The sequence below is a fragment of the Pseudomonas rhodesiae genome, from assembly GCF_013285305.1.
GTDB classification, from domain to species: domain Bacteria; phylum Pseudomonadota; class Gammaproteobacteria; order Pseudomonadales; family Pseudomonadaceae; genus Aquipseudomonas; species Aquipseudomonas rhodesiae.
The window spans coordinates 4,471,169-4,528,303 of the sequence record NZ_CP054205.1; the positions used below are offsets into that span (position 1 = coordinate 4,471,169).

Genomic DNA, 57,135 nt, shown 5'->3' on the forward strand with positions numbered 1-57,135 from the left:
CGATGGAATTTTGCTTGATATCGAAGCCCAGTTCGCCTTCGAAGATGAAACCGGTGTCGCCTTCGGCGCAGGACACGGTCACGCCCTGGCCGTCCTTGAGCAACTGCGTGGCATTGCCGCAGCCCACGACCGCAGGAATCCCCAGCTCACGAGCGATGATCGCCGCGTGGCAGGTACGCCCGCCACGGTTGGTGACGATGGCACTGGCGCGCTTCATCACCGGCTCCCAGTCCGGGTCGGTCATGTCGGAGACCAGCACGTCGCCTGGCTGGACTTTGTCCATCTCGGAGACGTCTTTGATGATGCGAACCTTGCCGGCGCCAATGCGCTGGCCGATGGCGCGGCCTTCCACCAATACGGTACCGGTTTCTTTGAGCAGGTAGCGCTCCATGACATTGGCCGAAGTGCGGCTCTTCACGGTTTCCGGACGGGCCTGCACGATATACAGCTTGCCGTCGTCACCGTCCTTGGCCCATTCGATGTCCATCGGGCACTGGTAGTGCTTTTCGATGATCATCGCTTGTTTGGCCAACTCGCTGACTTCAGCGTCGGTCAGGCAGAAACGCGCGCGTTCGGCCTTGTCGACTTCAACGGTTTTTACCGAACGACCGGCCTTGGCCTCGTCGCCGTAGATCATCTTGATGGCCTTGCTGCCCAGGTTACGGCGCAGGATGGCCGGGCGCCCCGCTTCGAGGGTGCCCTTGTGTACGTAGAATTCGTCGGGGTTGACCGCGCCCTGTACGACGGTTTCACCCAGGCCGTAGGCGCCGGTGATGAACACCACGTCACGGAAGCCGGATTCGGTATCGAGGGTAAACATCACGCCGGCGGTGCCGGTTTCGGAACGGACCATGCGCTGCACGCCGGCAGACAGGGCAACTAACTTATGGTCGAAGCCCTGGTGCACGCGGTAGGAAATCGCGCGATCGTTGAACAGCGAGGCAAACACTTCCTTGGCCGCGCGGATCACGTTTTCCACGCCGCGGATGTTGAGGAAGGTTTCCTGCTGGCCGGCGAAAGAAGCGTCGGGCAAGTCTTCGGCGGTAGCCGAGGAGCGCACGGCAACGGCCATGTCCGGGTTGCCCGCCGACAAGGTCGCGAACGCGGTGCGGATTTCTTCGTTGAGCTTCTCGGGGAACTCGGCTTCCATGATCCATTGGCGGATCTGGGCACCGGTCTTGGCCAGGGCATTGACGTCGTCGACGTCCAGGGCATCCAGCGCGGCGTGGATCTGAGCATTGAGGCCGCTCAGTTCGAGGAAATCGCGGTAAGCCTGGGCCGTGGTGGCGAAACCACCCGGCACCGAGACACCGGCGCCCGCAAGATTACTGATCATCTCGCCGAGGGATGCGTTCTTGCCCCCCACATGCTCTACATCATGGACGCCGAGCTTATCGAGGGAAACTACGTACTCTACCAAGGTGATCTCTCCACTAACTGTGTTGGAAAAGCTCAGGACGCCGGCTGCTCGTAGGAGCATTCGCCAGCGTTTGTGGCCTGGACCTGGAAAATAAGTGAGAATGCGGCCCACAGTGGGACGGCAAAATCGCGCCTATCATATCCAAGATTCGTCATCAGCTTAAGGCCCAGGGCTCAAATGAAACGATCTGCTTTCTTTATTTCCGACGGCACCGGCATTACAGCCGAAACACTGGGTCAAAGCCTGCTCGCGCAGTTCGAAAACGTTACCTTCGCCAAATTCACGCGGCCTTACATCGACAGCGTGGAAAAAGCGCGGGCCATGGTACAACAAATCAATCTGGCGGCTGAAAAAGACGGTTTTCGGCCGATCATTTTCGACACCATCGTCAATCAAGACATTCGTGAGATTCTCGCAACCTCGAATGGTTTCATGATCGACATTTTCTCCACGTTCCTGGCGCCACTGGAACAGGAGTTGAGCGAACATTCCTCCTATTCGGTCGGAAAGTCCCATTCCATTGGGCATAACTCCAACTATATGGAGCGTATCGAGGCGGTAAACTTTGCCCTCGACAACGATGATGGCGCCCGCACCCACTACTACGACAAGGCCGATCTGATCCTGGTGGGCGTGTCGCGCTGCGGCAAAACGCCCACCTGTTTGTACATGGCCATGCAATTCGGTATCCGCGCGGCCAATTACCCGCTGACCGAAGACGACATGGAGCACCTGACCCTGCCGGCCGCTCTGCGCGCCCATTCGCACAAACTGTTCGGCCTGACCATCGACCCGGACCGCCTCACCGCCATCCGCAACGAACGCAAGCCCAACAGCCGCTATTCGAGCTACGCCCAGTGCGAGTTTGAAGTGCGCGAGGTGGAGAATCTGTTCCGCCGCGAGAATATTGCGCACATCAATTCCACGCATTTTTCGGTGGAAGAGATTTCCGCGAAGATTCTGGTGGAGAAGGGCGTAGAGCGTAGGTTTAAGTGAGGCAGCTGCAAGTTGAAGCCGCAGGCCACGGCCACTCAGCTCTAAGCTTGCAGCTTGCCGCTATCCCAACTACAGCTGAAACCGCCCCCCTCCCTGCCCTAACGCCGTGGCCAACGCATCGAACCCCGCGCGCAACAACTGATCGTCCCCCGAAGTGTTGCAGATACTCGCCCGGATAAACTGCGGCACGGCGGTCTGCCCCACGGCGAAGGCTTCGGCAGTGGCGATCAGGTAATTATTCTGCTTGAGTTCCGCCTCGATTTCCGACGCACGCCACGGCTCAGGGACTTCAATCCAGAAGTGCGGACTGTTGAGATGGGTGCGGTACTCCAGCCCCTCCAGAAGGCCGCGCACCAGGGCTTTGCGCCGGCTGATCTCATTGATCTGCTGGCTGAGCAGGTATTGCGCCGTGCCGTTTTCGATCCACTGCGTGGCCAGCTCCAGGGTAACCGGCGTGGCCATCCAGCACGTCGAACGCAACGCTGCCGAGATACGGCTGACCAATGCCGGCGGTGCATGCACATAGCCCACCCGCAGGCCTGCGGATACGGCCTTGCTCAGGCTACTGATCAAAATCGTACGCTCAGGTGCGAAAAAACTCAGCGGCGGTGGCCGATCTTCCACCAGCACACCATGGGCTTCGTCTTCCAGAATCAGCAGGTTGTGTTCGCGGCACACCTTGACCAGTGCTTCGCGACGCGCCACCGATAACACTGCGGTGGTCGGGTTCTGAATCGTCGGTGTGCAATACAACGCCGAAATCCGGTGATTACGACAGACTTCATCCAGCGCACTGGGCAGTACCCCTTCGTCGTCCATTTCCAGGCCGATCAAGCGGACGCCGAGCATACGCGCGGCAGTGATCAGCCCAGGGTAAGTCAGTTGTTCGGTGACCACGGTGTCGCCCGCGCGCAACAGCGCCATCATCGCGCAGAGCAAGCCATGCTGGCCGCCATTGACGCAGATAACCTGTTCGGGAATCGGATGGAAATCGCTCTGCACCAGCCACTGCGCGCCCGCGTCGCGGTAGCGCGGCAGACCGGCATCCGGGGTGTAGGCACTGATGTCCTGCAAGAACTTAGCGTTGGTCGACAGGGTCTGGAAGCTCTGGGCCAGGAAGGCGGTTTCCTGCCCCGGGATATGCATATTGCGGCTCATGTCGAAGTACTGGCGCGGTTCCTCACTGAAGTTGCGAAACCCTTCATCGCGCTGGCGCTCCATCCCACGCTTGCGCACGAAAGTGCCGTCACCTACCCGAGCCACCACCAACCCAAGGCGCTCCAGTTCACCATAAGCCCGGCTGATGGTGCCGATAGTCACCCCCAGGTTATCGGACAGCACCCGATGGGGCGGCAGTTTTCGCCCCGGTTCAATCAAGCCTTCAAGGATGCCTCGCTCCATCACATCGGACAGGCGCTTGTACTTCACGCCCTGCCCGCTGGACAGCCCCTCACGCATAATTGACACCATGTCAATATTTGTTTTGACAGCCATCTTTCGCCCTAATAGTGTGCTTTTACGGGTTCAATCGCCGAATTTAACCAGTCATTACAAGTTCAATATAGAGTTCAATTTCGGCTCAGGGAAGCAATAAACGATGCCAATGTCCGCCGTCCTCGAAAACACCGCCAAAACCAAAACCCAGAAACAGTGGGTGGCCGGGCTGGTGACCAGCGTCATGTTTCTGATCGTGTGCCTGAGCTGGGGCACCACCTGGCTGGGGATCAAGATCGCCGTGGAGAGCGTGCCGCCACTGACCTCGGCGGGCCTGCGTTTTCTGATCGCCTTTCCGTTGTTCCTATGCTTTGCCATGGCCCGTCGCGAGCCGATTCTGTTTCCCCGCGAGAGCCGCTGGTTCTTTGTGTTCGTGACCCTGTCCTACTTCAGCGTGCCCTACTACCTGCTCAACTACGGCGAGATGCATGTGTCGTCCGGCCTCACCGCCCTGCTGTTCAGCTGCATGCCGGTGTTCATCCTGATTTTCTCGGCGTTGTTCCTGCGCGAGCGCATCTATTTTTCCCAGGTGGTCGGCATCGGCATCGGCTTCGGCAGCCTCTACATGATCATCCGCAGCCAGGGCCTGCACCTGGATCACGCCGAGTTCTTCGGGGTGTTGGCGATTCTGACCGCCGCGATCATGCATGCCTTGTGCTATGTCATTACCAAGCAAAAAGGCAGCGCCATCAGCGTGATCACCTACAACACCCTGCCCATCGGGATTGCCGGGATGATGCTGTTTATCGCCGGCCTGTTGTTTGAAACGCCGACGTTTGATGCCATCACCCTGCGCTCATGGAGCGCGCTGGTTTACCTCGGGCTGGTGGCCTCGGTGGGCGGGTTCATCGTGTATTTCATGCTGCTCAAGCGCTTGAGCCCGATCATCCTGTCGTTTGTGTTCATCATTTTTCCGGTGTTCGCAGTGATCATCGGCGCCTGGTACGAAGGCGTGCCGATTTCCCGCGACCTGATGCTGTACTCGGCCATCCTGCTGGCCGGTTTTGCAATCACCAAACTGCCGATCGAAAAATTCCTGGCCAAGAAAAATTGACCTGCCCGACCCATCACCTTCAACCACGCGAGAGAAACATGGACGTGCTCCGCCCCGACGCCCTGGAACAGATCTACACCCACGCCAGCCGCACCTATCCAGAGGAATGCTGTGGCTTCGTCTTCGCCGACGGCAGTGTGTACCAGGGCAGCAATATCCAGAATGAGCTGCACCGCAAGAACCCCGAGATGTACCCGCGCAGCGCGGCCAATGGCTACACCTTCTCGGTAGCCGACACCCTGCTGATGAACAAGGCGTTTCGCAGCGACAACCCGGTGGTAGTGATCTACCACTCACACCCGGATGTCGGCGCCTATTTCAGCGACGAAGACCAGGACAAGGCACTGTTCATGGGCGAACCGATCTACCCGGTCAGCTACCTGGTGGTCGATGTTCGCCAGGGCCAGGCCCTGGGTTCCAAGCTGTTTGCCTGGGATGGCAAGCAGTTCGCCCTTAACCCTTTCAACGACCTGCACACGGAGTTGTCCATGAACGCTGTCTCTTTCCCCGACATTCTGGTCCGCGTGGCCAAGCTGCCGGAATCGACCCTTGAGGGCACCGGATCGACATTGCGCGAAGTCATTGAAAACCTCTGCAGCAGCCACCCGCAACTGCGTCCGCATCTGTTCCACGAAAAGAACAACCAGCTCAAGGAACACTTCCTGTTTACCGCCGAGCAAGAGCTGATCAGCGCCGACGACCCGCTGCCGGAAAAAGCCAGCATCGAAGTGCTGCTCGCTACATCGGGCGGGATGGACGTCGACACCTTGAGCAACGAAGAAGTGCAGCGCTACGTGCGCCATATCACGCTGCCCGGCGTGGGTCGCGAAGGTCAGTTGAACCTCAAGAAAGCCAAGGTGCTGATCATCGGCACCGGCGGCCTCGGCTCGCCCATCAGCCTGTACCTCGCGGCGGCCGGCGTCGGCACCCTGGGGCTGGTGGACTTCGACGTGGTGGAAAGCAGCAACCTGCAACGCCAGATCGTCCACGGCAACAGCACTCTCGGCCTGCCCAAGGTCGAATCAGCCAAACAGCGCTTGTTGGACCTCAATCGGCATATCCGGATCAATGCCCACGACACCGCCCTGAATGCCGACAACGCCCTGGACCTGGTGGGCGCCTATGACCTGGTGATCGACGGCACCGATAACTTCGACACCCGCTACCTGGTCAACGATGCCTGCGTACAGTTGGGCAAGCCCTTGGTATACGGAGCGATCTACCGTTTCGACGGGCAGATCAGCGTGCTCAACTACCAGGGCGGCCCCTGCTACCGCTGCCTGTTTCCCAGCCCACCGCCCGCCGAACTGGCGCCCAATTGCAGCGCCGGTGGCGTGATCGGCGTGCTGCCGGGGGTAGTCGGAATGATCCAGGCCACCGAGGCCATCAAGCTGTTGATTGGCATTGGTGAACCGTTGTCCGGCCGGTTGATGCGCTTCGACGCCCTGGCGATGAAATTCAGCGAGATCCGCTTCAAGCGCCGCGCCGACTGCCCGTGCTGTTCGGACCTGCGCCACAGCCAAGCCGTGGCGCCGGCCGTGTGCGCCGATGCCATGCTGCGCGCGCCTTCGCTGGCCGAGGAACGCTACATCAAGCCCCAAGGGCTCAAACAGGTCATCGAACACCCCAGCAGCGCCGACGTACTGTTGGATGTACGCGACGCCAGTGAACTGGAGGTATGCAAGTTGCCGGGGGTGGTGCATATCCCCCTGGCGGAGCTGGATGGGCAGCTGGATCGCCTCAACCGCGACAACACCCATTACCTGATCTGCTATGCCGGCACCCGCGCCGAGCAGGCCGCCAGCACGTTGCTGGCGGCGGGCTTTGCCAACACCAAAGTCCTGCAAGGCGGCATGAAGCACTGGGTTCGCGACGTCGAACCCGACATGCCTTTGTACTGACCACCGGCCATGGGCTCCTACCTCATGCTGCATAACTCTATTCTCGACGCCATCGGCCAGACGCCCATCGTGCGCCTGGCGCAATTTTCCGAAGACCTCGGCATCGAGGTCTACGCCAAGCTGGAATCGCTCAACCCCGGCGGCAGCCACAAGGCGCGCATCGCCCTGGGCATGATCCTCGACGCCGAGCGCCGAGGCGTGCTGATCCGGGACTCCGGGCAAACCATCATCGAGCCCAGCGGCGGTAACACCGGCATCGGCCTGGTCATGGCCGGCAACGTGCTCGGCTATAAAGTGGTGCTGGTGATTCCCGACAATTACAGCCCGGAAAAACAAAAATTGCTGCGCCTGTACGGAGCCAAGGTGGTGCTGTCGGACAGCCGCCTCGGGAACAATTCCCATGGCGAAAAGTGCATGGAATTACAGCTGGAGAACCCCAGCTACGTGATGCTCAACCAGCAGCGCAACGGCGCCAACCCGCAAACCCACCGCGACACCACCGCACGGGAAATCATCCGCGCCTTCGGCGACCGCCATGTGGACTACTTCGTCAGCGGCATCGGCACCGGCGGGCATATCACCGGTATCGGCGAAACCCTGAAGACCGCCTGGCCCGCCATCCGTGTAATGGGCGTGGAGCCGGAAGAATGCGACCTGCTGAAAAACCAGCACGCACCGCACCATATCCAGGGACTGTCGATCGGGCTGATCCCCAGCATCCTCAACGTGGATGTGATCGACGGCATGCTCAAGGTGTCGCACCAGGACTGCAAGGACATGATGAAACGCATCATGCGCACCGATGCCATCAGCCTGGGCCTGTCATCCGCCGCCAATATGGTGGCCATCGCCAGGCTCGCTCCCGAATTACCGCCCGAAACGGTGGTGCTGACCATGGTCTACGACAATGCCGACAGCTACCTGCCCAGTTTCGACTAACCGGTTTTCCAACCCTCCAGAATGCGGGGATGCCTCCATGGGCGGCTTTATCGACATGCAACACCTGCACGATGAGTTGCTCACCCATCTCATCAAGACCCTGACGCCCGCGCAGATGAAGCATTTGGAGCCGCATCTGGCGCCGCTGATCCAGAACGCCGCCCAAGCGATTGCCGAGGATTTGATCGCCTATGCCTATCGCGACCCGGCATCCCGTGGGCGGGGCGAGCTGATTCTGGAGTCCTATGCGTCGTTCAAAGCGGTGCTGTACTACCGCCTGGCCCATCTGGTGTGGAATTTTCCCGACACCCCCAACGGCATGTTCTCGCGCATCGCCCTCAAACTGAGCAACCAGGGCAAGGTGCTCTCAGGCGCCGAAATTCACCCGGCGGCCCGAATCGGCCGGCGTTTTGTGCTGGACCACGGCTACGGCACGGTGATTGGCGAAACCTGCGAGATCGGCAACGACTGCTACATTCTCTGCGGCGTGACCCTGGGTGCCCGAGGCATTGCCAACAACCCCGACGGCAAGCGCCATCCGCGCCTGGGCAACAATGTCGAGGTTGGCTCCGGGGCCCGCGTGCTCGGCTATGTGCTGATCGGTGACAACGTGTTTATCAGCCCGTCCTGTGTGATTACCCAGGACGTGCCGGCCGGCACCAAGGTCAAGGTGGTCAACCAGATCCAGCTGCAAAAGCACGATGAGTCGGACAACAGCAAGTACCTCGGTGCGTTCGCCTTGGACGAGCGCCTGCATGTGGTCGGCGAGATCAATACGAGCCACAAGGTCACCGTGCTCGATGCCGATTTCCACCCGCTGCCGGGATTGATGCTGGAGCCCACCGTCAAGGAGCGCCATCACCTGCAGTTTCGTCTGCACCGCGTAGAACCCGCCAGCCACCTGCCGCGCCTGCCGCTGAACCTCAAGGTTTGCGGGCCGGAATTCGAGATCACCCTGCTCTCTCCCCCTGGCTTGAGTGCAATGGTGCGTCATCTATTGCAAGCCAGCCCACTGATCGTCGGAGGATGAACATGTCCGTGCATACCATGGAAACCCTGGCGCTGTTCGACAGCGCGCCCTATCAGAACGCTTTCAGCGCCCGGGTGATTGCGGTCAGCGAACAAGGAATCGCGCTGGAGCACACCTTGTTCTACCCCACCGGTGGCGGCCAACCGGGTGACACCGGGCACTTCACCTTGCCGGACGGCACCCGGGTGGAGGTGATCGGCACCGTGCGCGACCCGGCCTTGCGTTCGATTATCTGGCACCAGGTCGAGCAGCGGCCCGAACAGTTGACCGCCGGCGTGCAGGTGGATGCCGGCCTGGACTGGGAGCGGCGCTACCAGCACATGAAGATGCACACTTGCTTGCACCTGCTGTGCTCGCTTATCGACGCGCCAGTGACCGGATGCAGCATCAGCGCCGACAAAGGCCGCCTGGATTTCGACCTGCCGGAAATGACCCTCGACAAAGACACCCTCACCCGCGACCTCAATGCCCTGATCGAACAGGCGCACCCGGTCAACACCCTGTCAATGCCCGCATCGGAATACAGCACTTTATTGCAGATCACCCGTACCCAGGCCGTCGCACCGCCGGTGATGCAGGGCTCGGTGCGGGTTATTGAAATTGCCGGTATCGATATCCAGCCTTGCGGCGGCACCCATGTGCTCAACACCGAGGAAATCGGGCGGGTGTTCTGCGAGAAGATCGAGAAGAAGAGCAAGCACAACCGTCGCGTGATCCTACGGTTCGAGTAAGTGGGGTTGCACATGAGGGAGGGCGTTTGCCTCTCCCACATTGTTCTGCGGCGTTTATCAGATCACGAATAGGTCCACGAAACGATTGACCGGCGTGGCCTCAAGCTTCGCCTGGTCTTTGCACAATGCAAAAATCTCAGCACTGCGCTGCGCGGTAAACCGCGTGGCCAGGTTGGCTTTGAACTTGTCTTCCAGCAAAGGAATTCCGTCTACGCGGCGACGGCGATGGCCGATGGGGTATTCGACTGCCACCTGTTCGGTACAGCTGCCGTCGGTGAAGAACACCTGCACCGCATTGGCAATCGAACGCTTGTCGGCCTCCAGGTATTCGCGGCTGTAGCGCGGGTCTTCGACGATGACCATCTTGTCGCGCAGCTCGTCGATGATCGGGTGCGCAGCGTGGAACGCATCTTCGTAGTGCTCGGCCACCAGGTTGCCAAACGCCAGGGGCACGGCGGTCATGTATTGCAGGCAGTGATCGCGGTCGGCGGCATTGGCCAGTGGGCCGACCTTGGAAATGATGCGAATCGCCGACTCGTGAGTGGTGATCACGATGCGTTCGATCTCGTTTAGACGGTTCTTGACCTGCGGATGTAACGTCACCGCCGCTTCGCAAGCGGTCTGCGCGTGAAACTCGGCGGGGAAGCTGATCTTGAACAGCACGTTTTCCATCACGTAAGTGCCATAAGGCTGACTCAGGCTGAACGCCCGCTTGTCTTCGGGCTTGAGGGCCAGGTCCTGGTTGGTGTGGCTGAACAACACGTCATAGAAGCCCCATTGCGGCGCGCTCAACACCCCGGGAATGCCCATTTCACCGCGCAGCGCGATGTCTGCCAGGCGCACGCCGCGGCTGGAAGCATCCCCCGCCGCCCAGGATTTGCGCGAACCGGCATTCGGCGCATGGCGATAAGTGCGCAGTGCCTGCCCATCGACAAACCCATGGGACAGCGCCGACAGCAACTGCTCGCGATTGGCGCCCATCAGCTTTGCGCTGACGGCGGTAGAGGCGACTTTCACCAGCAGCACATGGTCGAGGCCGACACGGTTGAACGAATTTTCCAGGGCAATTACGCCCTGGATTTCATGGGCCATGATCATCGCTTCCAGCACCGCACGCACGGTCAGCGGCGCATCGCCATTGGCCACGCGCTTTTGCGACAGGTGATCGGCCACGGCGAGGATGGCGCCCAGGTTATCCGAGGGGTGGCCCCATTCGGCGGCCAGCCAGGTGTCGTTGTAGTCGAGCCAGCGCACGCTGCAGCCAATGTCCCAGGCCGCCTTGACCGGGTCCAGCCGATAGGCAGTACCCGGCACTCGCGCGCCGAACGGCACCATCGTACCTTCCACCATCGGCCCCAGATGCTTGGTGCATTCCGGGAAACGCAAGGCCAGCAGGCCGCAGCCGAGGGTGTCCATCAGGCAGTAGCGTGCGGTGTCCAGCGCGGTTTGCGACTCGATGCGGTAGGTGAGGACGTAATCGGCGATATCCTGCAAGACCTGGTCATAGTCAGGACGATTATTCTGGTCGACATTGGCGCTCATGGCAGTTCTCCACAGTGGGTTAGGGGTTGCTCCGTCCTCAGGGTCAGGGTTGATCGCTTCGCACGTCTGAGTGCCTGCTTATGGCTGTGGGAGGGGCTTGCCGCCTCCCACAGAGGATGGGTGTCGGGCTTAGAAAGAGTCACCGGGGATGCGTACGAAACCTTCCATCAACACCCGCGCACTGCGGCTCATGATGGCTTTCTTCACCACCCATTCACCGTTTACTTGAGTGGCCTCGGCGCCGACGCGCAAGGTGCCGGACGGATGCCCGAAACGCACGGCGTTGCGCTCGACACCCCCGGCCGCCAGGTTGACCAGCGTCCCGGAGATTGCCGCGGCGGTGCCGATCGCCACCGCCGCGGTGCCCATCATGGCGTGGTGCAACTTGCCCATGGACAGGGCGCGCACCAGCAGGTCGACATCGCCGGCCTTGATTGCCTTGCCGCTGGACGCCACGTAATCGGCGGGCTTGGCCACAAACGCGACCTTCGGCGTGTGCTGACGCTGGGCGGCTTCGTCCAGATGCTTGATCAAGCCCATGCGCAAGGCGCCATGGGCGCGCACGGTCTCGAACATCGCCAGGGCCTTGGGGTCGCTGTTGATCGCGCCTTGCAGTTCGGTGCCGGTGTAGCCGAGGTCTTCGGCGTTGATAAAAATCGTCGGGATGCCGGCGTTGATCAGCGTGGCTTTGAACGTGCCCACACCCGGCACCTCCAGCTCGTCCACCAGGTTGCCGGTGGGGAACATCGAGCCACCGCCGCCCTCTTCTTCCGCCGCCGGGTCCATGAATTCCAACTGCACTTCGGCGGCCGGGAAGGTCACGCCGTCCAACTCGAAGTCGCCGGTTTCCTGGACCGCGCCGTCGGTGATCGGCACATGGGCAATGATGGTTTTGCCGATATTGGCCTGCCAGATGCGCACCACGGCCACGCCATCTCGCGGCACGCGGGCCGGGTCCACCAGGCCGGCGCTGATGGCGAACGAGCCCACCGCCGCCGACAGATTGCCGCAGTTACCGCTCCAGTCCACAAAGGGCTTGTCGATGGAGACCTGGCCGAACAGATAGTCCACGTCGTGCTCGGGGCGAGTGCTTTTGGCCAGGATCACGGTTTTGCTGGTGCTCGACGTGGCGCCGCCCATGCCGTCGATCTGTTTGTCATAGGGGTCGGGGCTGCCGATCACCCGCAGCAACAAGGCGTCGCGTGCGGCCCCCGGCACCTGCGCCGACGCGGGCAGGTCCTGGAGGCTGAAAAAAACACCCTTGCTGGTGCCGCCACGCATATAGGTGGCGGGGATTTTGATTTGCGGTGCGTGTGCCATGTTCATCCTCTTCAGGCGGTGGCCGCCGATTCCAGGAAGTCCTGGGCAAAACGCTGCAACACGCCGCCCGCCTCGTAGATCGACACTTCTTCGGCGGTGTCCAGGCGGCAGGTCACCGGCACTTCGACACGTTCGCCATTCTTGCGATTGATCACCAGGGTCAATTGCGCGCGCGGGGTGCGCGCGCCGACCACGTCATAGGTTTCGCTGCCATCGATCTGCAAGGTGTGGCGGTTGGTGCCCGGCAGGAACTCCAGCGGCAACACGCCCATGCCCACCAGGTTGGTGCGGTGAATACGCTCGAAGCCTTCGGCGGCAATCGCTTCCACACCGGCCAGACGCACGCCCTTGGCCGCCCAGTCACGGGACGAGCCCTGACCGTAATCGGCGCCGGCGATGATGATCAACGGCTGCTTGCGCTCCATGTAGGTTTCGATGGCTTCCCACATCCGCGTGACCTTGCCTTCCGGTTCGATGCGCGCCAGGGAGCCCTGCTTGACCTTGCCGTTCTCGACGACCATTTCGTTGAACAGTTTCGGGTTGGCGAAGGTGGCGCGCTGCGCGGTCAGGTGGTCGCCACGGTGGGTCGCGTAAGAGTTGAAGTCCACTTCCGGCAGGCCCATTTTCGCCAGGTATTCGCCGGCGGCGCTGTCGAGCATGATCGCGTTGGAAGGCGACAGGTGATCGGTGGTGATGTTGTCCGGCAGCACCGCCAGCGGGCGCATGCCCTTGAGCGGCCGCGCCCCGGCCAGCGCGCCCTCCCAGTACGGCGGACGGCGGATATAGGTACTTTGCGGGCGCCAGTCGTACAGCGGCGCAACTTTCGGGCCGGTGTCCTCGTGCACCGCGAACATCGGGATATACACGGCGCGGAACTGCTCCGGCTTGACCGACGCCTGAACCACCGCGTCGATTTCCTCATCGCTTGGCCAGATGTCCTGCAGGCGGATTTCCTTGCCATGGGCGTCGTGGCCGAGCACGTCCTTTTCGATATCGAAACGGATGGTGCCAGCAATCGCGTAGGCCACCACCAACGGCGGCGACGCGAGAAACGCCTGCTTGGCGTACGGGTGAATACGCCCATCGAAGTTGCGGTTGCCCGACAGCACGGCGGTGGCGTACAGGTCGCGGTCGATGATTTCCTGCTGGATCACCGGGTCCAGCGCGCCGGACATGCCATTGCAGGTAGTGCAGGCAAACGCCACCACGCCAAAACCGAGTTTTTCCAGTTCATGGCCCAGGCCGGCTTCTTCCAGGTACATGGCCACGGTTTTCGAACCCGGTGCCAGGGACGATTTGACCCACGGCTTGCGTGTCAGCCCCAGTTTGTTGGCATTACGCGCCAGCAAGCCGGCGGCGATCACGTTGCGCGGGTTGCTAGTGTTGGTGCAGCTGGTGATGGCGGCAATGATCACGGCGCCGTCGGGCATTTGACCGGGCACTTCGTCCCATTGGCCGCTGATGCCTTTGGAGGCCAGGTCGCGGGTGGCGACGCGAGCGTGGGGGTTGCTCGGGCCGGCCATATTGCGCACGACGCTGGAGAGGTCGAAGGTCAGGCCGCGCTCGTATTGGGCGCCCTTGAGATCGTCGGCCCACAAGCCGGTGTGACGCGCGTACTGCTCGACCAGCGCGACCTGTTGGTCTTCACGCCCGGTGAGTTTGAGGTACGCGATGGTCTGTTGATCGATGTAGAACATCGCCGCGGTGGCGCCGTACTCCGGGGCCATGTTGGAGATGGTCGCGCGGTCGCCGAGGGTCAGTTTGGACGCGCCCTCACCGAAAAATTCCAGCCAGGCGCCAACCACTTTCTGTTGGCGCAGGAACTCAGTCAGCGCCAGCACCATATCGGTGGCGGTGATGCCCGGTTGCAGCTTGCCGGTCAGCTCCACGCCCACGCTTTCCGGCAGGCGCATCCATGAGGCGCGGCCGAGCATCACGCTCTCGGCTTCCAGGCCGCCGACGCCGATGGCGATCACGCCCAAGGCATCCACATGGGGGGTATGGCTGTCGGTGCCGACACAGGTATCGGGGAACGCCACACCGTCGCGCACCTGGATCACCGGAGACATTTTCTCCAGGTTGATCTGGTGCATGATGCCGTTGCCCGGCGGGATCACGTCGACGTTCTTGAAAGCCTTCTTGGTCCACTCGATAAAGTGGAAACGGTCTTCGTTGCGACGGTCTTCGATGGCGCGGTTTTTCTCAAAAGCCTGCGGATCGGCACCGCCCGCTTCGACGGCCAGGGAGTGGTCGACGATCAACTGAGTCGGCACCACCGGGTTGACCTGCGCCGGGTCGCCGCCTTGTTGGGCGATGGCATCGCGCAGGCCGGCGAGGTCCACCAGGGCGGTCTGACCGAGGATGTCATGGCACACAACACGTGCCGGGAACCACGGAAAGTCCAGGTCGCGCTTGCGCTCGATCAGTTGGCTCAGGGAGGCGTTGAGGGTGGCGGGGTCGCAGCGACGCACCAGGTTCTCGGCAAGCACACGAGAGGTATAAGGCAGCGTGGCATAGGCGCCGGGACGAATGGCATCGACCGCCGCACGGGCATCGAAGTAATCCAGGCGACTGCCGGGGAGCGGTTTGCGAAATTCAGTGTTCATCGGTCAGGACTCGGTCACGGTGATTGCAAAAGGAAGACCTGCGCCGATCCAAAATTGAAATGCGACTTAAATGTGGAAGGGGCTTGCCCCTCCCACACTGGGTCCGGTTTCTACTTCGAGATCGTCGGTGTTCCCATTCAGCGACGTTCGATTGGCACGAACTTGCGCTGCTCGACGCCGATGTACTCGGCGCTCGGACGGATGATGCGGTTGTTGGCACGTTGTTCGAACACATGGGCGGCCCAGCCGGTCAGGCGCGAGCACACGAAGATCGGCGTGAACAGCTTGGTCGGGATGCCCATGAAGTGGTATGCCGAGGCATGGTAGAAGTCGGCGTTGGGGAACAGTTTCTTCTGCTCCCACATGGTCTTGTCGATGGCTTCGGACACCGGGAACAGCACGGTGTCGCCCACTTCATCGGCGAGTTTCTTCGCCCAGCCCTTGATCACTTCGTTACGCGGGTCGCTGTCTTTGTAGATCGCGTGGCCGAAACCCATGATCTTGTCTTTGCGCGCCAGCATGCCAAGGGTGCCTTCCACCGCTTCTTCGGCCGAGGCGAAGCGCTCGATCATTTCCATCGCCGCTTCGTTGGCGCCGCCGTGCAGTGGGCCGCGCAGGGAACCGATGGCGGCGGTGACACAGGAATACAGGTCGGACAGGGTCGAGGCGCAGACCCGCGCGGTGAAGGTCGAGGCGTTGAATTCATGCTCGGCGTAGAGGATCAACGACACGTTCATCACTTTGACGTGCAACTCGCTCGGCGTCTTGCCGTGCAGCAGGTGCAGGAAGTGCCCGCCGATGCTCGGCTCGTCGCTCACGCAGTCGATGCGCTGGCCGTCGTGGCTGAAGCGGTACCAGTAGCACATGATCGCTGGGAACGCGGCGAGCAGGCGGTCGGTGACATCGCGCTGGGCGCTGAAGTCTTTTTCCGGCTCGATATTGCCCAGGAACGAGCAACCGGTGCGCATCACATCCATCGGGTGGGCGTCGGCGGGAATGCGTTCTAGCACTTCTTTGAGCGCCTGAGGCAGGTCGCGCAATTTGCTCAGCTTGGCACTGTAGGCTGCCAATTCGGTCTTGCTCGGCAGCTCGCCGTACAGCAACAGGTAGGCGACCTCTTCGAATTGCGCGTCGGCGGCCAATTCACGCACGTCGTAGCCGCGATAGGTCAAGCCGGCACCGGCCTGGCCCACGGTGGACAGTGCAGTCTGCCCGGCCACCTGACCACGTAGGCCGGCGCCACTCAATACTTTTGCTTCAGCCATGGTTCTTCTCCAATTTTGTAGTTATCTGGGAGGCGCTGCGCTTATTTCTTGGCGGCGAACAGCGCGTCGAGCTTCTGCTCGAAGGTGTGGTAGTCGATGCGATCGTAAAGCTCCATGCGGGTTTGCATGGTGTCGATCACATTCTGTTGAGTGCCGTCGCGACGGATCGCGGTGTACACGTTTTCGGCGGCCTTGTTCATGGCACGGAAGGCCGAGAGCGGGTACAGCACCAGGGAAACATCCGCAGATTTCAACTGTTCGGTGGTGTACAGCGGGGTCGCGCCGAATTCGGTGATATTGGCCAGGATCGGCGCTTTCACCCGCGCGGCGAACAGTTTGTACATCTCAAGCTCGGTGATTGCTTCCGGGAACACCATATCAGCGCCGGCTTCGATGCACGCTGCGGCACGCTCCAGAGCGGACTCCAGGCCCTCGACGGCCAGGGCATCGGTGCGCGCCATGATCACGAAGCTGTCATCGGTGCGCGCATCCACGGCAGCCTTGATGCGGTCGACCATTTCCTGTTGGGACACGATTTCTTTGTTCGGACGATGGCCGCAGCGCTTGGCCCCGACCTGGTCCTCGATATGGATGGCGGCCGCGCCGAACTTGATCATCGACTTGACGGTGCGCGCCACGTTGAACGCCGAGGAGCCGAAACCGGTGTCCACGTCCACCAGCAGCGGCAGGTCGCACACGTCGGTGATGCGGCGCACGTCGGTCAGCACGTCATCCAGGCCGGTGATGCCCAGGTCCGGCACGCCCAGGGAGCCGGCGGCCACCCCGCCGCCCGAGAGGTAGATGGCCTTGAAGCCGGCGCGCTTGGCCAGCAGCGCATGGTTGGCGTTGATCGTGCCGACCACCTGCAAGGGGTGCTCACTGGCCACCGCATCACGGAAACGCTGGCCTGGGGTGCTGTTATTGTTGGAACTCATGACTCACCTCGCTGAGTGGCTGTCTGGGTGGCGCCGTCGGGGAAATGACGGGCGATATTGCGCTTGGAGGCGCCGATATGCCGGCGCATCAATAATTCGGCCAGTTCGCCGTCGCGGTCGGCAATCGCGTCCAGAATGCGATGGTGCTCGGCAAATGCCTGGCGTGGACGGTTGGGCGTGGCGGAAAACTGGATGCGGTACATGCGCACCAATTGGTACAGCTCGCCGCAAAGCATCTGGGTCAGGGTGCGGTTACCCGCGCCTTGAATGATGCGGTAATGGAAATCGAAGTCGCCTTCCTGCTGGTAATAGCCGACACCGGCCTGGAACGCCGCATCCCGCTCATGGGTATGCAGCACCTGGCGCAACTCTTCGATCTCGGCGTCGGTCATGCGCTCGGCCGCCAGGCGACAGGCCATGCCTTCCAGGGATTCGCGGATTTCGTACAGCTCGATCAGCTCGGCATGGCTGAGCGAAACCACCCGCGCGCCCACATGGGGCACCCGCACCAGCAGGCGCTGGCCTTCCAGGCGATGGATCGCTTCACGCAGCGGGCCGCGGCTGATGCCGTAGGTGCGCGCCAGTTCCGGCTCGGAGATCTTACTGCCGGGGGCGATCTCACCTTTGACGATGGCGGCCTGGATACGCCGAAAGACGTTCTCCGACATTGTTTGGGAGTCGTCCGACGCCACCGTCGGAAGCTCTGCTTGAACCCGCATATTGTCGACACCTTTAAAACCAATGCGGCAAAAACTAGCCAATAGACCGCAGCTAGTCAAAGAATAAATGCACATTGTCGACAATCGTCTAATAACCTCCCTGCGATTGCGCACAACATGGCCGGCTGCCAGCGCTGGCGTCAGAAAAGCATCATGCTAGAATGCCCGCCGCCTTTGCCTGACGTCTTTTGATGAAAGGGCGTACCAGAGATTGCGCAGTCATGCCAGTCGCCATGAATGAACATCGCACTGCACTGCCTCAGGATCTATGACACTCAAGCCCCTCCCCCTATTGTTTTGCCTGCTGGCCATCCCAAGCCTTGGCGCTGCCGCCGAGAAGACTGTGTATGGCCTCAACGAATACGCCCAACTGGCCGGCATCGACCTGGAAGTCGCCGCCAAACTGGACACCGGCGCCAAGACCGCCTCCCTCAGCGCCCGCGATATCAAACGCTTCAAGCGCAACGGTGAGTCTTGGGTGCGCTTCTACCTGGCGATCGACACTGCCCACTCCCACCCCATCGAACGCCCCCTGGCCCGGGTCAGCAAAATCAAGCGCCGCGCCGGTGACTACGACCCCGATGAGGACAAGAACTACACCGCCCGCCCGGTGATTGCCCTGGATATCTGCATGGGCACCGCTTTACGCAGCATCGAAGTGAACTTGACTGACCGCAGCGCTTTCCAATATCCGCTGCTGATTGGCTCCGAAGCGCTCAAACGCTTTGATGCGCTGGTCGATCCGAGTCTTAAATATGCAGCAGGCAAACCCGCCTGCGCCGCCGACGCTCATACCGCCGAGTAAACCGAATGCGCTCTCTGACCCTGCACCTGAAAATCCTCATCACCCTTTTGGTGGTGCTGGGCATTTCGGTCACCGCCTACCAAATCTTCGTGCTGGGCATCCCCGTGACCGAAGACGCCACGGACGACCTGTGGAACATCGACGCCAAGGTCGAGTTCGTGGCCAGCCCCAAGGACCCGGTCAAGATCCAGATGTTCGTGCCGCCCCTGAGCCGCGACTTCGTCAGCCTCAACGAGAGTTTCATCTCCAATAACTACGGGGTCAGCGTCAACCGCATCGACGGCAACCGCAAGGTCACCTGGTCGGCGCGCCGGGCCAAGGGCAACCAGACCCTCTACTACCGTTTGGTGCTGACCAAGCGTTACAGCGGCGAAAAAACCAAGATCAAAGGCCCGACCTTCCGTGACAGCATCGCCGTGGAAGGCCCGGAGAAAATTGCCGCCGAAGCCCTGCTCGCGCCGATCCGCCAGCACTCGGCCGACGTCGAGACCTTTATCACCGAAGCCATCAAGCGCACCAACAACCTCAACGACGACAACGTGAAGCTGCTGCTGGCTGGCGACCCGTCCACGCCGCACAAGGCCAAGATCGTCGAACTGCTGCTGTCCATCGCCCATGTGCCGGTGGAAAAGGTCCACACCATCCGCCTGGTCGCCGACCAGCCGCAAACCCCGGAACTGTGGCTGCGCAGCTTCAACGGCAACGACTGGCTGTACTTCAACCCGGAAACCGGCGAACAGGGCCTGCCCGCCGACCGCCTGCTGTGGTGGACCGGCGATGAAAACCTGATCACCGTCGATGGCGGCAAGAAAGCCATGGTCACCTTCAGCCTCAACAACAGCGAAATGAACGCCATTCGCCTGGCCAAGCTGACCGACGAGAACACCGACGCCAATTTCCTCGAATACTCGCTGTACGGCCTGCCGCTGCAGACCCAGCAGACCTTTATGATCATGGTGATGATCCCGATCGGCGTGCTGGTGATCCTGATCCTGCGCAACCTGATCGGCCTGCAGACCCTGGGCACCTTCACCCCGGTGCTGATCGCCCTGGCGTTCCGCGAAACACAGCTGGGTTTCGGGATTGTGCTGTTCACCATCATCACGGCGCTGGGGCTGTCCCTGCGTTCGTACCTGGAACACTTGAAACTGCAGATGTTGCCGCGCTTGTCGGTGGTGCTGACGTTCGTGGTGGTACTGATCGCCGCAATCAGTCTGTTCAGCCACAAGCTGGGCCTGGAGCGCGGCTTGTCGGTGGCGCTGTTCCCGATGGTGATCCTGACCATGACCATCGAACGCCTGTCGATCACCTGGGAAGAACGCGGCGCCAGCCATGCAATGAAAGTGGCGATCGGTACGCTGTTCGCCGCATCCCTTGCGCACATCATCATGAGCGTGCCGGAGCTGATCTACTTCGTATTTACCTTCCCGGCGATCCTGCTGATCTTGGTGGGCTTCATGCTGGCCATGGGTCGTTATCGCGGCTACCGCCTGACCGAACTGGTGCGGTTCAAGGCCTTCCTCAAGGCTGACTCGTAATGTTCGGTTTCTGGAAGACCTGGAAGGCCCTGGAGGCGCGGGGGATCATGGGCATCAACCGGCGTAATGCCGACTACGTGCTCAAGTACAACAAGCGCAGCCTGTACCCCATTGTGGATGACAAGATCATCACCAAGGAACGGGCGCTGGCGGCTGGCATTCATGTGCCGGAAATGTACGGGGTGATCTCCACCGAGAAGGAAATCGACAAGCTCGACGAGATCATCGGCGGGCGCAGCGATTTTGTGATCAAGCCGGCCCAGGGCGCCGGCGGTGACGGCATCCTGGTGGTGGCCGACCGCTTTGAAGGGCGCTACCGCACGGTATCCGGCAAGATCATCAGCCACGAAGAAATCGAACATCAGATTTCCAGCATTCTTACCGGCCTGTACTCCCTGGGCGGCCACCGCGACCGCGCGCTGATCGAATACCGCGTGGTGCCCGACCAGATCTTCAAGAGCATCAGCTACGAAGGCGTGCCGGATATCCGCATCATCGTGCTGATGGGTTACCCGGTAATGGCCATGCTACGGCTGCCGACCCGGCAGTCCGGCGGCAAGGCCAACCTGCACCAGGGCGCAATCGGCGTGGGCGTCGACCTCGCCACCGGCCTGACCCTGCGCGGCACCTGGCTGAACAACATCATCACCAAACACCCGGACACCACCAACGCGGTGGATGGCGTGCAACTGCCCAACTGGGACGGCTTCATGAAGCTCGCAGCGGGCTGCTACGAACTGTGTGGGCTGGGCTATATCGGTGTCGACATGGTGCTCGACCAGGAGAAAGGCCCGCTGATCCTGGAGCTGAACGCGCGGCCGGGGCTGAACATCCAGATCGCCAACGACTGCGGCCTGACCTTGCGCACCCATGCGGTAGAAGCGCGCCTGGAAGAACTCAAGGCTGCCGGCGTGACAGAAACCGTGGAAGAGCGGGTGAAGTTCGTGCAGGCAATGTTCGGGCATATTCCCCCGGTGGAAGGCTGATCCGAACGCTCCATCTGTCTATCCCCGACATCCCCCCTAGGAGCAAATCCTACGGGGGACTACAATCCCCTCCCCCGCGCCCTGGCTGATCCACCCCGCATGTCGACCTGCACCGTTTACCCGCTGCCCTACCGGGCCAACCCCGCCGAGTATTTCGCGGCGATTCGCCACGCGCCCGGCGCGGTACTGCTCGACAGCGGCCGCCCGGCTGCGGACCGCGGCCGCTATGACCTGCTCAGCGCTTGGCCACAAGCCACGTTGACGGTTTCGCCTGATGAAAGCGGCAGCGATTTCCTGCAACGCTTGCGGGAAAACCTCGCGCTGTTGGGTAAGGCAGAGCTTCCGGCCGGATATGAGCTGCCGTTCGCCGGCGGTTTGATCGGTTACCTGAGTTACGACTTTGGCCGGCATTTGGAGCAAATGCCGCACCTGGCGGTGGACGATCTGCATCTGCCGGACGCGCGTTTCGGCCTGTACGCCTGGGCCCTGGTCAGTGATCACCAGGCGCAGACCAGCCAACTGGTGTTCCACCCCGTGCTGGCCGACAGCGAGCGACAGCGCCTGATCGCGCTGTTCAACTCATTACCCAAGGCTGCTGCGGCCACCTTTGCCTTGCAGGGGCCGATGACACCGGACATCAGCGCCGAGGCCTATCGCCAGGCCATCGTGCGTATCCATGACTATATCCAGGCCGGTGACTGCTACCAGGTCAACTTCGCCCAGCGCTTTCGCGCGCCGTGCAGCGGCGATCCCTGGGCCGCTTACTGCGCGCTGCGCGAAGCCTGCCCGACGCCGTTTTCCGGGTTCCAGAGCCTGCCCGACCACGGCGCGGTGCTGAGCCTGTCGCCGGAGCGTTTCGTACACATCAGTGCGCGCCGGGTCGAAACCCGCCCGATCAAAGGCACCCGCCCGCGCGGCCTGACACCCGAAGAAGATGCCGCCCACGCCGCCGAACTGCTGAGCAGCCCCAAGGACCGCGCGGAAAACCTGATGATCGTCGACCTGCTGCGCAACGACCTGGGCCGCACCTGCCGCACCGGCTCGGTCAGCGTGCCGGAATTGTTCAGCCTGGAAAGCTACCCCAATGTGCATCACTTGGTCAGCAGCGTCATCGGCACCCTCGCCGACGACAAGGACGCCCTGGACCTGATCGCCGGCAGCTTCCCTGGCGGCTCCATCACCGGCGCACCGAAAATCCGCGCGATGCAAATCATCGACGAACTGGAACCGACCCGGCGCGGCCTGTACTGCGGCTCGCTGATGTACCTGGACGTACGCGGCGAGATGGACAGCTCGATTGCCATCCGCAGCCTGTTGGTCAAGGACGGGCAAGTGTGCTGCTGGGGTGGCGGCGGGATCGTCGCGGACTCGCAGTGGGAAGCGGAGTATCAGGAATCGTTGACCAAGGTGCGGGTGTTGTTGCGGACGTTGGAAGGGTTGTAGGTGCTGGAAAGTTCATCGGGGCAAGCCCCCTCTCTCCTGGACCTGCTGCATTCAGGTGGGAGGGGGCTTGCCCCCGATTGGGCCTTCAGCCGCGCTGCAAAGCTTTAAAGACTCAACGACCGATTCGACGCCTTGATAAATTCCTGCTTCAACGCCTCGAACGTATGCACCGCCGGAAACTGCGGGAATTCGCGGATCACATTGTCCGGCGCATGGAACAAGATCCCCTGGTCAGCTTCGCCCAGCATGCTGGTGTCGTTGTAGGAATCGCCGGCGGCGATCACGCGGTAGTACAGGCTCTTGAAGGCCAGGACCGACTGACGCTTGGGGTCTTTCTGGCGCAGTTGGTAACTCACCACGCGGTCTGTCTCGTCGGTGATGAGGCGGTGGCACAGCAACGTCGGGAAGCCCAGCTGGCGCATCAGCGGTTGGGAAAATTCGTAGAAGGTGTCGGACAGAATCACCACCTGGAAGCGCTCGCGCAGCCAGTTGACGAACTCGACGGCACCGTCCAGCGGCTTGAGGGTGGCGATCACGGCCTGGATGTCGGCAAGCTTCAGGCCGTGTTCGTCAAGGATGCGCAGGCGCTGTTTCATCAGCACGTCGTAGTCGGGAATGTCCCGGGTGGTGGCCCGCAAGGCTTCGATACCGGTTTTTTCGGCGAAGGCGATCCAGATTTCCGGCACCAGCACCCCTTCCAGGTCAAGACAGGCAATTTCCACAAGACACTCCATTTGGATGTTATTGGTTGAGCGAACAAAAGGCCTGCCGAACTCTAGCGATTCAAGGCTGAAGCCGCAACGCAGGGCGGATTTTGATACCATCGCCCACCTATAGAGCGCTCAGCGCCACTGACCTGCAGGAACCGTGCTGATGAACCAAGCCTTCGATGTCGCTGAACTCGCCGCGACCTATGCCAACAAATCCGCCCAGGATATCCTCAAGCTGGCATTCAGCCAGTTCGGCGACGACCTGTGGATCTCTTTCAGCGGCGCCGAGGATGTGGTGCTGGTGGACATGGCCTGGAAGCTGAACAAGAACGTCAAAGTGTTCAGCCTCGATACCGGCCGCCTGCACCCGGAGACCTACCGGTTTATCGAGCAGGTGCGTGAGTTCTACAAGATCGACATCGAACTGATCTCGCCGGACCAGAGCAAGCTGGAACCCTTCGTCAAGGAAAAGGGCCTGTTCAGTTTTTATAAGGACGGCCACGGCGAATGCTGCGGCATCCGCAAGATCGAACCACTGCGGCGCAAACTCGCCGGTGTCAGCGCCTGGGCCACCGGCCAGCGCCGCGACCAGAGCCCCGGCACACGCAGCCAGGTGGCGGTGCTGGAGATCGACACAGCGTTTTCCACCCCGGAACGCACCTTGTACAAGTTCAACCCGCTGGCGCAGATGAGCAGCGAAGAAATCTGGGGTTATATCCGCATGCTGGAGCTGCCCTACAACAGCTTGCACGAGCGCGGTTTTATCAGCATCGGCTGCGAGCCGTGCACCCGCCCGGTGCTACCGAACCAGCACGAACGCGAAGGGCGTTGGTGGTGGGAAGAAGCCACGCAAAAAGAATGCGGGCTGCACGCCGGGAATATCATCAGCAAGGCCTAAGGGCTGACGCAGTTAAATAGGTGGGAGGGGGCTTGCCCCCGATAACGGTGGATCAGCCAGCTCAGTGGTGACTGACACTGGGCTATCGGGGGCAAGCCCCCTCCCACATTTGTTTTGAGTTTTACTTCTAAATGTACACACAACTGTAACCATAGGTGCCATTTATGTGTGCAATCCTCATAAATTCGCACCATAACGTAACACCTGTTCCGCATCATCCTCCGTACTGGCGAATAGCCCCTCTTCAACAGAAAAATAAATAGCTGTTCAAACGGTCAATTTATATTGCTTTGAATTCAGCCAGTTATTTACCCCACCTCTAAAAACGAAATTACCTATAGTTTTGATATGCCCAAAACTGGCACGCATGTGGCTTAAGCCGAAAAGTGCTTTGTATACAATAAATACAAAACCTACATACACTTTGCCATCCGCGGCGTTGCTGCAGATGCCTTGGAGCCTGCCGGAATGCGTACAAGCCTCTCGAATAACATCGCACTGGATCTGCCCTCCTCCGCCCTGAACAACCCGGCCTCAGATCCTGGCCCGCTGGTACTGAGCCCACGCCTGCACAACAAGGACCTGGCGCCGACCAAGGCGCAAGGCCGCCGCTGGGGGCGCTACAGCATCTTTGCGCTGTGGACCAATGACGTGCATAACATCGCCAACTATTCATTCGCGATCGGCCTATACGCCTTGGGCCTGGGCGGTTGGCAGATTCTGCTGTCCCTGGGCATCGGCGCGGCGCTGGTGTACTTCTTCATGAACCTGTCGGGGTATATGGGGCAAAAAACCGGCGTGCCGTTTCCGGTGATCAGCCGCATCAGCTTCGGCATCCACGGGGCGCAGATTCCAGCGCTGATCCGTGCGGTGATCGCGATTGCCTGGTTCGGTATCCAGACCTACCTGGCCTCGGTGGTTTTCCGCGTACTGCTTACGGCGATTCACCCAGGCTTTGCCGACTACGACCACAACTCGATCCTCGGCCTGTCGACCCTGGGCTGGGTGTGTTTCGTGGCGATCTGGTTCGTGCAACTGGTGATCCTGGCCTACGGCATGGAAATGGTGCGGCGCTATGAAGGGTTCGCAGGCCCCGTGATTTTGCTGACCATGGCCGCGCTGGCCGGTTGGATGTACTTCCAAGTGGACGGCCATATTGCCTGGTCGGTGCGCGAGCCGCTGAGCGGCGGTGAGATGTGGCGCAATATCTTTGCCGGCGGCGCGCTGTGGCTGGCGATCTACGGCACGCTGATCCTCAACTTCTGCGACTTCGCCCGTTCTTCGCCGTGCCGCAAAACCATCGTGGTCGGCAACTTCTGGGGCCTGCCGGTAAATATCCTGGTGTTCGCCGCCATCACCGTGCTGCTGTGCGGCGGGCAGTTTCAACTCAATGGCCGCGTGATCGAGAGCCCCACCGAGATCATCGCAGCGATCCCCAATACCGTGTTCCTGGTGCTCGGTTGCCTGGCGTTCCTGATCGTGACCGTGGCGGTGAATATCATGGCCAACTTTGTGGCGCCGGCCTTCGTACTGAGCAACCTGGCGCCCAAGTACCTGAACTTCCGCCGCGCCGGGCTGATCAGCGCCACGGTGGCGGTGCTGATCCTGCCGTGGAACCTCTACAACAGCCCGCTGGTAATTGTGTACTTCCTTTCGGGCCTGGGCGCACTGCTGGGGCCATTGTACGGCGTGATCATGGTCGATTACTGGCTGATCCGAAAAAGCCAGGTGAACGTACCGCAGCTCTACAGCGAAGACCCGCAAGGCGCTTATTACTACAGCCGCGGGGTCAATTTGCGTGCGGTGGCGGCGTTTATTCCGGCGGCGGTGATCGCCATTCTGCTGGCCCTGCTGCCGGGCTTCGCCAGCGTCTCGCCCTTTTCCTGGTTGTTTGGCGCCGGTATTGCAGGGCTGCTGTACCGGCTGATCGCCAAGCGCCAGCCTTTCTATGCCGATGTCAGCGGCGAAAGCATTGCAGTCGATAACGTCAGTCATTAATCAAGGACACCCCATGCGCATCCTCGTGGTCAACGTCAACACCACCGCTTCCATCACCGACACCATTGCCGAGCAGGCGCGGGCCGTGGCCGCACCGGGCACTGAGATTGTCGGGCTCACCCCGTATTTCGGCGCCGAATCGGTGGAAGGCAATTTCGAAAGCTACCTGGCCGCCATCGCCGTGATGGACCGCGTGATGGCCTATGACCAGCCGTTCGATGCGGTCATCCAGGCCGGCTACGGCGAACATGGGCGCGAGGGCCTGCAGGAGTTGCTCGACGTGCCGGTGGTGGACATCACCGAAGCGGCCGCCAGCACCGCGATGTTCCTTGGCCATGCCTACTCGGTGGTCACCACTCTGGATCGCACCGTGCCGTTGATCGAAGACCGCCTGAAGCTCGCCGGCCTCTCTGCCCGCTGCGCCTCGGTACGCGCCAGTGGCATGGCCGTGCTGGAACTGGAAGAAGACCCGCTGGCCGCCATGGAGGCCATCGTGCGCCAGGCCGAACTGGCCATCCACGAGGACAAGGCCGAAGTGATCTGCCTCGGTTGCGGCGGCATGGCCGGGCTGGATGAGCAGATTCGCCAGCGTACCGGCGTGCCGGTGGTGGACGGCGTAACGGCGGCCGTGACCATTGCCGAATCGCTGGTACGTCTGGGGTTGTCGACCTCGAAGATCAGGACCTATGCCACACCAAGGCCGAAGAAAGTGATCGGTTGGCCGGGGATGTCCGGGCGCTAGGCCCGCGCTTCGATTAAACCGCGCTAAAGCGCTGCCCCAGGCGCTGCTCGGCAAACTGCTCGATGATGAAATCCACAAATGCCCGGGTCTTGCCGGGCAGCAGCTTGTGCTCGGCGTAGTAGATGGAAATATTGCCGTCGTCCACATACCACTCAGGCAGCACCCGTACCACCGCGCCGCTGTCCAGAAACGGCACGGCCATGGGCATGCTCACCAGCGCAATACCCAGGCCCTGGGCGCTGGCGCAGCAGGCGGCTTCGGAGTCGCTCAAGGTCATGCGCGGTTTGAGCGTCAGGGGGCGTTGCTCACGGTCGGGACCGGTCAATTGCCAGGTGCGCACGCGGCCGGTTTGCGGCGAGCGGATCAGGATACCCAGGCAGCGCCCCAGGTCTTCCGGCCCCTGCACCGGCGGGCGTTTGGCCAGGTAATCCGGCGACGCCACCAACACCCGATGAGCCGGCGCTAGTTTGCGCGCCACCACGCCCTGGGGCAGTTCGAAGCCACCACCGATGGCCGCATCGAAGCCTTGGCCGATCAGGTCCACCTGGCGATTATCGAAGTGCCAGTCCGGGCTGATATCCGGGTAGCGTTCAGTGAATCGCCCCAGCAGCGGCATCACATAACGATTACCGAACACCGTGCCCATGCTCACCTTGAGTGTGCCCACCGGCCGCCCCTCGGCGCTGGCCAGGTTGGCCACGGCGTTCTGGATGGTGATAAGGCTTGCGCTGACTTCATCGAGGAACAGCTTGCCGGCTTCGGTGAGAGTCAGGCGCCGCGTGCTGCGCTGAAACAGGCGCACGCCGAGGCGCGCTTCAAGCTTGGCCACGCTTTTGCCCACCGCCGCCGGGGTCAGGCTCAAGTGCCGCGCAGCCTCGGCAAAGCTGCCGCCTTCGGCGCTGCGCACAAAGCATTCGATACTGCCAAAGCTTTCCATACCGCCTCACCCTAAACTTTTGGTTTACACAGACTATAGCAATCACGGTCTACCGGCCTGGGTGAGGCAGGTCGATACTCGGCTGCAACAACAGGGCATACCGCCTTGAACAGACAGGAGATCGACATGACTGCACACAACCTGACCGGCAAAGTCGCCTTGATTCAAGGCGGTTCCCGCGGCATCGGCGCCGCCATCGTCCAGCGTCTGGCCGCCCAAGGGGCCGCCGTCGCCTTTACATACGTCAGCTCGGCGACCAAGGCTGAGGCGTTGCAAAACAGCGTGATCAGCGCAGGCGGCCAAGCCTTGGCCATCCACGCCGACAGCGCCGACGCCACTGCGATCCGCAACGCCGTCAGCGCCACCGTCGAGGCGTTCGGTCGCCTGGATATCCTGGTGAACAACGCCGGCGTGCTGGCCATTGCGCCGCTGGAAGACTTCAAGCTGGAGGACTTCGACCAGACCCTGGCGATCAACGTGCGCAGCGTATTTATTGCCACTCAGGAAGCCGCCAAGCACATGGGCGAAGGCGGCCGTGTGATCAATATCGGCAGCACCAACGCCGAGCGCATGCCCTTCGGCGGCGGCGGACCGTATGCCATGAGCAAGGCCGCGCTGGTGGGGTTGACCAAAGGTTTGGCACGGGACCTGGGCCCACGCGGTATCACCATCAACAACGTGCAACCCGGCCCGGTGGACACCGACATGAACCCAGCCGACAGCGATTTTGCCGAGAGCTTGATCGGCTTGATGGCCATTGGGCGGTACGGGCATGTGGAGGAGATTGCCAGTTTTGTGGCGTATCTGGCGGGGCCAGAGGCCGGGTATATCACCGGTGCCAGCCTGACTATCGACGGTGGTTTCAGCGCCTGAGCCAATAGGGAAGGGGCAAACCCCCTCCCACATTTTGGCCGAGTGTGGTCAGGACATCGGCGGTAAGCCATACGCCGCCAGATCAAAGTCCGCGAGTTTGCGGATGATCTGGTCGGCGTGGTGGTACTTGCTGTCGGCCATGGCTTCATCGGGCACAGCGATGGCGGTCATTTGCGCAGCCTTTGCCGCGGTCACGCCGAACGGCGAATCTTCGAACACCAGGCAATCCTTGGGTTCGACACCCAGACGGCGTGCGGCGGTGAGGAAGATGTCCGGCGCGGGCTTAGCGGCACCGACTTCCGGGTCATCGGCGGTGACGATGGTGTCGAACAACGCAAACCACTCGCGGTGCAAGGTGGTCTTGTGGCCGAACGAATTGCGCGAAGAACTGGTGCCCACAGCAATCGGGATGTTGTGCGCCTTCAAATGCCGAACCAGCGCTTCGGCGCCGGGCATGCCCAATGCCTTGGGAAAACGCTCGCTCATCAACGGTTCGCGGATGCGCAGAAATTCGGCCGGGGTGATCGGCAATTCCAGCGCCTTGACCACATACTCGGCCAGGTCCTGGGCACCCCGCCCGATAATGTGCTGCTTGATCCCCCAGTCATAGGAACGGCCATAGCGCTCGGCAATGATCTGCGTGACTTCGGTGTAGATGCCTTCGGTGTCCAGCAACAATCCGTCCATATCGAAAATCACAGCCTTGATCGGGACAGCAGTACGCGGTGCATTCATCACAACGGATCCTTGGGAGAACGACTAAAAGGGTTCAGCACAATAACGGTGACACCGACACGCGGGCAACTTTTAGGGCGCGGTTGATCCTGCGTCGCGGACAGGATCGCGACAGCTTGGCTGGTGAAGAATCAGTATCCCTCACGCCGTTCACAGACGCCGCCATGTCCGAAGCCTTCGAAGTCCCCAGCCCCCACGAAAAACATATCGAACACACCACCGAACATGCCCACGCCCGAGGGGATAGTTTCGCCAGCCGCATCGCCGTGATGACCGCGTTGATGGCCACCCTCGGCGCCATGCTCAGCTACCAGGCCGGTTCCACCGAGAGTGAAGCGGCGATGGACAAGAACAACGCCGCGATCATCAAGACCGAAGCCGCCAACCAGTGGAATTACTACCAGGCCAAGTCCAGCCGACAAAACCTGGCGGAGCTGGCCACCCATATCCCCGGCGTGGATGCTGCGCATTATCGGGAAGAGATCGAACGCTACAAAAGCCAGAAGGAGGCCGTGCGCCAACAGGCAGAAAAACTTGAAGCCACCTCACGGGAGTGGGATGAAAAATCCGAACAGGCGCTGCATCGGCACCACCGCTGGGCCCAGGCGATGACTGCGATTCAGATCGCGATTTCGTTGGCGGCAATTACCTTGTTGACGAGGAAGGAGTGGTTGAAGCGGCTTTCGTATACGGCCGCAGGCGTGGCCATGGTGCTGGGCGGGCTGGCGTGGCTGCATGTTTAGCCGCGAGGCGTGAACGAGCCTAATCGTTCAGATTCGTTTCAATTCGTCTATGCAGCGATTACAGTACGCGCCCCCAGGAATTGAATCTTGGGCTTTAGACCATGGAGTTACACAGTGAAGTACGTCAGCAAAGTAGTTGCAGCCGCAGTACTCGGTTTCGCCCTGGCCGGCTGCACCGGCACCGCCATCAAATCCCCACAGTACGACAGCAACCAATACACCGTGCTGGGTCACAGTGAAGCCAGCGCCACCGGCATCATGCTGTTCGGCGTGATCCCGATCGGTCAGAACAGCCGTTTCGTCCGCGCACAAGAAGCGGCCATCAAGGCAAAAGGCGGCGACGCTCTGATCAACACCCAAGTGCAGGAAAAGTGGTTCTGGGCCTGGGTGCTCAGCGGTTACACCACCAAGATCTCCGGTGATGTGGTCAAGCTGAAAACCGCACAGTAAATCCCTCGGGCGTTCCCCTGCGCCCGCGACGTATCATGGGCTGACCCTCCGAGGATGGCCCATGAACCTCAGCATCGTTTATGCCCTCTGCGCCGCCGCCCTGTTCGGCGCCAGCACCCCGCTCGCAAAGCACTTCGGCCTGGGCCTCTCGCCCATTCTGCTGGCCGGCCTGCTATACCTCGGCAGTGGCCTCGGCCTCGGCATGGTGCGCCTGATCCGCGATCGCGGATGGCAAAACAGCGGGCTGACACCCCATGAATGGCCCTGGTTGCTCGGCGCCATTCTCTTCGGCGGCATCCTCGGCCCCGTCGCCCTTATGTACGGCCTGACCCGCACCGCCGCCGCAACGGCCTCGTTGATGCTCAACCTGGAATCGGTGCTCACCGCCGTGATCGCCTGGCTGGTGTTCCGAGAAAACGCCGACCGCCGTATCGTCCTGGGGATGATCGCGATCGTGCTGGGCGGCGTGGTGTTGTCATGGTCGGACGGCGCCGGCGCCAGTCACGACTGGACCGGGCCGCTGGCAGTTGCGCTGGCCTGCCTGTGCTGGGGCATCGATAACAACCTGACGCGCAAGGTTTCCGCTTCGGACGCAGTATTTATCGCCGGCATCAAAGGTTTGATCGCCGGGCTGGTGAATACCGGCCTGGCCGTTTACCTCGGCGCGCAATGGCCGGCCACCGTTCAACTGACGCCAATCCTGCTGGTGGGTTTCCTCGGCTACGGCATCAGCCTCGTCCTGTTTGTACTGGCCCTGCGCGGCCTGGGCAGCGCTCGCACCGGGGCGTATTTCTCCACCGCCCCTTTCCTCGGCGCCGCCCTGGCGGTACTGGCGATGGGCGAGTCGGTGTCGATCGCGTTCTGGGTGGCCTCGGCGTTAATGGCGGTAGGCGTGTGGCTGCACCTGACCGAACGCCATGCCCATGAACATCAGCACGAAGCCACGGAACACGGGCACTGGCATGTGCATGACGAACATCATCAGCATGAACATGCGTTTGATTGGGACCCCAATGAGCCACACAGCCATGTGCATGTGCACAGCCCGATCAAGCATAGCCACGCGCATTTTCCGGATGTGCATCATCGCCACAGGCATTGAGGGCCCAACAGCGTGCCGGCTGGTCGCCGTTCAGTCCGACGAGTGCTCAACCACCACGCAATTGCGTCCACTTTGCTTGGCCTGGTACAACAATTGATCGGCTCTTTCGAGCACGGCTGATATCGACTCGCCATTAGGGCACCAAACGGCCACGCCGAGTGAGACAGTGATATGCCCCACGGTCTCGATGCTGGCAGCCTCGATCGAGGCACGCAGGCGTTCAGCGACGTCGGCCGCTGTGTGCAGCGAACTGCCCGGCAATAACAAGACGAACTCCTCGCCCCCCACCCTGCAAGGCAAGTCGTTGGCACGAGAATTCTGCTGCATGAGTTCCGCAATGGCGCGCAGCGTTTGATCCCCCACGCCGTGGCCGAACGTATCGTTGACGCGCTTGAAATGATCGATGTCGACGGAAACCACGGCAAACGCTTTGCCTGTCTCCTGCCACAACGCCAGCACGTCCTGCATGGCCCGGCGGTTGGCCAGCCCCGTCAGTGCATCCGTATGGGCCTGATGATTGAGCTTGCCGATCTTCTCCTGCAACAGGGTCGCGCCCAGCAACAGCGCTCTGCGAATCTGCCAACTTTCGAAATAACGCGCCGGCACTGCACTGATGCGCGCGTAGCTGTCAGGCATGTCCAGCCGTTTGGCACAGTCGGCCAGCCGCGATAATGGGGCCGAGATCCTTGCGCCCAACCACCAGATCAGAACGATCCCGAACAGCGCCAACGGTGCTATACCTTGAGCGACTTTGGTCATCGTCCGGCGCAGAACTGCTTGGATATTCTCCAAGGGCTGCTGCGAGATTACCCCCCAACCGCTGCTGGGCACCCGAGCGAAACCGGCGAGCATTTCCACATCGTGCTCATCCTTAGCTTGTAAGGTGCCTGAGGCCTCGCAGAGCGATGCGCTGGCGATCAAATCCGTGCCCCTGACACTGCCTATCTGCGCAGGATCGCTGTGATAGAGCACCTGGCGCGCAGCGTCGACCAAGTAGAAATGCGCGCCATCCTTGCGCACATTCGTGTCCATGAGGGATTGAAGAGTATTGCTCTGCTCCAACCGGATAGTGCCGCCGATCAAGCCCAGATACTCTCCGCCCGTGTCGAATATGGGTTGAGAGATAAACACCACCAAATTGCCGGAGATCGACCTGAAGGCGTTGCTGATTTTCGGCGTGCGCAGCGTCAAAGGTTCTTTGTGCTGCAACGTGCGGCCATTGAGTTGAAGGTTTTCAGGCGCGGAAGCAATGATGGTACCGTCCGCGCTGGCGACCAGTACGGAGTTGAAGCTGGCGTCCTGCTCAAATAAGCGCTTGGCCTCACGGGTCAAAGCACTTTTGTCGCCAAACGCTTTGCCAATACCCGCTGCACCATATTTCAATTTATCGAGATCGGCGTCCAATACCTGCTCGACGCTGCGGGCGATACGGGCGGCATAGTTTTTATTGACGTCCAGCGCCCCTTCAATCAGTTCCTGCTTCTGAATCTTGAACATGACCCAGAAACTGTTGACCAGGGTCGCAACAGCAGAAAGCAGTACAAAAATAAGAATCAAACTACGAAGGTTGAGCGTGGGCTTCGGTCGAGTGGTCATCTACACAATCCGGGCAAGGCAGAGGTTGTATAACGAACAAGATTAGGTATGAGTCGCCCCACACAGGTAGCCAGACCGATTCGAAGTGAATACCGGCAAGAATACGGGCATCTCAAGCCGAGCTTGGACCCATCAGGCACTTGAGGCATCAAGGGCTTGCGGGATTTGAATGACTGCATGCGAGGGCACGGCGCAGCCTGCCAAGCCCTGTATTTAAGAACGCCAGAAACCACAAACCCCCGGCTCTTGTTAAGAAACCGGGGGTTTGTGTTTGTAGAATGTGGCGGTGAAGGAGAGATTCGAACTCTCGATACAATTTCTTGTATACACACTTTCCAGGCGTGCTCCTTAAGCCACTCGGACACTTCACCGTATCTCGTCAAACCAGTTCAGTCTGTCGAGGCGCGCTAATGTAGTCGAAAGCCTTTCTGATGGCAAAGGTTTTTTTCAGAATATTCATGCGGTTAGCCGGTTATGCCTGAGCATGTCCGGCGAGGGGTGGTGATTGTGCCATTCTCAGGCACCGCTGGCGCCTGTCTCAAGGCTTTGTCGCGACACGCCGCAGGCCGTCTAGGCTTGGGCATGGGGGAAAAGGCTGACTGGGTAGTCAGTCATAGCGCTTTACCGAGCCGGGCGTGGTGGGTAACGTCTGCTGCATTCTTCTATAACAAGCCCTACAAGGAACCGCGTCATGAGTGAGTTGATTGCCTACCACCTCGAAGACGGTATCGCCACCCTGACCTTGAGCAACGGCAAGGTCAACGCCATTTCCCCGGCGGTGGTCAGTGCGTTTAACGAAGCGCTGGACCAGGCCGAGAAGGATCGGGCGGTAGTAGTGATTACCGGCACGCCGGGGATTCTGTCCGGGGGTTACGATTTGAAGGTGATGACCGCCGGCCCCAAAGAAGCAATCGGTCTGGTGACATCGGGCTCGACATTGGCGCGGCGGCTGTTGTCGCACCCGTTCCCCGTGATTGTGGCGTGCCCTGGGCATGCGGTGGCTAAGGGCGCCTTTCTGTTGTTGTCGGCGGATTATCGGATCGGGGTAGAAGGCCCGTTCAGCATCGGCCTGAACGAAGTGATGATCGGCATGACCATGCACCACGCCGGAATCGAGCTGGCACGGGATCGTCTGCGCAAGTCGGCGTTCCATCGCTCGGTGATCAATGCCGAGATGTTCGACCCTCAGGGTGCATTGCAGGCCGGCTTCCTCGATAAAGTGGTCGCCCCGGAAGAACTGCACGCAGCAGCGCTGGAGGCGGCGCGGCAATTGAAGAAGATCAATATGAACGCCCACAAGCACACCAAATTGAAAGTGCGCAAAGCGCTGCTGGAAGCCCTGGACGAGGCAATCATCCAGGATCAGGGCCATATTCTGAGCTAAGCCTAACTATGCTTATGCCAAAGCCCGACCTTGCGTCGGGCTTTTTCTTACAGCCACATCTGAAAAAGCCTCAGTCGCTTTAGGCTGGGGCCCCTGGCAAATATCGAAATATGCGCTCAAACATCGCCCATCTCCTACTTCTATAGCGCCAATTGCCGAATACAGTGCACAACCGTACACTGCGCCACCTTTTGTTTCGATGGGCCAGGTGGATGCTTTTTCTGTTACGTATGGTGTTGATGGGCCTGCACTTTATAGTGGCTGGTGTGTTGGGTGTGCTGATCGGCGTTTGCCGCCCGTTCAATCCGGATAACAGTCGCTTGTGCGCCCGCCTCTACGCGGTGCCCGCCATGTGGTTGTTGGGGCTGAATGTGAAAGCCGATGTCGACTCGCTGCGGCATAAGCCGGGCACATGCGTGATTATCGCCAACCATCAGTCCAACTATGACTTGTTCGTGTTCGGTACCGTGGTGCCCCACCGCACCGTGTGCATCGCCAAGAAGAGCCTCAAGTGGGTGCCGCTGTTCGGCCAGTTGTTCTGGCTGGCGGGCAATGTGTTGATCGACCGCGGCAATGCCCACAAAGCGCGCCGCGCCATGCTCACCACCACCGATACGTTGCAACATAAAGACACCTCGATCTGGGTGTTCCCCGAAGGCACGCGCAACCTGGGCAAGGGTCTGCTGCCATTCAAGAAAGGCGCCTTTCATATGGCCATCGCCGCCGGGGTGCCCATCGTGCAGGTGTGCGTCAGCAATTACGTCACCCATATGCAGCTCAATCGCTGGAACAGCGGTGATGTGCTCATACGCTCGTTGCCTCCAATTCCTACCACCGGCATGACCTCGGACGACCTCCCGGCCTTGATGCAAGCGTGTCAGGCGCAAATGGACATGTGCATCAAGGCCATGGATGCACAGCTCAAGAGGGTCTGATTCCCTTTTCCTTATAGGAGCGAGGGTGCTCGCTCCTACAACGGAACGCCATTCACGCTAAGCTGCCCAACATCTGTCTCCTCTTATAAGAAGTGATCAGCATCATGGGTAGAGTTGTTGCGGCCGCCGTCTACAGCGCCGGAAAGAAAGTCACCGATATCACCCTCGACGAAGGCGCGGCCTGGGCCGCCAAACCCGGGCATTTTGTGTGGATCGGCCTGGAAGAGCCCAACGCCCTGGAATTGGCCAACCTGCAACGCCAGTTCAACCTGCATGAACTGGCCATTGAAGACGCCCTGGAAAAACACAGCCGCCCCAAGCTGGAAACCTTTGGCGACGCGCTGTTTATCGTCACGTATTCGCCGGTGCGCGAGAACGGCAAACTGGTGTTTATCGAAACCCATATCTTCGCCGGCAACGGCTACGTGATTACCGCACGCAACGGTCACTCGGCATCCTACGGTTTTGTACGTCAGCGCTGTGAGGCGCGACCGCTGTTATTGGAGCATGGGGAAGATTTCGTACTCTATGCGCTGCTGGATTTCGTCACGGAAAACTACCAGCCGGTCAGTGAGGCAATCCATGCCGAGATCGATGAGCTGGAGCGCAATGTGCTATGCAGTTCGTTAAGCGAACGCGATATCCAGAACCTCCACAGCCTGCGCCGCGACGTGCTGCGGCTCAAGCGTCATGTGGCGCCAATGGTAGAGATCAGCCAGGAGCTGCAGAAACTGAGCTTTCCGTTTATCGACAAGAACATGCGTCCATATTTCCGCGATGTGCAGATCCACGTCACGCGGCAGATGGAAGACCTCACCACCCTGCGCGACATCGCCAGCCAGACCATTGAAATCGGGGTGTTGCTGGAGGCGTCGCGCCAGAGTGTGGTGCAGCGCAAATTCGCCGCCTGGGCGGCGATCCTGGCGTTCCCCACCGCAGTGGCGGGGATTTATGGGATGAACTTCCAGAACATGCCTGAGCTGCAATGGCACTACGGCTATTTTGCGGTGCTCGGGCTGATCGCGGTGGGGTGCACCAGCCTGTGGGCCAGCTTCAAGCGGTCGGGATGGCTTTAACCTCGGCTTCGGGCTTGTGCGCCACAAAGCGCATCATCCATTCCGCTACGGTGACGCCATGGTGCTCGCGTGCCAGGCTGGCCACACCGTTTGAGTAGACTTTTTCGCCCAAGGTTGTCTGAAGAATCTCCAGCAACTCGCGCGAATAATCCTGAACAAATTCCGGGTGGCCCTGGAAGCACAGTACCTGATCGCCGATGTGGTACGCGGCGAACGGGCAAAACTCGCTGGAGGCAATGACTTTGGCGCCCTCCGGCAAGGTAGTTACCTGGTCCTGATGACTGATCAGCAGCGTCAGTTCAGGCACCTCGGGGCTCATCCACGGCGCCTGGGTATCCAGTGTGTAATCATGAATGCCCATGCCCCAACCTTGAGTAGCGCGCTCGGCTTTACCACCCAGCAACAGCGCCAGCAACTGATGGCCGAAGCAGATGCCCAGCAGTTTGTCGCCGCGTTGGTAACGTTCGAGCAAGTAGGTTTTGAGCGTCTGGATCCACGGGTCGGTGCCGAAGGAGTCTGCCTTGCTGCCGGTAACCAGATAGGCGTCAAACTGCTCATCGTCCGGCGGGTACTCCCCGTTCACCACGTTGTACACCACAAACTCGGCAGGGATCGGCTGCTTGGCGAACAGGCGCTTGAACATCTGCCCGTAACCTTGGTACTGATCGATCAAGCCTGGACGCAGGATATCGGTTTCCAGGATGCAGACGCGTAGCGACATAAAAAATACCTGACACGGCGATGGGAATATCGAACACCTCAAGCCTGCCTGCAAACCTACCTGCAAAGCAAGCCCCCGCCACACCTATACGAAACTCTCCCCTCGCGCAGCTTTTTGCAATAACAGTGCCGGCGGCGTAAACCGCTCGCCGTACTGTTCGGCCAAATAACGGGCGCGAGCGATAAAGTCGTTCAGGCCGTATTGATTGATAAATTGCAATGCGCCGCCACTCCAAGCCGCAAAACCGATGCCGAAGATCGAGCCCACGTTGGCGTCCGCCGTGGACATCAACACCCCCTCCTCCACACAGCGCACGGTTTCGATGGCTTGGATAAACAGCAAGCGGTCGCGCACGTCTTGCGCCGAGATCCGTTGTTCGGGCCGCTCGAAGCGCTGTTTCAGCTCTGGCCACAGGTATTTCTGCCCGCCACTGGGGTACTCATAAAAACCGCCGCCAGCTGCTTTGCCCAACCATTTGAATTCATTGACGAGCCGCTCGATCACCGCCGTGGCTGGATGAGCCAGCACCGCCTGACCTTCGGCCTGCAGATCCTTGGCAGTTTGCTGTCGGATATGGCTCATCAGCCTGAGTGAGACTTCATCGGACACCGCCAGCGGCCCTACCGGCATCCCGGCCTTGCGCGCCTCAGTCTCGATCAACGGCGCGGCCACGCCCTCGCCAAGCATGGCGATACCTTCATTGGTGAAGGTGGCGAACACCCGTGAGGTGAAGAAACCACGGCTGTCGTTGACCACGATGGGGGTTTTCTTGATCTGCAGTACGAAATCAAAACCACGGGCCAGGGTTTCGTCTGAGGTGCGCGAGCCCTTGATGATTTCCACCAAGGCCATCTTGTCCACCGGGCTGAAGAAATGCAGACCGATAAATTTGGCGGGGTCCGGCACCGCCGTGGCCAGGCCGGTGATGGGCAAGGTGGACGTATTGGACGCGATCACCGCATCGGCCCCCACCACGCGCTGGGCGGCGGCCGACACCTTGGCCTTGAGTTCACGGTCTTCGAACACTGCTTCGATGATCAGGTCACAGCCGGCCAGGTCGCTGTCGTCCTGGGTGGGAAAAATTCGCGCGAGGATGCTTTCGCGCTGTTCGGCGCTCACTTGCCCACGGCCAAGCTTTTTGTCCAGCAGCGCCGTCGCGTGCGCTTTACCCCTCTCGGCCGCCGCCAGGTTGATGTCTTTGAGCACCACGTCGATTCCCGCACAGGCGCTGACATAAGCGATGCCCGCCCCCATCATGCCCGCGCCGAGCACACCGAGCTTGCGTGTCACATAAGGTGCAATACCTGCGGGGCGCGAACGCCCGGCATTGATGTCATTGAGCTGGAACCAAAAGGTGCCGATCATGTTCTTGGCCACTTGTCCGGTGACCAATTCGGTGAAATAGCGGGTTTCGATCAGGTGAGCCGTGTCGACGTCTACCTGAGCGCCTTCCACAGCGGCGCAGAGGATTTTCTCCGGCGCCGGGAAACAGCCCTGGGTTTTACTGCGCAGAATCGACGGCGCAATCGCCAGCATCTGCGCGACCTTGGGGTGCGACGGCGTGCCGCCGGGGATCTGATAACCCTTGTTGTCCCAGGGTTGTCTGGCCTCGGGGTTGGCAAGAATCCAGGCGCGGGCCTGGGCCAGCATTGCGTCGCGGTCCGTGGCCAGCGCATGGATCAAACCGGCTTGCAATGCTTGTTGCGGGCGTACTTTTTTACCTTCGAGCAAATACGGCAGGGCTTTTTCCAAGCCCAATAAACGCACCATACGCACCACGCCCCCTCCTCCGGGCAGCAGACCCAAGGTGACTTCCGGCAACCCCAGTTGCACCGATGGCTCGTCCAGCGCGATACGGTAATGGCAGGCCAGGCAAATCTCCCAGCCACCGCCCAGCGCCGCACCATTGATGGCGGCCACCACCGGCCTGCCAAGGGCCTCCAGGCGACGCAACTGCGCCTTGAGCACTCGCACGCCGTCGTAGAACGCCTTGGCATCGGCCTTGTCGACGGCGATCAACTCGTTGAGGTCTCCACCGGCGAAAAAAGTCTTCTTGGCCGACGTGATAACCACACCGGCGATGTGGTCCTTTTCCGCTTCCAGGCGTGTGACGGTGGCGGCCATGGCCTCGCGGTATACGGCATTCATGGTGTTGGCACTCTGGCCAGGCAGGTCAAGGGTCAGCACGACGATCTGGTCCTGGACTTTTTCGTAACGAATGGCATCGGTCATAACTAATTCCTTGGGCTCAGAGACGTTCGATCACAGTGGCGATGCCCATGCCACCGCCGACACACAGGGTGGCCAGGCCATAGCGCAGCTGGCGTGCCTCCAATTCGTCGAGCAAAGTACCGAGAATCGCACAGCCGGTGGCGCCCAACGGGTGGCCCATGGCGATCGAACCGCCATTGACGTTGACCCGCGCGGGGTCGATACCCATGTCCTTGATGAACTTGAGCACCACCGAGGCGAAGGCTTCGTTGACTTCGAATAAGTCGATGTCTTCCACGCGCAAACCTGCCTTGACCAAGGCTTTGCGGGTGGCCGGCGCCGGGCCAGTGAGCATGATGGTGGGGTCGGTGCTGGTCACCGCCGTGGCAACAATCCGCGCCCGTGGGTGCAAGCCCAGCTCACGGCCCTTGGCCTCTGAGCCGATCAGCATCAATGCGGCACCGTCGACGATGCCGGAACTGTTGCCCGGTGTGTGCACATGCTGGATTCGCTCCACATGGCTGTAGACCCGCAACGCGGTGGCGTCGAAGCCCATCTGCCCGATCATCTCGAAACTGGGCTTGAGCTGGCCGAGCCCTTGGAGGGTGGAGTCGGCGCGGATAAATTCGTCGTGATCCAGCAGCACAATGCCATTTTGGTCCTGCACTGCGATCAACGACTTATTGAAGGAACTGTCCGCACGGGCCCTGGCTGCTTTCTGTTGGGATTGTAAGGCAAAGGTATCGACGTCCTCGCGGGTGAAACCTTCCAAGGTTGCGATCAAGTCCGCGCCAATACCCTGGGGGGTGAAATGGCTGTGCAGATTGGTCTGCGGGTCCAGAACCCAGGCGCCGCCGTCGCTGCCCATGGGCACACGGGACATGGACTCGACGCCGCCCACCACCACCAAGTCTTCAAAGCCGGAGCGCACTTTCATCGCGCCCAGGTTGACCGCCTCCAGGCCCGAGGCACAGAAGCGGTTGATCTGCACGCCGGCGACGCTGATGGCCCAGTCGGCGACCAGTGCCGCAGTCTTGGCGATATCCGCGCCTTGGTCGCCGATCGGGGTGACGCAGCCGAGCACGATGTCATCCACCTGCTGGGTGTCGAGGTCGTTGCGTTGCGCCAGCGCCGTAAGCAACCCGGCGGCCAGGTTGACCGGTTTGACACTGTGCAAGGCACCGTCGGCCTTGCCCTTGCCCCTGGGTGTGCGTATGGCATCAAAGATCAAAGCTTGGGTCATGACGTCCTCGAACCGCGTGCGTGTGTGCCCTTACCTTAAGCCCGATTGACACGGTTTCAATGACGGATGCGCTCATTGCCTTTGACCCTCATGCTCGGACGAACGGTAGGTGCCTATGCTAATTGCCGGATTAATCGTTTTAGCTGTCTAGCCAAGGCATTGGCGCCAAGATGGCGTTATGCCTCATGTCGTTTTAAGCGCGAATTCGTATTAGCTGATACGAAATGGATCTAAGCCACGAAGAACGAGGGCTCTAAGGTTCAATCAGTAAGACGTTGCTGCCGGGTTTTGCCGGAGCGGCTGTAAGAAAAGCGACACGTCATAGCGCCATACTGGACGACCACGGCACGCATTTGACGCTCAGGAATAACAACAAAAGGCAGTCAGCCATGTTCAAGCATTCGAAAGTACGTCAGGCGGGACTTATTCTCTTCGCCACCACATTGATACTGATCCTACCCAACCTCACCAAGGTGATTGGGTGACCCTTCAGCCCCCGAATTCTGGGCATTTATCGCATCAGGATTGCAGCTTTTGGCAGCACCTGCCGGGACTTCGCCGTGCGCGATCCTGTGGCAGGGGCTGTCTTTTTACCCGCGTTTTTCCGGTATCGTGAGCGCTTTCGCCACGTCTTATTACCGGGCCTTCCTCTTGAAACCGATCTTCGCCCTTCTCCTCGTGCTGTTTGCCCTGCCGGTCACGGCGGCATCCCTGACAATCGAACTCGACCACACCAGCAAGACCTGGCAGAGCGCCGACCTGCTCAAGCATCCGGCTGCGCAAACAGTGCGTATCGTTGATGACGTTTCCTACAAGCGCACCATGACGTATCGCGCAGTGCCGCTGGCGCTACTCCTGCCGGGTCTTAAGCCAGAACACCATGTGCAAGCCGTTGCACTGGATGGCTTCGCCGCCGAGCTGAGCGCTGGCCCACTGCTGCAAACCCACGGTGCCCGCGCCTGGCTGGCCGTGGAAGACCCCGCGCAGCCATGGCCGGCACTGGCCGACGGCAAGCCTAGCGCAGGTCCGTTCTATCTGGTGTGGACCGCCCCACAGGCCGGGCCTATCAGCCCCGAACAGTGGCCATTCCAGATTTCCAGCATCAAACAGTTGAAAACCGTGGCGGAGCGCTTTCCCGCCCTCCTCCCCGACCCGAAACTCGCAGCCGACGACCCGATCAATCAGGGTTTTGCACTGTTCCAGAAAAACTGCCTGGCGTGCCATCGCCTCAATGGCGCGGGGGATGCGCAGGTGGGACCGGACCTGAATATTCCCTACAACCCTACGGAATATTTCGCCGCCGATTTCCTCAAGCGCTACATCCGTGATCCGCAAAGCCTGCGGCATTGGCCACAGGCAAAAATGCCCGCGTTCACCGCCAGCGTGTTGCCGGACCATGAACTGGACCTGCTGGTGGGCTATCTGAAGCACATGGCGGGGCGTAAGCAGCCGTAAAGCTCAGCGCTCACCTTCGTTTGGCGGGTGAGCTTCACGGTGGAGGCTGGTTATTGCTGCTGGACTGAAATGACCGGCATCGGCGCCACGGATACTTTGGCGTGCATCTGTTCATGCCCGCCACCCCGGCGCATGCCGCGTACCGGGCAGGCATCGAGATAATCCAGGCCCACGGCCAGTTTCAAGTGGCGTTCCGGACGTGCCAGACGGTTGGTCACGTCGAAGCTGTACCAGGCGTCGTCCAGCCAGGCTTCGGCCCAGGCGTGGCTGGCCAAGTGAGTGCTGTCTTCGCTGTACAAATACCCCGACACATATCGTGCAGGAATCCCCAGGCTGCGCGCGCAAGCCAGGAACACATGGGCATGGTCCTGGCATACCCCCGCACGGCCAGCGAAAGCATGAGCGGCGCAGGTGTCGACTTCAGTGGCGCCGGGGGTGTAGACCATGGTTTCGTTGAGCGCGTGCATCAAATCAATCAGGGCGCTGCGGTCGCGCCGTTGGCCGCACTGCTGCTGGGCGAACCCACGCAAGGCTTCATCGGCCTCGGTCAGGCGAGTGCCGCGCAGGAATGGATAGGCCGACTGTTGCTCGTGCTCGGCCTCGCGCAACTCATCGATATCCACCTGACCACGGGCGCCGATGATGATGGCGTCGTGGGGCTCATCCAGGGTCAGCACATGCAGGATATTGCCGAATGGGTCGACCTGCGCGCGCACCGGGCGCGGCAGATCCAGTTGCCAGCTGAGCACATGCTGGCGCTCGCTGTCGTGGGGCGTGAGGCGCAGGTACTGGATGCTGGCGCGCACCTGGTCTTCATAGTGGTAGGTGGTTTCGTGGCTGATGGAAAGTCTCATGCCGCCTCCAAGTAGGAATGGTAGATGGCATCGCCCAATTGGCGGACCAGGGGGATAAAGTCGGTCAGCCAGGCATGCAGGCCTTCTTCAAGAATTTCATCGATGGCGGTGAAGCGCAGGCGTGCATCCATCTCGGCGGCCAGACGCTGCGCCGGGCGGCCATTGAGGCCCGGCAGGCTGGCGAGGATCTGGTCGATCTCTTCGCTGCACGCACGCAGCGAGCGCGGTACATCGGCGCGCAACAGCAGCAACTGCGCCACTTGCCGGGCACCGGGGGCGTCGCGATAGATTTCGGTGTAAGCCTCGAACGAGGACAAAGCACGCAGCAACGCGCTCCACTGGTAGTAGGCGTGAGCCGTGCCATCGGTGACGGCGTCGGCGTGGTCGCCGGCCATTTCATAGCGCGCATCCAATAGACGAAGCGTGTTGTCGGCGCGCTCGATAAAGGTCCCCAAGCGAATGAAACGAAATGCGTCATTACGCATGATGGTGCCGTAGGTCGCGCCACGGAACAGGTGGGAGCGCTCCTTGACCCACTCGCAGAAACGGCTCATGCCATAACGGCTCAGGCCTTGCTGGGCGATATCGCGAATGTCCAGCCAAGTGGCATTGATGTTTTCCCACATGTCTGCGGTGATTCGCCCACGCACCGCATGGGCGCTGGCCCGCGCTGCGCCCAGGCAACTGTAGATACTGGCGGGGTTTGCCGCGTCCAGGGCAAAAAAGTGCAGCAGGCGCTCGGCGTGCAACTGGCCGTGGCGCTCGTGGTAATCCTCCAGGGTGCCGGTGATCAACAACGGCATCGCCAGTTCATGCAGGCCATCGCCGCGTCCGTCCTGGGGCATCAGCGACAGCGAATAACTCACGTCGAGCATGCGCGCGAGGTTTTCCGCACGCTCCAGGTAGCGCGACATCCAATACAGATCCGAAGCAGTTCGACTCAACATGGCATCAGTCCTCCACCACCCAGGTGTCTTTGGTGCCGCCGCCCTGGGACGAGTTGACCACCAGCGAGCCTTCGCGCAGGGCCACGCGAGTCAGGCCGCCGGGGACCACACGCGTCTCCTTGCCGGACAGCACGAACGGGCGCAGGTCGATATGGCGCGGGGCAATACCGTTTTCCACAAAGGTCGGGCACGTGGATAGACACAGCGTGGGCTGGGCAATATAGGCATGGGGCTTGGCCATGATGCGCGCGCGAAAGGCTTCGATCTGCGCCGCCGTGGAGGCCGGGCCGACCAGCATGCCGTAGCCGCCGGAGCCTTGGGTCTCCTTGACCACCAACTGCGGCAGGTTAGCCAGTACGTGGGATAACTCGTCAGGCTTACGGCACTGGAATGTCGGAACGTTCTGCAGGATCGGCTCTTCATCCAGGTAAAAGCGGATCATCTCGGTGACGAAGGGGTACACCGACTTGTCATCCGCGACGCCTGTACCGATGGCATTGGCCAGCACCACATTGCCCGAACGATAGGCAGCCAACAGGCCGGGCACTCCGAGCATGGACTCCGGGTTGAAGGCCAAGGGGTCGAGGAACGCGTCGTCGAGACGGCGATAAATCACGTCCACCGCTTTGGGGCCATCGGTGGTGCGCATAAATACACGGTCATCGCGCACGAACAGGTCGGCGCCTTCAACCAGTTCCACGCCCATTTCCCGGGCGAGAAACGCATGTTCGAAAAACGCGCTGTTGAATCGGCCCGGGGTCAGCACCACCACGCTGGGGTTATCCAGGGGGCTGGCGCTTTTTAGGGTATCGAGCAGCAGGTTGGGGTAATGATCGATCGGCGCAATGCGCTGGGCGGCGAACAGTTCGGGGAACAGGCGCATCATCATCTTGCGGTCTTCAAGCATGTAGCTGACACCGCTGGGTGTACGCAGGTTGTCTTCCAGCACGTAGTAAGTGCCGTCGCCATCGCGTACGAGATCGACCCCGGCGATGTGGGCATACAGATTGCCGTGCAAGTTCAGGCCCTGCATTGCCAATTGGTATTGCTCGTTGGCCAGCACCTGTTCGGCGGGAATGATCCCCGCTTTGATGATGCGTTGCTCGTGGTAAAGGTCAGCGAGAAACATATTCAACGCCTTGACCCGCTGAATACAGCCACGCTCGATAGTCCGCCATTCACTGGCCGGTATGCTGCGGGGGATGGTGTCGAAAGGGATGAGGCGCTCGGTGCCCTGTTCGTCCCCGTACAGGGTGAAGGTGATCCCGGCGCGGTGAAACAGCAAATCGGCTTCGCGCCGGCGCTGGGCCAGCAGTTCATCAGGGGTTTGGGCCAACCAGCGGGCGAACTCGCGGTAATGGGGGCGGACCTGCCCTGCCCCGTCGTACATTTCGTCGTAATAAGTGCGGATCATGCCGTACTCCTTGTCACCCGGACGCAAGAACCATCGCAAGGCCCGTGCCATCGGCATAAACACTTAAAAATCAGTGAGTTGAATAGATCCAGGCAGTTAATCGCACCTTCCTGGTGCGTCGAATGCCTGGTGTGTCGTGGCGCGCTTCATCGTAATGCGGGCTTTGACTATCAAGAGCATAGTCAGAGTTGATTTCACTGGCCCGCCATAGCTGCGGATAATCGCCACCATCTGCTGAACAGACCTTCAGCGCTCCGCTCTTCCCTTCGGCCACCCTACTCGGGTGGCTTTTTTTTGGTGCATGAAAAGAGCCCGCAAGTTCCGCCGGGGTTCGCGCCGGCGCAAACAAAATCGGCCGACCCGAAGGTCAGCCGATACGCTGCGTTGCTAACGATGTGGAGGACGCACCATTACATCGGCCGCCCCCGCACCTCCTGCTTGACGCCCCAGCCCTCGATAATGCCGCCCAAGGGCTCGACCACTGCTTCAAAGTCTTGCTCGAAGTCTCCTATGCCGTCGTAGGTTGCAGACATGATCTTGCTCAGTTCCAGGTACCAGGCGCCATCATCGCGCGCACTGACCTGAGCGTTCAGGGATTCGCCACGAAATTCGCCCGCCGCTCTGCGCGCCCGTTCTTCGTCGGGGAAAATCGCGTAGAACTCAATGGGATGGAACCGTGAAAAATCGAAACCGCCTTCTTTCATGCGGCGCAGAACGTGGGTGCTGATGTCTTCTTGATAGGCTGTGCTCATGAAAAGTGCTCCTCAATACGATGGATAGACTTTCCGTGCTTCCCGAAGCCCGCGCCTTACTGGCGAGGGAACTACGGCAATGGTTTCACCGCTGGAAAACAAGCATGTAGCTGACAAGACCAGACCTTAGCGATTCATTCGCTGATCTCGTTTGCAGAGTAGCGCGAAGCAATCGCCTCCACCAGAGGCGCTTGGGTGGAGGACAGGGAATATTCAGGCGGCGGGAGAAATGTCGAGAATCTGGATACTGTTCTGGTCTTTGAGGATCTTGACGGTCGGCTCCGGCTTGCGCCCCTCAAGGTCATTGAGGTCAAGTTCGGCGGCAACCGGCACCAGTTTGCTGCGAATCATATGCGCAGCGTCTTCGAGGCTGGGCTTTTGTTCGCAGGTGAACTGCTCTACGGATTTTTCGCCGTGATCATCAACGAAGGTAATTTGCCACGTTTGCATCGGTGCCTCCTCGATAAAACCCGTGTGTGGGCTCACCTTTATCTGGACCTTGGGGGTTCGCCAAACGTTCCACCCAAGGCAGGAAGCACCCGATCAATCGCGCTTATTTTTCCGCGCGGGCTTTGAGCGCCTTGAGGGTGTTGAACGGCGCGTCGACCACGAACTTGTTGGCCAGCCACGAAGGCACGCTGCCGCCTGGCTCGGTGTGCACCTGGTAGGTCACTTCGGTTTCGTTAGCGCCCTTTGGCACCAGTCTCCAGAAACCTTCGACCTGGGCCACACGTACGAAGCCTTTTTCCTCAGGCTTGTAAGTCGGCACGCCTTCCAGCTTGCGGGTCACGCTGCCGTCAGCCGCTTTGGTGGAGGTGACATGGGTATAAGAGTCACGCGGCGTCACAGGCCATGGCGTGTTGAACTGGGTGTAGGTCCAGGCCTCGTCGCCTTTGCTGTCGATCAGCTTTTGCGACTTGCACTCATGAATCCAGGCACATGCGCCAACCACGTCCTCCTGGATAGCGAGGATCTTGGCGACGGGCGCCTTGATCACCGTTACACCTCGATACGCCTTGTATTTGGAGCCGGCAACTTCGCTCAGGGATACCTTGATGCCGTCGTCGTCTTTGGCGGTCACCCATTCTTCAGCCTGGGCGGTGGCCGCAAATAACACGGTAAAGCCGCACACCATAGCCAATCGTTTCAGCGAACCCATTGTTGTATTCCTTATTGTTCAAGTTCCGAGAGTAAAGCCCATCAAGCCGCCGTCATCTGTTCCCACCAGCCGATCAAACGGATCGCATCGGCCTGGTCGGTGCCGCACACCTCGATATCAGCCTTGAAATCACTGCACACCGCCGGCCGTTCCGGCTGGCCGAACAGTTGGCAGAGCAGTTCGACAGACAGGTGCACACAGTGTTCACCCGCCGGCTTGCCATTGGGCATGCCGGGCAACGGCGAACTGATGGAGGGGGCGATGCAGCAAGCGCCACAGCCTTCACGGCATTTCATGACCAGCAGGTCCTCGACGACTCAATAGGATGGCCGGGCTAGAGTACGCCCTTAAACAGCCGTTTTAAAATGGTCCAACAGCGGTTTTTCACACAAAACGAAAGTGACTGACCAGTCTGCGACAGATGGTCGAAACGTCGAGTCACTTGGTAGGAAAAGTTTACTGCTTGAATTCGAAATCCAGCGCCGCTCCCTCGACATCACGCCGCTCTTCGTTGCGCAATTGCAGGCGCATTTCGTTGCTGAGCAGGCGACCGTTAATCTGGAAAGCACTATTATCGGTAGGCTTCTCACCGAACATCGGCGGCAGCAATGGCACGCTCTTGGGCTGGGGCATGGTGCCCAGCGGCTGCAAGTGCCTGACCATGTCCGAAGGCAATGACAGGTCCAACTGGGCCGGCGGCAGTTTGGTCTCGGCCACTTCGTGGGCAGACTTGGCCTTTTTGGCCGCCGCGCGTTTCTTAGCGGCGGCGTTTTTTTTCGCAGAAGCGGCCGTCTTAGCCGGCGCCGGCTTAGTGTTCTGTGCGCTCGCCGCGGGCTTGCTTTCGCTCACGGGAGTCGCCGCCAGCAGCGTGGGGACGTTACACAGGCTTAACAGGCCAATCACCAAAACAGCTCGGAACATCGAGGTCATATCGCCTACAGCATTAACGGCAGAAGGCCACATGCTCGCCTGTTGAGGGCAACATGACAAGCTCGGTGATTAGCCAGCTATCGGCAATGTGCCCATTGTGTATGTCGGCCGTGCCTTAAAATCCGGCGGCGGTCTCCTGGCACAGCTGACTGGCCAGCATCCCCAAGGTCATCAACGCCCGCTCTGCCTCGCGGTTCCACGGCGTACCGCAGTTGAGCCGGATGCAGTGGTTGAATTGCTCGGTGTTACTGAAGATCAACCCGGGCGCGATGCTGATGCCCTGCTGCAAGGCACGCACGTGCAGTTCCTGGGTATTGACCCGTCCGGGCAAACTGACCCACAGGATAAAACCGCCGGTGGGACGGGTCATCTGTGTGCCTTCCGGAAAGTACTGCTGCACCGCCAGCTGGAAGGCGCTGAGGTTCTTGCGGTATTCCTGGCGGATGTAGCGCAGGTGCCTGTCATAGCCGCCGTTCTCCAGGTACGCCGCCACGCCCATTTGGGTGACGCTGCACGCCGAGTGGGTGCTGAACATCTGCAGACGCTGGATCTCCTGCTGGTACTTGCCGGCAATCATCCAACCGATACGCACGCCGGGCGATAAGGTTTTGGAGAAGCTGGAGCAATAGATCACCCGGTCCAGGCGGTCATAGGCTTTGAGGGCCTTGGTGCGGCCCAGCTCGAACATCAGCTCGCCGTAGATATCGTCCTCGACGATCTGTATATCGAAATCCGAAGCCAACCGCAGCAGGTGTTTCTGCCGCTCCTCAGGCATGGTGCCACCCAAGGGATTACTCAGCCGCGTGGTCAGCACCAGCGCCTTGATCGACCATTGGTTGGCGGCCAGTTGCAGGGCTTCCAGGCTCATGCCGGTGGCCGGGTCGCTGGGGATCTCAATGACCTTCAGGCCCAGCAGATCCGCCAGTTGCAGCAGGCCGTAATAAGTGGGGGATTCCGCCGCGATCAGGTCGCCGGGGCGGGTCAGCACACGCAGTGACATCTGCAACGCATCGACGCACCCGTGGGTGATCACCACTTCGGAAGGGTCTACCACCACGCCGGCGTCGCGCATGCGGATCGCCACCTGGCGGCGCAGCGGCTCGAAGCCGGGGCTGAACATATAGCTGAATGCCCGCGGGCTCTGGAAACGCGTGACCTTGGCCAATTGCTGATGCAGGGCGCGCACCGGCAGGTAGTCGACGCTCGGCACCGCAGCGCCCAACGGGAACACACCTTCGCGGCGCGACTCACCCAAAACCTGCTGGATAATGCTGCTGCGCGTGACCAGTCCCGGGCGCTCCACCCGTGCGATATCCGGCGTAGGCGCGGTGAGCGCGGGGGTTTGATGCACGTAGTAACCGGACTGCGGTCGCGCCCTGATCAGCCCCTGGTCCTCCAGGTTGGCATAGGCTTGCAATACCGTGGCGTGGCTCACATTGAGCTGGGAACTCATCTTACGTACCGAAGGCACGCGTTCGCCCGGTTGATAAACACCACGCCGGATATCCTCAGCCAGTTGCTGAGCGATACGTTGGTACAGCAAGAGATTGGTCATGTCGCAGCACTCGATTTCACGGGCGTTTTATTTTTGTGTGAAACATACCGGCACAGTTTAGAAGTGTACGGGGACAGTTGCCACAATAGTCGAGCACGACGGGCAGTGATAGCAAAAACTGTAAGGGTGGCGCTGAGGATATTCAGGCTTGTGCAAAAAAAATGTGGGTAGGGGTTTGCCCCCTCCCACATTTTTAGTCAGCGCAAGGCTTCAGCGGGCGGCGCCCAGTTGGCCGTTGGCATCGGAAAACACGATTTCTACGCGACGGTTCTGCGCGCGACCGCGCTCGGAAGCGTTAGCTTCCACCGGGTACTGGTCGCCATAGCCTTCGACCTGAATGCGCTTTTCGTCTATGCCCAGGTCTACCAGCACATCGGCTACCGATTGCGCGCGGTCACGGGACAGTTTGAGGTTTTCCTGCTCGCCACCGGTACTGTCGGTGTAACCCTCGATGCGCACCACGCGCTTGGGGTTCAGCTGCAGGAATTGCACAATCTTGAGCACGGTGCGGTTGGCCGAGTTTTTCAGTTCCGCCTCGCCGGTGTCGAACAGCACATCGCCCAGGGTCATCACCAGGCCCCGATCGGTCTGGGTGGTAGCCAGGCTGGCGATCTGCTCTTCGAGCCATTTGCCCTGTTGCTGCACGCTGCTCAGTTTGCTTTCGCGTAGGGCTAGTTGCAGGCGCTGACGTTCCAGTTCGAGCTTGGCGCCGCGTTCTTCATTGAGTGCCTGTTCGGTGTGTTCGCGGGCGATGGCGCTGTAGCGCTGGCTCAAGTAGGCGTAGTGCACGACGTCGGCGCCGCTGCCCCAGTAGCTGGACAAGCGATCGGCGCGGGCCAGGGATTCACCTGCCCGAATCACGTCCTTGGGCGCGATGCGCAACACATTGGCGTCTTCCTTGACCTTCTGAAAGTCGCTCCCCGCCTGTTGCAAGGCCTGCTCGCCACTCGGGTGGCTGGCACATCCGCCCAGCAACGCGCTGCCCAGCAGCACTGCGCAGCTCACACCTCGAATCATCGGGCTCATTGGGCGTCTCCCAATTGCAATTGCTTGCGCAGGCGCGTGATACGGGTGTTGAGCACGTTCAGTTGTTCCTGGCTCTTGCGAGTCAGCACTTTGGCTTCGGCCAGACGCGCGTCCAGCTCGGCCTGTTCGGCTTGCATGCGCGCGTCCTTGAAGGATTGCTCGGCCATATCGGCCTTGGCCTGGGTGAATTTGTCCTCGGCCAGCTTCAACTCGGGGGATTCATCGGCATTGGCGCCGACGGCACTGGCCTGTTCCAGGGCTTGCTGGGTGAGGCGTATTTGTTCATTCGGCGCAGGATCGGCTGCACATCCCGCCAGAGCGACAACGGCGAGGGCCGCGAAAAGAGGTCGAAGAGTCACTGAAAATCCCTACTTTGTTGGGGTGCCGACAGATTGTTGCAGTTGCGCCTTCCAGCGCTCGATATTGCGCTGCAGAGCGGCTTGTACCCCATCGGACCCGGCCAATTCTGTCATCTTTTTGGCCAGCTGTCCGCGCAGCCATGGATCATTGCAGGCCGAGTTGTGGGAAATCGCCAGGTACAGGCCAGGTTGATCGACGGGCACATCACGGGCGACCAGGTCGCTGCTCATGCCCAGCGACTGCGCCATGGCGGTGCCGGAATAGCGACCGGCCAGCACATATTCCACCTCCCCCAGCAACAACTTTTGAAATGCAGGCGTCAACGTGGGAAAGCGTTGCAGGCTCAGTTGCTGATTGGCGAAGGTTTCAAATTCACGGCTTAGGCGCGCACGCTCGGAAATGGCGCCTTTATGACCGTGAAGGTCGGCGGCCGTGGCATAGGCCAGCGCCGAATCCTTGCGCGTCCAGACCAGATAATCGGCCGGCATCAGGGCCGGATGGATATAGTCGAAGTGGTCCAGCTCCGCCAGATTAAGCGGTGCATCGGCCAGCATATCCATGCGTCCGCTGCGTGCTTCATCCGAAGCCAGGGTGCGCTTGCCGCCGTAGAGCAGGTCGATTTTCAGCCCCAGATCACTGGCGACTTGCTGCAACACATCGGCAGTGGCGCCGATCAGGTGCGTGGGGTCCTGCGGGTCGCGCCATAAGAGCGGCGGTGCGTCCGGGCTGCCGGTAATCACCAGACGATCACATTTACCGGCAGCCAGCGACAAGGTCGGCAGTAACAGCGTGATACCCAGCAGTGCGGTCCAAGGGCGCAGGTCCATGGCACGGTTCTCCAATTTTCAAAAAAGCCGGGCATAAAAAAGCCCGGTCATACGACCGGGCCCTTTATAAGTGAAGCGACTGGATTAGACCAGCTTCTCCAACTCAGGTACGGCTTCGAACAAGTCCGCTACCAGACCGTAATCGGCTACCTGGAAGATCGGTGCTTCTTCGTCCTTGTTGATCGCGACGATCACTTTGGAGTCTTTCATGCCGGCCAAATGCTGGATCGCGCCGGAGATACCGACGGCGATGTAAAGCTGTGGCGCAACGATCTTGCCGGTCTGGCCGACCTGCATGTCGTTGGGTACGAAACCTGCGTCGACGGCCGCGCGGGAAGCGCCAACCGCGGCGCCCAGCTTGTCGGCCAGGGCGTACAGGTGCTTGAAGTTGTCACCGTTCTGCATGCCACGCCCGCCGGAAACGACGATCTTGGCAGCGGTCAGTTCAGGACGGTCGGACTTGGCCAGTTCTTCGTTGACGAAGCTGGACGTGCCGGCGTCGTGGGCAGCCGCAACCGCTTCAACAGCGGCCGAACCACCTTCGGCGGCGACCGGGTCGAAACCGGTGGCACGCACGGTGATCACTTTGATCGCAGCGCTCGATTGCACGGTGGCAATGGCGTTACCGGCATAGATTGGGCGCTTGAAGGTGTCAGCGCTTTCGACCGAGATGATCTCGGATATCTGGTCAACGTCCAGCTGCGCGGCAACCCGTGGCAGGATGTTTTTGCCGTTGGAGGTGGCGGCGGCCAGGATGTGGCTATAGCCCTTGCCCAACTCGGCGACCAGCGGCGCAACGTTTTCTGGCAGCTGGTGCGCATAGGCGGCGTTGTCAGCGTTCAGAACCTTGCTCACACCGGCGATTTTTGCAGCGGCTTCAGCCACGGCGCCCGCGCCTTGGCCGGCGACCAGTACGTGAATGTCGCCACCGATCTTAGCGGCGGCAGCCACGGTGTTCAGGGTGGCCGGAGCCAGCACCTTGTTGTCGTGTTCGGCGATTACCAAGATAGTCATGTTCAGATTACCTTCGCTTCGTTTTTCAGTTTCTCGACCAGTTCGGCCACCGACTTGACCTTGATGCCCGCGCTGCGTGCAGCCGGCGCTTCGACTTTGACGGTCTTGTTGGTGGAGGCGGTGGAAACGCCCAAGGCATCCGGAGTCAGCGACTCAAGCGGCTTTTTCTTGGCTTTCATAATGTTTGGCAGGGACGCGTAGCGCGGCTCGTTCAAACGCAGGTCGGTGGTGACGATGGCCGGCAGTTTCAGGGAAACCGTTTGGGCGCCGCCGTCGATTTCGCGGGTCACAGCAACGCTGTCGCCGCTTACTTCGACCTTGGAAGCGAAGGTGCCCTGGCCGTAACCGGTCAGTGCAGCCAGCATCTGGCCGGTCTGGTTGTTGTCGCTGTCGATAGCTTGTTTGCCCAGGATCACCAGCTGAGGCTGTTCCTTATCGACAACGGCTTTGAGCAACTTGGCCACGGCCAGGGAGGTCAGGTCCTCGGCAGACTCGACCAGGATGGCGCGGTCCGCGCCCAGGGCCAGGGCAGTGCGCAACTGCTCTTGAGCAGTGGTTGGGCCGATGGACACCACGACGATTTCAGTCGCAACGCCTTTCTCTTTCAGACGCACTGCTTCTTCAACAGCGATCTCGCAGAAAGGGTTCATCGACATTTTGACGTTAGCAAGATCGACGCCGGAATTGTCCGCCTTGACGCGAACTTTCACGTTGTAATCGACAACGCGTTTGACAGCTACAAGAACCTTCATGGATTCCTCGTTACTCTCCGGTGAAAAGAAAGTCGCCTAGGCGAACCTGGCGGTTGATGCTCATCGGCACACAAGGGCACCTCCAAAAACCTCGGCAGCGGCAAACCGACGCACGTGACGACCGTTCGTCAGGGGTGACTGGGAGGTCATTCCTAATCGCGGCGTGTAGACTGCGCGCCATTCTTTGCACGCGTACCTGCCGTTTCTACCGTTGCGTTGCTTTTGGACGTGCTCTTGAAACCCGCTGTCTGCCTACGGTAAGCGCAAAACCGACCGTATCTTGACCGGAACGCCTATTCTGGTCAATACGGCAAAATGGTCAGTCATAAGCCGCGTTGCTTTGATTTACCTAGCCTGCGGGCAATTCAAACAAACGTTTGTATTGGACGCTGACAGTGGTCTATATATAATGCGCCACCTAGAGAGAACGGTGGGTCTTACCGTTGCTGTAAGACGATGCCGAACCTCCATCCATTAGAAAAAAAGCCTGTTGAGCCTTGAGTAGGAGATAGCCTGTGGAACGCGAATACATGGAATTCGACGTGGTCATCGTCGGCGCTGGCCCGGCTGGCCTGTCCGCCGCCTGCCGACTGAAGCAGAAGGCCGCCGAAGCCGGTAAGGAAATCAGCGTCTGCGTGGTCGAGAAAGGCTCTGAAGTCGGCGCCCATATCCTCTCCGGCGCCGTGTTCGAACCACGCGCCCTGAACGAACTGTTCCCGGACTGGAAAGAACTCGGCGCCCCACTCAACACCCCCGTGGTGCGCGACGACATCTATGTACTGCGCAGCAGCGATACCTCGACCAAGGTGCCTGACTTCTTTGTGCCCAAGACCATGCACAACGAAGGCAACTACATTATTTCCCTGGGCAACCTGTGCCGCTGGCTGGCCCAGCAGGCCGAGAACCTCGGCGTGGAAGTCTACCCAGGCTTCGCCGCCCAGGAAGCACTCTTCGACGAAAACGGCGTGGTGCGCGGGATCATCACCGGCGACCTCGGCGTCGACCGCGAAGGCAAGCCGAAAGAAGGCGTCTATACCCCCGGCATGGAACTGCGCGGCAAGTACACGCTGTTCGCCGAGGGCTGCCGTGGCCATATCGGCAAGCAACTGATCCAGCGTTTCAAGCTGGACAGCGATGCCGACGCCCAGCACTACGGTATCGGTCTCAAGGAAATCTGGGAAATCGACCCGGCCAAGCATCAGCCAGGCCTTGTGGTGCACACCGCCGGTTGGCCGCTGGATATCATGAGCAACGAGAACACTGGTGGCTCGTTCCTTTATCACTTGGAAAACAACCAGGTAGTCGTCGGCCTGATCGTTGACCTGTCCTACAGCAACACCTTCCTGTCGCCGTTCGATGAGTTCCAGCGCCTCAAGCACCACCCGGTACTGGCCCAGTACCTGGAAGGCGGCAAGCGCATCAGCTACGGTGCTCGTGCACTGGCCAAGGGCGGCATTAATTCGCTGCCGAAAATGGTCTTCAAGGGTGGCGCGCTGATCGGCTGCGACCTGGGCACCATGAACGTGGCCAAGATCAAAGGCAGCCACACCGCCATGAAGTCCGGCATGCTTGCCGCTGACGCCGTGGCCGAGCGTCTGTTCGCCGAGTCCGAAGGCGGTGACGAGTTGACCAACTACGTCGACAGCTTCAAAGCCAGCTGGCTGTACGAAGAACTGTTCGCCAGCCGCAACTTCGGCCCGGCGATGCACAAGTTCGGCCCGATCATCGGTGCAGGCTTTAACTGGTTCGACCAAAACATCCTGGGCGGCAAGATGCCGTTCACCCTGCACGACACCAAGCCGGACTACGCCTGTCTTAAGCTGGCCAAGGACTGCCAGAAGATCGATTACCCCAAGCCCGACGGCAAACTGAGCTTCGATAAACTCAGCTCGGTGTTCATCTCCGGTACCAACCACGAAGAAGAACAGCCGTGCCACTTGAAGCTCAAAGACCCAAGCATCCCGATCGGCACCAACCTGCCGCTCTACGATGAACCGGCGCAACGCTACTGCCCGGCCGGCGTGTATGAAGTGATTACCCAGGAAGACGGCGAGAAGCGCTTCCAGATCAACGCCCAGAACTGCGTGCACTGCAAGACCTGTGACATCAAGGACCCTTCGCAGAACATCACCTGGGTCACGCCGGAAGGCGCGGGCGGGCCGACTTACCCGAATATGTAAGCCAGAGAAGGCTCCCACATGGGAGCCTTTTTTATAGTTGTCATCAGTCCTGTGTGGAAGGGAGCAAGCCCGCCTCCCACCTTTGGATTGTGTCTTCGCCTGAACTCACTACGCCGCACGCTCTTCACCCGGATTGCGCAAAAAGTAGCGCTTATATTCCCGGCTGAACTGCGACGTACTCTGATATCCCACGCTGTGCGCCGCCTGCGCCACGCCCATGCCGTCCACCAGCAGCAACTGCTGCGCCTTCAACAACCGCAAACGCTTGAGGTACTGCACCGGCGACAACAAGGTGCAGCGCTTGAAGTGCTCGTGAAAGGTCGACGCGCTCATGTGCGCGAAACCGGCCAACGTCTCGATATTCAGCGGCTCGGCGTAATGGGCATGCAGATGATTTAGCGAGGTGGCGATGCGCGAGAACTGCCCCTGCTGCTCCACCAATGCGCGCAGCACATCGGCCTGAGGCCCGCGCAAGGCGGTAAACAGCAATTCGCGCACCCGCGACGGGCCGATGATCCGGCTTTCCAGCGGATCGTGCAGGCACTGCAACAGTCGCTCGACGCAACCTCGCATCGCGTCGTCGAGCACCACCGAACTCATCGACGCCAATGTCTGCGCAGTGGGCGGTGGTCCGGCCTGAATACCCATGGCCATGACCAGCTCGCCGAGCACCACGCGGTCGATCCCCACCGTCACCCCCAGCAACGGCGCGCCGGGTGCCATGGCAAAGGTCTCGCACTCGAACGGCACCGGCATCGCCTGGATCAAGTAATGCCCGGCGCCGTACTCCAGCGTACGCGGGCCCAGGTACGCGACTTTGCTGCCCTGGGCC

General features: G+C 60.5%; 52 protein-coding genes and 1 tRNA gene (2 of these 53 only partly in view). 22 read left to right on the forward strand and 31 right to left on the reverse strand.

Translation table 11 applies throughout. The features are described 5' to 3' along the window. Positions 1 to 1,420, reverse strand: partial view of a phosphoenolpyruvate synthase gene (gene ppsA / locus HRH33_RS20155; protein ID WP_034099721.1) — the 5' portion only. Its footprint begins 956 nt before the window's first position; the window shows 1,420 of its 2,376 coding nt (coding positions 1-1,420); its start codon is at positions 1,418 to 1,420; its stop codon lies beyond the left edge, outside the window. Positions 1,421 to 1,597: 177 nt separating this feature from the next. Between ppsA and ppsR the strand changes: the two genes are divergently transcribed. Next, complete coding sequence (gene ppsR, locus HRH33_RS20160) at positions 1,598 to 2,416, forward strand: posphoenolpyruvate synthetase regulatory kinase/phosphorylase PpsR (protein WP_034099722.1); 819 nt, start codon at positions 1,598 to 1,600, stop codon at positions 2,414 to 2,416. Positions 2,417 to 2,485: 69 nt separating this feature from the next. Here ppsR and HRH33_RS20165 read toward each other — a convergent pair whose 3' ends face one another. Beyond that, positions 2,486 to 3,910 carry an aminotransferase-like domain-containing protein gene (locus HRH33_RS20165; protein WP_034138958.1) on the reverse strand — a complete coding sequence of 475 codons (1,425 nt, stop codon included), beginning with the start codon at positions 3,908 to 3,910 and terminating at the stop codon, positions 2,486 to 2,488. Positions 3,911 to 4,070: 160 nt separating this feature from the next. On the opposite strand from HRH33_RS20165, the gene HRH33_RS20170 reads away from it, so the two are divergent. The 5 genes from HRH33_RS20170 to HRH33_RS20190 are packed head-to-tail and all read left to right on the forward strand — an operon-like array spanning position 4,071 to position 9,565. Next, positions 4,071 to 4,964, forward strand: coding sequence for a DMT family transporter (locus HRH33_RS20170; protein ID WP_162276715.1), 894 nt, complete (start codon positions 4,071 to 4,073; stop codon positions 4,962 to 4,964). Positions 4,965 to 5,002: 38 nt separating this feature from the next. Beyond that, a complete protein-coding gene (gene moeB / locus HRH33_RS20175; protein ID WP_167416851.1) occupies positions 5,003 to 6,865 on the forward strand; it encodes a molybdopterin-synthase adenylyltransferase MoeB in 1,863 nt (620 codons plus the stop codon). Between the two features lie 24 nt (positions 6,866 to 6,889). After that, entirely contained in the window at positions 6,890 to 7,804 is a 915-nt protein-coding gene (locus HRH33_RS20180; RefSeq protein WP_034099867.1) for a PLP-dependent cysteine synthase family protein, read from the forward strand. A gap of 37 nt (positions 7,805 to 7,841) precedes the next feature. Next, entirely contained in the window at positions 7,842 to 8,834 is a 993-nt protein-coding gene (locus HRH33_RS20185; protein ID WP_034138961.1) for a serine O-acetyltransferase, read from the forward strand. A gap of 2 nt (positions 8,835 to 8,836) precedes the next feature. After that, positions 8,837 to 9,565: an alanyl-tRNA editing protein gene (locus tag HRH33_RS20190; RefSeq protein ID WP_167416850.1), complete on the forward strand. Its 729-nt coding sequence runs from the start codon at positions 8,837 to 8,839 to the stop codon at positions 9,563 to 9,565. Positions 9,566 to 9,622: 57 nt separating this feature from the next. Here HRH33_RS20190 and prpD read toward each other — a convergent pair whose 3' ends face one another. The 6 genes from prpD to HRH33_RS20220 form a co-directional block, all read right to left on the reverse strand. Next, on the reverse strand, positions 9,623 to 11,107 hold the full coding sequence (gene prpD, locus HRH33_RS20195; protein WP_167416849.1) for a 2-methylcitrate dehydratase: 1,485 nt from the start codon (positions 11,105 to 11,107) through the stop codon (positions 9,623 to 9,625). A 129-nt stretch (positions 11,108 to 11,236) separates the two neighbouring features. Beyond that, positions 11,237 to 12,427: a 2-methylaconitate cis-trans isomerase PrpF gene (gene prpF, locus HRH33_RS20200; RefSeq protein ID WP_167416848.1), complete on the reverse strand. Its 1,191-nt coding sequence runs from the start codon at positions 12,425 to 12,427 to the stop codon at positions 11,237 to 11,239. An 11-nt stretch (positions 12,428 to 12,438) separates the two neighbouring features. After that, positions 12,439 to 15,033 carry a Fe/S-dependent 2-methylisocitrate dehydratase AcnD gene (gene acnD, locus HRH33_RS20205; protein ID WP_034099730.1) on the reverse strand — a complete coding sequence of 865 codons (2,595 nt, stop codon included), beginning with the start codon at positions 15,031 to 15,033 and terminating at the stop codon, positions 12,439 to 12,441. 137 nt (positions 15,034 to 15,170) lie between these two features. Beyond that, positions 15,171 to 16,298, reverse strand: a complete 1,128-nt coding sequence (gene prpC, locus HRH33_RS20210) for a bifunctional 2-methylcitrate synthase/citrate synthase (protein WP_034099731.1) — start codon at positions 16,296 to 16,298, stop codon at positions 15,171 to 15,173. 41 nt (positions 16,299 to 16,339) lie between these two features. Then, positions 16,340 to 17,233 (reverse strand): methylisocitrate lyase, encoded by an 894-nt coding sequence (gene prpB / locus HRH33_RS20215; RefSeq protein WP_034099732.1) that lies wholly within the window; start codon positions 17,231 to 17,233, stop codon positions 16,340 to 16,342. Further along, positions 17,230 to 17,952, reverse strand: coding sequence for a GntR family transcriptional regulator (locus HRH33_RS20220; RefSeq protein ID WP_034099733.1), 723 nt, complete (start codon positions 17,950 to 17,952; stop codon positions 17,230 to 17,232). Before HRH33_RS20220 ends, prpB begins: the two co-directional genes overlap by 4 nt. A gap of 268 nt (positions 17,953 to 18,220) precedes the next feature. Between HRH33_RS20220 and rloA the strand changes: the two genes are divergently transcribed. The 4 genes from rloA (at position 18,221) to pabB (ending at position 22,724) form a co-directional block, all read left to right on the forward strand. Next, positions 18,221 to 18,757 (forward strand): retropepsin-like aspartic peptidase RloA, encoded by a 537-nt coding sequence (gene rloA, locus HRH33_RS20225; RefSeq protein ID WP_034099734.1) that lies wholly within the window; start codon positions 18,221 to 18,223, stop codon positions 18,755 to 18,757. Between the two features lie 5 nt (positions 18,758 to 18,762). After that, on the forward strand, positions 18,763 to 20,295 hold the full coding sequence (gene rloB, locus HRH33_RS20230) for an osmotic stress tolerance membrane protein RloB (protein WP_034099735.1): 1,533 nt from the start codon (positions 18,763 to 18,765) through the stop codon (positions 20,293 to 20,295). Next, positions 20,295 to 21,281: an alpha-L-glutamate ligase-like protein gene (locus HRH33_RS20235; RefSeq protein ID WP_034099736.1), complete on the forward strand. Its 987-nt coding sequence runs from the start codon at positions 20,295 to 20,297 to the stop codon at positions 21,279 to 21,281. Before rloB ends, HRH33_RS20235 begins: the two co-directional genes overlap by 1 nt. Before the next feature lie 99 nt (positions 21,282 to 21,380). After that, positions 21,381 to 22,724, forward strand: a complete 1,344-nt coding sequence (pabB, locus tag HRH33_RS20240; RefSeq protein WP_167416847.1) for an aminodeoxychorismate synthase component I — start codon at positions 21,381 to 21,383, stop codon at positions 22,722 to 22,724. Between the two features lie 104 nt (positions 22,725 to 22,828). On the opposite strand, the gene thrH is transcribed toward pabB, so the two are convergent. After that, positions 22,829 to 23,446 carry a bifunctional phosphoserine phosphatase/homoserine phosphotransferase ThrH gene (thrH, locus tag HRH33_RS20245; protein ID WP_034114837.1) on the reverse strand — a complete coding sequence of 206 codons (618 nt, stop codon included), beginning with the start codon at positions 23,444 to 23,446 and terminating at the stop codon, positions 22,829 to 22,831. A 151-nt stretch (positions 23,447 to 23,597) separates the two neighbouring features. Here thrH and HRH33_RS20250 point away from each other — a divergent pair, with 151 nt between their 5' ends. The 3 genes from HRH33_RS20250 (at position 23,598) to HRH33_RS20260 (ending at position 27,072) form a co-directional block, all read left to right on the forward strand. Next, positions 23,598 to 24,332: a phosphoadenylyl-sulfate reductase gene (locus HRH33_RS20250; protein WP_034138967.1), complete on the forward strand. Its 735-nt coding sequence runs from the start codon at positions 23,598 to 23,600 to the stop codon at positions 24,330 to 24,332. Positions 24,333 to 24,800: 468 nt separating this feature from the next. Beyond that, on the forward strand, positions 24,801 to 26,330 hold the full coding sequence (locus HRH33_RS20255; RefSeq protein WP_123478838.1) for an NCS1 family nucleobase:cation symporter-1: 1,530 nt from the start codon (positions 24,801 to 24,803) through the stop codon (positions 26,328 to 26,330). 13 nt (positions 26,331 to 26,343) lie between these two features. Then, entirely contained in the window at positions 26,344 to 27,072 is a 729-nt protein-coding gene (locus tag HRH33_RS20260; RefSeq protein ID WP_123478837.1) for an aspartate/glutamate racemase family protein, read from the forward strand. 13 nt (positions 27,073 to 27,085) lie between these two features. On the opposite strand, the gene HRH33_RS20265 is transcribed toward HRH33_RS20260, so the two are convergent. Then, entirely contained in the window at positions 27,086 to 28,009 is a 924-nt protein-coding gene (locus HRH33_RS20265) for a LysR family transcriptional regulator (protein ID WP_034138969.1), read from the reverse strand. Between the two features lie 126 nt (positions 28,010 to 28,135). Between HRH33_RS20265 and HRH33_RS20270 the strand changes: the two genes are divergently transcribed. Beyond that, a complete protein-coding gene (locus HRH33_RS20270; protein WP_167416846.1) occupies positions 28,136 to 28,882 on the forward strand; it encodes a 3-oxoacyl-ACP reductase family protein in 747 nt (248 codons plus the stop codon). A 48-nt stretch (positions 28,883 to 28,930) separates the two neighbouring features. Here the strand turns inward: HRH33_RS20270 and HRH33_RS20275 are convergent, their stop codons facing one another. Next, the gene (locus HRH33_RS20275; RefSeq protein ID WP_034099744.1) at positions 28,931 to 29,617 is read right to left on the reverse strand and encodes an HAD-IA family hydrolase; all 687 of its coding nucleotides are present in this window, start codon (positions 29,615 to 29,617) and stop codon (positions 28,931 to 28,933) included. Between the two features lie 164 nt (positions 29,618 to 29,781). On the opposite strand from HRH33_RS20275, the gene HRH33_RS20280 reads away from it, so the two are divergent. The 3 genes from HRH33_RS20280 (at position 29,782) to HRH33_RS20290 (ending at position 31,912) form a co-directional block, all read left to right on the forward strand. Further along, positions 29,782 to 30,360, forward strand: coding sequence for a DUF4337 domain-containing protein (locus HRH33_RS20280; protein ID WP_034114842.1), 579 nt, complete (start codon positions 29,782 to 29,784; stop codon positions 30,358 to 30,360). A 114-nt stretch (positions 30,361 to 30,474) separates the two neighbouring features. Beyond that, the gene (locus HRH33_RS20285) at positions 30,475 to 30,810 is read left to right on the forward strand and encodes a hypothetical protein (protein WP_034099746.1); all 336 of its coding nucleotides are present in this window, start codon (positions 30,475 to 30,477) and stop codon (positions 30,808 to 30,810) included. 61 nt (positions 30,811 to 30,871) lie between these two features. Next, entirely contained in the window at positions 30,872 to 31,912 is a 1,041-nt protein-coding gene (locus HRH33_RS20290) for a DMT family transporter (RefSeq protein WP_167416845.1), read from the forward strand. 30 nt (positions 31,913 to 31,942) lie between these two features. On the opposite strand, the gene HRH33_RS20295 is transcribed toward HRH33_RS20290, so the two are convergent. Both HRH33_RS20295 and HRH33_RS20300 read right to left on the reverse strand, forming a co-directional pair. Then, complete coding sequence (locus tag HRH33_RS20295; protein WP_167416844.1) at positions 31,943 to 33,508, reverse strand: sensor domain-containing diguanylate cyclase; 1,566 nt, start codon at positions 33,506 to 33,508, stop codon at positions 31,943 to 31,945. 281 nt (positions 33,509 to 33,789) lie between these two features. After that, positions 33,790 to 33,879 (reverse strand) — tRNA-Ser (locus tag HRH33_RS20300). A gap of 320 nt (positions 33,880 to 34,199) precedes the next feature. Here HRH33_RS20300 and HRH33_RS20305 point away from each other — a divergent pair. The 3 genes from HRH33_RS20305 (at position 34,200) to HRH33_RS20315 (ending at position 36,903) form a co-directional block, all read left to right on the forward strand. Next, positions 34,200 to 34,892, forward strand: coding sequence for a crotonase/enoyl-CoA hydratase family protein (locus tag HRH33_RS20305; protein WP_034099749.1), 693 nt, complete (start codon positions 34,200 to 34,202; stop codon positions 34,890 to 34,892). 212 nt (positions 34,893 to 35,104) lie between these two features. Next, on the forward strand, positions 35,105 to 35,827 hold the full coding sequence (locus HRH33_RS20310) for a 1-acylglycerol-3-phosphate O-acyltransferase (protein WP_167416843.1): 723 nt from the start codon (positions 35,105 to 35,107) through the stop codon (positions 35,825 to 35,827). Between the two features lie 104 nt (positions 35,828 to 35,931). Continuing rightward, positions 35,932 to 36,903, forward strand: coding sequence for a magnesium and cobalt transport protein CorA (locus HRH33_RS20315; protein ID WP_034099751.1), 972 nt, complete (start codon positions 35,932 to 35,934; stop codon positions 36,901 to 36,903). On the opposite strand, the gene HRH33_RS20320 is transcribed toward HRH33_RS20315, so the two are convergent. The 3 genes from HRH33_RS20320 to HRH33_RS20330 form a co-directional block, all read right to left on the reverse strand. Further along, entirely contained in the window at positions 36,881 to 37,624 is a 744-nt protein-coding gene (locus HRH33_RS20320; RefSeq protein ID WP_167416842.1) for an amidotransferase, read from the reverse strand. The genes HRH33_RS20315 and HRH33_RS20320 overlap by 23 nt on opposite strands. 84 nt (positions 37,625 to 37,708) lie before the next feature. Then, complete coding sequence (locus tag HRH33_RS20325) at positions 37,709 to 39,856, reverse strand: 3-hydroxyacyl-CoA dehydrogenase NAD-binding domain-containing protein (RefSeq protein WP_173603541.1); 2,148 nt, start codon at positions 39,854 to 39,856, stop codon at positions 37,709 to 37,711. Between the two features lie 16 nt (positions 39,857 to 39,872). Beyond that, complete coding sequence (locus tag HRH33_RS20330; protein ID WP_167416840.1) at positions 39,873 to 41,078, reverse strand: acetyl-CoA C-acetyltransferase; 1,206 nt, start codon at positions 41,076 to 41,078, stop codon at positions 39,873 to 39,875. Positions 41,079 to 41,729: 651 nt separating this feature from the next. Here HRH33_RS20330 and HRH33_RS20335 point away from each other — a divergent pair. Next, positions 41,730 to 42,533, forward strand: coding sequence for a c-type cytochrome (locus tag HRH33_RS20335; protein WP_167416935.1), 804 nt, complete (start codon positions 41,730 to 41,732; stop codon positions 42,531 to 42,533). 50 nt (positions 42,534 to 42,583) lie between these two features. On the opposite strand, the gene HRH33_RS20340 is transcribed toward HRH33_RS20335, so the two are convergent. The 14 genes from HRH33_RS20340 to HRH33_RS20405 form a co-directional block, all read right to left on the reverse strand. Further along, on the reverse strand, positions 42,584 to 43,387 hold the full coding sequence (locus tag HRH33_RS20340; RefSeq protein WP_034099755.1) for a transglutaminase family protein: 804 nt from the start codon (positions 43,385 to 43,387) through the stop codon (positions 42,584 to 42,586). Further along, on the reverse strand, positions 43,384 to 44,334 hold the full coding sequence (locus tag HRH33_RS20345) for an alpha-E domain-containing protein (protein WP_034099756.1): 951 nt from the start codon (positions 44,332 to 44,334) through the stop codon (positions 43,384 to 43,386). Before HRH33_RS20345 ends, HRH33_RS20340 begins: the two co-directional genes overlap by 4 nt. 4 nt (positions 44,335 to 44,338) lie before the next feature. Further along, positions 44,339 to 45,748: a circularly permuted type 2 ATP-grasp protein gene (locus HRH33_RS20350; RefSeq protein ID WP_034114850.1), complete on the reverse strand. Its 1,410-nt coding sequence runs from the start codon at positions 45,746 to 45,748 to the stop codon at positions 44,339 to 44,341. Positions 45,749 to 46,158: 410 nt separating this feature from the next. Continuing rightward, complete coding sequence (locus HRH33_RS20355; protein ID WP_034099758.1) at positions 46,159 to 46,500, reverse strand: ribonuclease E inhibitor RraB; 342 nt, start codon at positions 46,498 to 46,500, stop codon at positions 46,159 to 46,161. A 213-nt stretch (positions 46,501 to 46,713) separates the two neighbouring features. Continuing rightward, entirely contained in the window at positions 46,714 to 46,950 is a 237-nt protein-coding gene (locus HRH33_RS20360) for a hypothetical protein (RefSeq protein ID WP_034099759.1), read from the reverse strand. 103 nt (positions 46,951 to 47,053) lie between these two features. Next, positions 47,054 to 47,659 carry an START domain-containing protein gene (locus tag HRH33_RS20365; protein WP_167416839.1) on the reverse strand — a complete coding sequence of 202 codons (606 nt, stop codon included), beginning with the start codon at positions 47,657 to 47,659 and terminating at the stop codon, positions 47,054 to 47,056. Positions 47,660 to 47,700: 41 nt separating this feature from the next. Next, positions 47,701 to 47,955 carry a YkgJ family cysteine cluster protein gene (locus HRH33_RS20370; RefSeq protein WP_167416838.1) on the reverse strand — a complete coding sequence of 85 codons (255 nt, stop codon included), beginning with the start codon at positions 47,953 to 47,955 and terminating at the stop codon, positions 47,701 to 47,703. 160 nt (positions 47,956 to 48,115) lie between these two features. Beyond that, positions 48,116 to 48,589: a translation initiation factor 2 gene (locus HRH33_RS20375; protein WP_094065028.1), complete on the reverse strand. Its 474-nt coding sequence runs from the start codon at positions 48,587 to 48,589 to the stop codon at positions 48,116 to 48,118. Between the two features lie 115 nt (positions 48,590 to 48,704). Next, positions 48,705 to 50,144 carry an aminotransferase-like domain-containing protein gene (locus HRH33_RS20380; RefSeq protein WP_034099763.1) on the reverse strand — a complete coding sequence of 480 codons (1,440 nt, stop codon included), beginning with the start codon at positions 50,142 to 50,144 and terminating at the stop codon, positions 48,705 to 48,707. Between the two features lie 210 nt (positions 50,145 to 50,354). Beyond that, positions 50,355 to 51,170, reverse strand: a complete 816-nt coding sequence (locus tag HRH33_RS20385) for an OmpA family protein (RefSeq protein ID WP_167416837.1) — start codon at positions 51,168 to 51,170, stop codon at positions 50,355 to 50,357. After that, positions 51,167 to 51,529: a DUF4398 domain-containing protein gene (locus HRH33_RS20390; RefSeq protein WP_034138979.1), complete on the reverse strand. Its 363-nt coding sequence runs from the start codon at positions 51,527 to 51,529 to the stop codon at positions 51,167 to 51,169. The genes HRH33_RS20385 and HRH33_RS20390 overlap by 4 nt, the downstream gene beginning before the upstream one ends. A 9-nt stretch (positions 51,530 to 51,538) precedes the next feature. Beyond that, complete coding sequence (locus HRH33_RS20395; RefSeq protein ID WP_167416836.1) at positions 51,539 to 52,357, reverse strand: substrate-binding periplasmic protein; 819 nt, start codon at positions 52,355 to 52,357, stop codon at positions 51,539 to 51,541. 84 nt (positions 52,358 to 52,441) lie between these two features. Then, positions 52,442 to 53,371 carry an electron transfer flavoprotein subunit alpha/FixB family protein gene (locus tag HRH33_RS20400; RefSeq protein ID WP_034099767.1) on the reverse strand — a complete coding sequence of 310 codons (930 nt, stop codon included), beginning with the start codon at positions 53,369 to 53,371 and terminating at the stop codon, positions 52,442 to 52,444. 2 nt (positions 53,372 to 53,373) lie between these two features. After that, on the reverse strand, positions 53,374 to 54,123 hold the full coding sequence (locus tag HRH33_RS20405) for an electron transfer flavoprotein subunit beta/FixA family protein (protein ID WP_034099768.1): 750 nt from the start codon (positions 54,121 to 54,123) through the stop codon (positions 53,374 to 53,376). 515 nt (positions 54,124 to 54,638) lie between these two features. On the opposite strand from HRH33_RS20405, the gene HRH33_RS20410 reads away from it, so the two are divergent. Beyond that, on the forward strand, positions 54,639 to 56,303 hold the full coding sequence (locus HRH33_RS20410) for an electron transfer flavoprotein-ubiquinone oxidoreductase (protein ID WP_034099769.1): 1,665 nt from the start codon (positions 54,639 to 54,641) through the stop codon (positions 56,301 to 56,303). Between the two features lie 108 nt (positions 56,304 to 56,411). Here HRH33_RS20410 and HRH33_RS20415 read toward each other — a convergent pair whose 3' ends face one another. Next, positions 56,412 to 57,135, reverse strand: partial view of an AraC family transcriptional regulator gene (locus HRH33_RS20415; protein WP_173603542.1) — the 3' portion only. It continues 170 nt past the right edge of the window; only the last 724 of its 894 coding nucleotides appear in the window; its start codon lies beyond the right edge, outside the window; the stop codon is at positions 56,412 to 56,414.

Excerpts from the sequence above, each read along its gene's own strand:
- ppsR (WP_034099722.1), top strand. The coding sequence starts at position 1,598 with ATGAAACGATCTGCTTTCTTTATTTCCGACGGCACCGGCATTACAGCC.
- HRH33_RS20165 (WP_034138958.1), bottom strand. The coding sequence starts at position 3,910 with ATGGCTGTCAAAACAAATATTGACATGGTGTCAATTATGCGTGAGGGG.
- moeB (WP_167416851.1), top strand. The coding sequence starts at position 5,003 with ATGGACGTGCTCCGCCCCGACGCCCTGGAACAGATCTACACCCACGCC.
- HRH33_RS20180 (WP_034099867.1), top strand. The coding sequence starts at position 6,890 with ATGCTGCATAACTCTATTCTCGACGCCATCGGCCAGACGCCCATCGTG.
- HRH33_RS20185 (WP_034138961.1), top strand. The coding sequence starts at position 7,842 with ATGGGCGGCTTTATCGACATGCAACACCTGCACGATGAGTTGCTCACC.
- HRH33_RS20190 (WP_167416850.1), top strand. The coding sequence starts at position 8,837 with ATGTCCGTGCATACCATGGAAACCCTGGCGCTGTTCGACAGCGCGCCC.
- prpD (WP_167416849.1), bottom strand. The coding sequence starts at position 11,107 with ATGAGCGCCAATGTCGACCAGAATAATCGTCCTGACTATGACCAGGTC.
- prpF (WP_167416848.1), bottom strand. The coding sequence starts at position 12,427 with ATGGCACACGCACCGCAAATCAAAATCCCCGCCACCTATATGCGTGGC.
- acnD (WP_034099730.1), bottom strand. The coding sequence starts at position 15,033 with ATGAACACTGAATTTCGCAAACCGCTCCCCGGCAGTCGCCTGGATTAC.
- prpC (WP_034099731.1), bottom strand. The coding sequence starts at position 16,298 with ATGGCTGAAGCAAAAGTATTGAGTGGCGCCGGCCTACGTGGTCAGGTG.
- prpB (WP_034099732.1), bottom strand. The coding sequence starts at position 17,233 with ATGAGTTCCAACAATAACAGCACCCCAGGCCAGCGTTTCCGTGATGCG.
- HRH33_RS20220 (WP_034099733.1), bottom strand. The coding sequence starts at position 17,952 with ATGCGGGTTCAAGCAGAGCTTCCGACGGTGGCGTCGGACGACTCCCAA.
- rloA (WP_034099734.1), top strand. The coding sequence starts at position 18,221 with ATGACACTCAAGCCCCTCCCCCTATTGTTTTGCCTGCTGGCCATCCCA.
- rloB (WP_034099735.1), top strand. The coding sequence starts at position 18,763 with ATGCGCTCTCTGACCCTGCACCTGAAAATCCTCATCACCCTTTTGGTG.
- HRH33_RS20235 (WP_034099736.1), top strand. The coding sequence starts at position 20,295 with ATGTTCGGTTTCTGGAAGACCTGGAAGGCCCTGGAGGCGCGGGGGATC.
- pabB (WP_167416847.1), top strand. The coding sequence starts at position 21,381 with ATGTCGACCTGCACCGTTTACCCGCTGCCCTACCGGGCCAACCCCGCC.
- HRH33_RS20250 (WP_034138967.1), top strand. The coding sequence starts at position 23,598 with ATGAACCAAGCCTTCGATGTCGCTGAACTCGCCGCGACCTATGCCAAC.
- HRH33_RS20255 (WP_123478838.1), top strand. The coding sequence starts at position 24,801 with ATGCGTACAAGCCTCTCGAATAACATCGCACTGGATCTGCCCTCCTCC.
- HRH33_RS20260 (WP_123478837.1), top strand. The coding sequence starts at position 26,344 with ATGCGCATCCTCGTGGTCAACGTCAACACCACCGCTTCCATCACCGAC.
- HRH33_RS20265 (WP_034138969.1), bottom strand. The coding sequence starts at position 28,009 with ATGGAAAGCTTTGGCAGTATCGAATGCTTTGTGCGCAGCGCCGAAGGC.
- HRH33_RS20270 (WP_167416846.1), top strand. The coding sequence starts at position 28,136 with ATGACTGCACACAACCTGACCGGCAAAGTCGCCTTGATTCAAGGCGGT.
- HRH33_RS20275 (WP_034099744.1), bottom strand. The coding sequence starts at position 29,617 with ATGAATGCACCGCGTACTGCTGTCCCGATCAAGGCTGTGATTTTCGAT.
- HRH33_RS20280 (WP_034114842.1), top strand. The coding sequence starts at position 29,782 with ATGTCCGAAGCCTTCGAAGTCCCCAGCCCCCACGAAAAACATATCGAA.
- HRH33_RS20290 (WP_167416845.1), top strand. The coding sequence starts at position 30,872 with ATGAACCTCAGCATCGTTTATGCCCTCTGCGCCGCCGCCCTGTTCGGC.
- HRH33_RS20295 (WP_167416844.1), bottom strand. The coding sequence starts at position 33,508 with ATGACCACTCGACCGAAGCCCACGCTCAACCTTCGTAGTTTGATTCTT.
- HRH33_RS20305 (WP_034099749.1), top strand. The coding sequence starts at position 34,200 with ATGAGTGAGTTGATTGCCTACCACCTCGAAGACGGTATCGCCACCCTG.
- HRH33_RS20310 (WP_167416843.1), top strand. The coding sequence starts at position 35,105 with ATGCTTTTTCTGTTACGTATGGTGTTGATGGGCCTGCACTTTATAGTG.
- HRH33_RS20315 (WP_034099751.1), top strand. The coding sequence starts at position 35,932 with ATGGGTAGAGTTGTTGCGGCCGCCGTCTACAGCGCCGGAAAGAAAGTC.
- HRH33_RS20320 (WP_167416842.1), bottom strand. The coding sequence starts at position 37,624 with ATGTCGCTACGCGTCTGCATCCTGGAAACCGATATCCTGCGTCCAGGC.
- HRH33_RS20325 (WP_173603541.1), bottom strand. The coding sequence starts at position 39,856 with ATGACCGATGCCATTCGTTACGAAAAAGTCCAGGACCAGATCGTCGTG.
- HRH33_RS20330 (WP_167416840.1), bottom strand. The coding sequence starts at position 41,078 with ATGACCCAAGCTTTGATCTTTGATGCCATACGCACACCCAGGGGCAAG.
- HRH33_RS20340 (WP_034099755.1), bottom strand. The coding sequence starts at position 43,387 with ATGAGACTTTCCATCAGCCACGAAACCACCTACCACTATGAAGACCAG.
- HRH33_RS20345 (WP_034099756.1), bottom strand. The coding sequence starts at position 44,334 with ATGTTGAGTCGAACTGCTTCGGATCTGTATTGGATGTCGCGCTACCTG.
- HRH33_RS20350 (WP_034114850.1), bottom strand. The coding sequence starts at position 45,748 with ATGATCCGCACTTATTACGACGAAATGTACGACGGGGCAGGGCAGGTC.
- HRH33_RS20355 (WP_034099758.1), bottom strand. The coding sequence starts at position 46,500 with ATGAGCACAGCCTATCAAGAAGACATCAGCACCCACGTTCTGCGCCGC.
- HRH33_RS20360 (WP_034099759.1), bottom strand. The coding sequence starts at position 46,950 with ATGCAAACGTGGCAAATTACCTTCGTTGATGATCACGGCGAAAAATCC.
- HRH33_RS20365 (WP_167416839.1), bottom strand. The coding sequence starts at position 47,659 with ATGGGTTCGCTGAAACGATTGGCTATGGTGTGCGGCTTTACCGTGTTA.
- HRH33_RS20370 (WP_167416838.1), bottom strand. The coding sequence starts at position 47,955 with ATGAAATGCCGTGAAGGCTGTGGCGCTTGCTGCATCGCCCCCTCCATC.
- HRH33_RS20375 (WP_094065028.1), bottom strand. The coding sequence starts at position 48,589 with ATGACCTCGATGTTCCGAGCTGTTTTGGTGATTGGCCTGTTAAGCCTG.
- HRH33_RS20380 (WP_034099763.1), bottom strand. The coding sequence starts at position 50,144 with ATGACCAATCTCTTGCTGTACCAACGTATCGCTCAGCAACTGGCTGAG.
- HRH33_RS20385 (WP_167416837.1), bottom strand. The coding sequence starts at position 51,170 with ATGAGCCCGATGATTCGAGGTGTGAGCTGCGCAGTGCTGCTGGGCAGC.
- HRH33_RS20395 (WP_167416836.1), bottom strand. The coding sequence starts at position 52,357 with ATGGACCTGCGCCCTTGGACCGCACTGCTGGGTATCACGCTGTTACTG.
- HRH33_RS20400 (WP_034099767.1), bottom strand. The coding sequence starts at position 53,371 with ATGACTATCTTGGTAATCGCCGAACACGACAACAAGGTGCTGGCTCCG.
- HRH33_RS20405 (WP_034099768.1), bottom strand. The coding sequence starts at position 54,123 with ATGAAGGTTCTTGTAGCTGTCAAACGCGTTGTCGATTACAACGTGAAA.